This window comes from Escherichia sp. HH26CH (assembly GCF_009820205.1).
Classification (GTDB): Bacteria; Pseudomonadota; Gammaproteobacteria; order Enterobacterales; family Enterobacteriaceae; genus Escherichia; species Escherichia coli_F.
Genome location: NZ_VNXM01000054.1, coordinates 57,672 through 115,342, shown reverse-complemented (window position 1 = coordinate 115,342; position 57,671 = coordinate 57,672). Strand labels below are relative to the sequence as shown.

Sequence of the window (57,671 nt, the reverse complement as noted above, 5' to 3'; positions counted from 1 at the left end):
CAATGTAACAGCCAGTTTGTCGATAAATACCCAGTTCACGCAGATTTTTGCCGTCGGTCCAGGCTACCAGCTCCGGGCCGACGCGGTAGGCGCGGATCACCGGCAAATAAACCTTACGGTTGGCATCTGTGTCCAGGCCACGTTCGCGGGCGATTTGCTGGGCGCTGGTCTGTAAGTCCTGATGCTGCAATTTCGGCAAGTAACGCGCACCAACAATCAAACTCACCAGACCGATTAAATAGGTTAAGGCATACCCGAGGCTCAGATTATCCAGTGCCAGTGAGAGCTGCCTGCTTTCCATGCCGGAATGACGCAGTGTATCGCCAGCACCGACCAAAACCGGTGTTGACGTCATAGAGCCTGCTAACATACCGGCCGTCAGGCCAATATCCCAGCCAAACAGCTTACCTAACCCTAAGGCGATCACCAGCGCACTGCCAACCATCACCAGTGCTAACATTAAGTAATTTTTCCCATCGCGAAAAAAAATGGAAAAAAAGTTCGGTCCGGCTTCGACCCCGACGCAGAAAATAAACAGCATAAAGCCAAGATTAAGCGCGTCGGTGTTAATGCTGAAATGTTGTTGGCCTAATAACAGCGATACGACTAAAACGCCAATGGAATTACCCAGTTGGATCGAACCAAGTCGTAATTTCCCGAGACATAGCCCAAGCGCGAGGACCACAAATAATAACAGAATGTAATTCCCATTTAACAATTCGGCGACGTTTATATTCACGGAGGCTAACTTCTTGTTTACTAGTAAGCTGTTGAAAGAAATGGTAATTTACGATAATGTTTTTTACCAGAATTCAGGGCGCAGATTCATTCAGCGCACCTAAACGATAGTAAAGTAACAATATATTTTACTAGTGTAATCACATTAGGTATCAACGGCTATATGAATTGCGTTGGCCTATATTAGCATGGAATGCGAAGCGGCTTTATCTTACTGAACGCCACACTGGCGAAAAATGTGTTCGATAGACGCAGTGTCAGGAGGAACGAGTGAAACATAAACATCGTTGGGCGGGGGCAATCTGCTGTTTTGTCCTCTTCATTGTGGTGTGCCTTTTTCTGGCGACGCACATGAAAGGCGCTTTTCGGGCTGCCGGGCATCCTGAAATTGGTTTGCTGTTTTTCATTCTTCCTGGAGCGGTTGCCAGCTTCTTTTCACAGCGTAGAGAAGTCCTGAAACCTCTGTTTGGCGCAATGCTGGCGGCACCCTGTTCGATGCTCATAATGCGGCTGTTTTTTTCACCAACGCGCTCATTCTGGCAAGAGCTGGCATGGTTATTAAGTGCGGTGTTCTGGTGTGCGTTGGGGGCACTGTGTTTCTTATTTATCAGCAGTTTGTTTAAATCACAGCACAGAAAAAATTAATTAAGCCCTCAACACGAGGGCTTGTCAGACGCTCAGGCGTCCAGATTCTCTTTCACCCATGCAGCAAAATCGGTATAGCCGCCGATATGTTGCTGATCGACAAAAATCTGCGGCACGGTTTCTACGGGTTTACCTGCCTTTTGTTGTAGATCTTCTTTAGTGATCCCTTCCGCACGAATATCTACATACTGATACTGAAAATCATCGCGTTCATTGCTCAACTTCTCAGCCAGATCTTTTGCACGCACACAGTAAGGGCAACCCGGACGACCAAAAATAACGGTTTGCATTGTTTCTCTCCTCATCGGTTTATGCCGGTAATGATCACGCCAAAATGTATTCGCTGAAAGTAGGTTTAACCTGTTGCATTAATTGCTAAAAGCTATAACTGTTAAACACAATACAGTGAAAAGTTTTAGACTGAGGGCTTACTTTGCTGAGGGAAGCGTATGCGCGCGATCGGTAAATTGCCTAAAAGCGTGGTGATACTGGAATTTATCGGGATGATGTTGCTGACGGTGGCGCTACTGTCGGTAAGCGACGTCCTGTCGCTGCCTGAGCCATTTTCTTGGCCAGAGGGGCAGATTCTGATGATTTTTCTCGGTGTTTTGCTCATGCTTCCCGCTGCGGTGGTGGTTACTCTTCAGGTGGCAAAACGTATAGCACCACAGTTGATGAACCGTCCACCGCAATATTCACGTTCAGAAAGAGAAAAAGATAATGACGCCAACCATTGAACTTATTTGTGGCCATCGCTCCATTCGCCATTTCACTGATGAACCCATTTCCGAAGCGCAGCGTGAGGCGATTATTAACAGCGCCCGTGCGACGTCCAGTTCCAGTTTTTTGCAGTGCAGTAGCATTATTCGCATTACCGACAAAGCGTTACGTGATGAACTGGTGACGCTGACCGGCGGGCAAAAACACGTAGCGAAAGCGGCGGAGTTTTGGGTGTTCTGTGCCGACTTTAACCGCCATTTACAGATCTGTCCGGATGCACAACTTGGCCTGGCGGAACAACTGTTGCTCGGTGTCGTTGATACGGCAATGATGGCGCAGAATGCGTTAACCGCAGCGGAATCGCTGGGATTGGGCGGGGTATATATCGGCGGCCTGCGCAATAATATTGAAGCGGTGACGGAACTGCTGAAATTACCGCAGCATGTTCTGCCGCTGTTTGGGCTGTGCCTTGGCTGGCCTGCGGATAATCCAGATCTTAAGCCGCGTTTACCGGCTTCCATTTTGGTGCACGAAAACAGCTATCAACCGCTGGATAAAGACGCACTGGCGCAGTATGACGAACAACTGGCGGAATATTACCTCACCCGTGGCAGCAATAATCGCAGGGATACCTGGAGCGATCATATCCGCCGAACAATCATTAAAGAAAGCCGCCCATTTATTCTGGATTATTTGCACAAACAGGGTTGGGCGACGCGCTAAAACCGCCACATCGATGTATGATACGCGGGCTTTTGACCAGGTCTGACAGAGAGGTGCAGGGTGAAAATTGCCATATTGTCCCGGGATGGAACGCTCTATTCGTGTAAGCGGCTGCGTGAAGCCGCTATACAGCGTGGTCACCTGGTTGAAATTCTTGATCCGCTTTCTTGCTACATGAACATAAATCCTGCGGCGTCTTCTATTCACTACAAAGGCCGCAAGTTACCCCATTTTGACGCTGTGATCCCGCGTATTGGCACCGCCATTACCTTTTATGGGACGGCGGCACTGCGCCAGTTCGAGATGCTGGGGAGCTATCCGCTCAATGAGTCGGTCGCCATTGCCCGGGCGCGTGACAAATTGCGTTCGATGCAACTGCTGGCGCGTCAGGGCATCGACCTGCCTGTCACGGGCATTGCGCATTCGCCGGATGATACCAGCGATTTAATCGACATGGTCGGTGGTGCGCCGCTGGTGGTTAAGCTGGTTGAAGGTACGCAGGGAATTGGTGTCGTGCTGGCGGAGACGCGTCAGGCGGCGGAAAGCGTGATTGACGCCTTTCGCGGTCTGAACGCGCATATTCTGGTGCAGGAATATATCAAAGAGGCGCAAGGGTGCGATATCCGCTGCCTGGTTGTTGGCGATGAAGTGGTCGCTGCGATTGAACGGCGGGCGAAAGAGGGCGATTTTCGTTCCAATTTGCATCGAGGTGGCGCGGCAAGCGTTGCCAGTATCACACCACAGGAGCGTGAAATCGCGATAAAAGCCGCGCGAACGATGGCGCTGGACGTTGCTGGTGTGGATATTCTGCGTGCTAATCGCGGGCCATTGGTGATGGAGGTGAATGCGTCGCCGGGGCTGGAAGGAATAGAAAAAACCACCGGTATTGACATCGCGGGTAAAATGATCCGCTGGATCGAACGCCACGCTACGACCGAATATTGCCTGAAAACGGGTGGTTAGTCGCAATCACATTACTGATCATGGTTTTGCCTGCGCTTTTTGCGTAAGCTGTGCCGGTCTTTTTATCGAAAGAGGTTGTACAAAATTATGACATCGCTGGTCGTTCCTGGTCTGGATACGCTGCGTCAATGGCTCGATGACCTGGGGATGAGTTTTTTTGAATGTGATAACTGTCAGGCTCTGCATCTGCCCCATATGCAGAATTTCGACGGTGTCTTTGATGCCAAAATCGATCTGATCGATAACACGATCCTGTTTTCTGCCATGGCGGAAGTTCGACCTTCAGCCGTGTTACCGCTGGCGGCGGATTTATCAGCCATCAATGCCAGTTCGCTGACCGTGAAAGCATTTCTTGATATGCAGGATGATAATCTGCCAAAGCTGGTGGTTTGCCAGTCTTTATCCGTTATGCAGGGCGTAACCTATGAGCAGTTTGCATGGTTCGTGCGTCAGAGCGAAGAGCAGATTTCGATGGTCATTCTTGAAGCTAATGCCCATCAACTGCTGTTACCGACTGACGATGAAGGGCAAAACAACGTTACCGAAAACTATTTCCTCCACTGATAACTCCTTTCGAGTACGCAGTCGCTGCCGCAGTGACTGCGTGCTGCAAAATTATCTGCTGTTTTTAACCTTTTATTAAAGATTATTTCACTTCTCTTGTGCCGATTTGGCTTTATCACATAGAGCAAATACGCATAAAAATTTGTTAAATACCGTTTTTTAATCCGAGCTATAGTCTCAAACCCTGGCTAAAGTTATTCTTGCGATGCTTTTATATAGCGAGCAGTGCTGGCCGGGAGAGAGTTCTCTTTTCTTACACCGAGCCGATAAAAAATATGCACGAATATTGCATATCTTTCAGTGTGACAACTTTTGTTCGTTTGTTAACGAACTTTCAGAAGGAAAGAGATATGACCGCCTTAAATAAAAAATGGCTATCGGGTCTGGTTGCGGGTGCTCTGATGGCCGTCTCTGTCGGCACGCTCGCGGCTGAACAAAAAACACTCCACATTTATAACTGGTCTGATTATATCGCCCCGGACACGGTGGCCAATTTTGAAAAAGAAACCGGTATTAAAGTCGTCTACGATGTTTTCGACTCTAACGAAGTACTGGAAGGCAAATTAATGGCAGGGAGCACCGGCTTTGACCTGGTGGTTCCATCTGCCAGCTTTCTGGAGCGCCAGTTGACTGCGGGAGTTTTCCAGCCACTGGATAAAAACAAATTGCCGGAGTGGAAGAATCTCGACCCGGAACTGCTGAAGCTGGTCGCTAAACATGACCCGGATAATAAATTTGCTATGCCCTATATGTGGGCGACGACCGGGATTGGCTATAACGTCGATAAAGTCAAAGCGGTACTGGGTGAAAACGCGCCCGTCGATAGCTGGGACTTGATCCTCAAACCTGAAAACCTGGAAAAACTGAAAAGCTGCGGCGTCTCTTTCCTTGATGCACCGGAAGAAGTGTTTGCTACCGTGCTGAATTATCTCGGTAAAGATCCCAACAGCACTAAAGCAGATGATTACACCGGACCGGCAACCGATCTGCTGTTAAAGCTGCGCCCGAACATTCGTTATTTCCATTCATCTCAATACATTAACGACCTGGCAAACGGCGATATTTGCGTCGCTATCGGCTGGGCGGGCGATGTCTGGCAGGCGTCAAACCGCGCGAAGGAAGCAAAGAATGGCGTGAATGTCTCGTTCTCGATTCCGAAAGAAGGGGCGATGGCATTCTTTGATGTATTTGCCATGCCTGCGGATGCCAAAAATAAAGACGAAGCTTATCAGTTCCTGAATTACCTGCTGCGTCCGGATGTCGTAGCGCATATCTCTGACCATGTGTTCTATGCCAACGCGAACAAAGAAGCTACGCCGCTGGTAAGCGCGGAAGTGCGTGATAACCCCGGTATTTACCCGCCTGCGGATGTCCGTGCGAAGCTGTTCACTCTGAAAGTGCAGGATCCGAAAATCGACCGTGTGCGCACCCGCGCGTGGACCAAAGTGAAGAGCGGAAAATAATCCGCAGTCGTAGATGCCGGACGGGCGCACCACACCTGCCGGCAATTCGCACCATTATGGTGCGCTTGCACACATTCAATGCCGGAGAGCAGCCGTGAATGACGCTATCCCTCGCCCCCAGGCGAAAACCCGTAAGGCGCTGACGCCGCTATTAGAAATCCGTAATCTGACTAAATCTTACGATGGTCAGCATGCGGTCGATGATGTCAGCCTGACCATCTATAAAGGCGAAATCTTCGCGCTGCTGGGCGCATCCGGCTGTGGCAAGTCCACGCTACTGCGTATGCTGGCAGGTTTCGAACAACCTTCTGCCGGGCAGATTATGCTTGATGGCGTCGATTTGTCACAGGTGCCGCCTTATCTGCGTCCCATCAATATGATGTTTCAATCTTACGCGCTGTTTCCGCATATGACCGTGGAGCAGAACATCGCCTTTGGCCTGAAACAGGACAAACTGCCGAAAGCAGAAATTGCCAGCCGGGTCAACGAGATGCTCGGCCTGGTACATATGCAGGAGTTCGCCAAACGCAAACCGCACCAGCTTTCCGGCGGTCAGCGACAGCGTGTGGCGCTGGCCCGAAGCCTCGCCAAACGTCCGAAACTATTACTGCTCGACGAGCCGATGGGCGCGCTGGATAAAAAACTGCGTGACCGGATGCAGCTTGAAGTGGTGGATATTCTGGAGCGCGTCGGTGTGACCTGCGTGATGGTTACTCACGATCAGGAAGAGGCGATGACGATGGCGGGGCGTATCGCCATTATGAATCGTGGGAAATTTGTCCAGATTGGCGAGCCGGAAGAGATCTACGAGCATCCGACCACGCGCTACAGTGCTGAATTTATCGGTTCAGTTAACGTCTTTGAAGGTGTACTTAAAGAGCGTCAGGAAGATGGCCTGGTGCTTTATTCGCCGGGACTGGTGCATCCACTGAAAGTCGATGCGGACGCTTCGGTGGTCGATAACGTGCCGGTACACGTGGCGCTGCGTCCGGAAAAAATCATGCTTTGTGAAGAACCGCCCGCCAATGGTTGTAACTTCGCGGTGGGGGAGGTGATGCACATTGCCTATCTCGGTGATCTTTCGGTCTATCACGTTCGCCTGAAAAGCGGGCAGATGATCAGCGCCCAGCTACAAAACGCCCATCGCTATCGTAAAGGATTACCCACCTGGGGCGATGAAGTGCGCTTGTGCTGGGAAGTGGACAGTTGTGTGGTGCTGACGGTTTAAGGAGCAAAGATGAGTACACTTGAACCTGCTGCCCAGTCGAAACCGCCGGGCGGATTTAAGCTGTGGTTGTCGCAGCTGCAAATGAAGCATGGGAGAAAACTGGTCATTGCGTTGCCGTATATCTGGTTGATCTTACTGTTTCTTCTGCCATTTCTGATCGTCTTTAAAATAAGTCTGGCGGAGATGGCGCGCGCTATTCCACCTTATACCGAACTGATGGAGTGGGCTGACGGGCAACTTTCCATCACCCTCAATCTTGGTAATTTCCTGCAACTGACTGACGATCCGCTCTATTTCGATGCATATCTCCAGTCGTTACAGGTGGCGGCGATTTCGACAATTTGCTGTTTACTGATCGGCTATCCGCTGGCGTGGGCGGTGGCGCACAGTAAGCCTTCGACCCGCAATATCTTATTGCTGCTGGTGATCCTGCCGTCGTGGACCTCGTTTCTGATCCGCGTTTATGCCTGGATGGGAATATTAAAAAATAACGGCGTGCTGAATAACTTTCTGCTATGGCTGGGGGTTATCGACCAGCCGCTGACCATTCTGCATACCAACCTGGCCGTTTATATCGGCATTGTTTACGCCTACGTGCCGTTTATGGTGCTGCCGATTTATACCGCGTTGATTCGTATTGATTATTCGCTGGTGGAAGCGGCACTGGATCTCGGTGCACGACCGCTGAAAACGTTCTTTACTGTGATCGTGCCGCTGACCAAAGGCGGGATTATTGCCGGATCGATGCTGGTGTTTATCCCGGCTGTGGGCGAGTTTGTGATCCCTGAACTGCTCGGTGGCCCGGACAGCATCATGATCGGGCGCGTGCTGTGGCAGGAGTTTTTCAATAACCGCGACTGGCCGGTGGCCTCGGCGGTAGCGATCATCATGTTGCTGCTGCTAATTGTGCCGATAATGTGGTTCCACAAGCATCAGCAAAAAAGCGTGGGAGAACACGGATGAATAATTTACCGGTGGTTCGTTCGCCCTGGCGGATTGTGATTTTGCTGCTGGGCTTCACCTTTCTCTACGCGCCAATGCTGATGCTGGTGATCTATTCATTCAACAGCTCGAAGCTGGTGACGGTGTGGGCCGGCTGGTCAACGCGCTGGTATGGCGAATTATTGCGCGATGACGCGATGATGAGTGCGGTTGGTTTAAGCCTGACAATAGCTGCCTGTGCGGCAACGGCGGCGGCGATCCTCGGGACGATTGCGGCAGTGGTACTGGTACGCTTTGGTCGGTTTCGCGGATCAAATGGCTTTGCCTTTATGATCACTGCGCCATTGGTAATGCCGGATGTGATCACGGGCTTGTCGCTGTTGTTGTTATTCGTCGCACTTGCACATGCCATCGGCTGGCCTGCGGAGCGAGGCATGCTCACCATCTGGCTGGCGCATGTCACTTTCTGTACGGCTTATGTGGCAGTCGTTATTTCGTCGCGTCTGCGGGAGCTGGACCGTTCCATTGAAGAAGCAGCGATGGATCTCGGTGCGACGCCGCTGAAAGTGTTTTTCGTCATTACGCTACCGATGATCATGCCCGCGATCATTTCTGGCTGGTTACTGGCTTTTACTTTGTCGCTTGATGATCTGGTTATCGCCAGCTTTGTTTCCGGGCCGGGAGCCACCACGTTACCGATGCTGGTCTTTTCCAGCGTGCGGATGGGGGTGAATCCGGAAATCAACGCCCTGGCAACATTGATCCTCGGCGCAGTCGGAATTGTCGGATTTATCGCCTGGTATCTGATGGCGCGCGCAGAAAAACAGCGGATACGCGACATCCAGCGTGCAAGACGTGGCTGAAGACACTAAAATTTGCCAACCTGGCTACATAATGCCGCGCATGTCGCGGCATTGTTTTCATGGAAGACGAAACGTTGGGATTTTTTAAGAAAACATCTTCATCTCATGCTCGCCTGAATGTGCCTGCGCTGGTGCAGGTGGCGGCGCTCGCCATTATTATGATCCGTGGCCTCGACGTGCTGATGATTTTCAATACGCTGGGCGTGCGCGGTATTGGCGAGTTCATTCATCGCAGTGTACAAACCTGGAGTTTAACACTGGTCTTTTTAAGCAGCCTGGTGCTGGTTTTCATTGAGATCTGGTGTGCGTTTTCACTGGTGAAAGGGCGTCGCTGGGCGCGCTGGCTGTATCTGTTGACACAAATCACGGCCGCCAGTTATTTGTGGGCGGCTTCGCTGGGGTATGGTTATCCGGAGCTGTTCAGCATTCCCGGTGAATCAAAACGTGAAATCTTCCATAGCCTGATGCTGCAGAAGTTGCCGGATATGCTCATCCTGATGCTGCTGTTCGTTCCCTCGACCAGTCGGCGGTTCTTCCAGTTGCAATAATGTGTATAATCGTCGCCCCTGATGATGTGAAGGTCAATGTATGCAGTGCGCACTTTACGACGCGGGTCGCTGTCGTTCCTGTCAGTGGATAACGCAGCCGATTCCAGAGCAACTCTCCGCTAAAACCGCCGATCTTAAAAATCTGCTCGCCGACTTTTCGGTTGAGGAATGGTGCGAGCCGGTGTCAGGCCCGGAGCAAGGGTTTCGTAATAAAGCCAAAATGGTGGTGAGTGGTAGCGTTGAAAAACCACTGCTCGGTATGCTGCATCGCGACGGCACACCAGAAGACCTTTGCGATTGCCCGCTTTATCCTGCCTCATTTGCGCCCGTTTTTGCGGCGCTAAAACCGTTTATCGCCCGTGCGGGGCTAACCCCCTACAATGTGGCGCGTAAGCGTGGCGAACTGAAATACATTCTGCTGACTGAAAGCCAGAGCGATGGTGGCATGATGCTGCGCTTTGTACTGCGTTCCGAAACCAAGCTGGCACAACTGCGTAAGGCGCTACCGTGGTTACAGGCACAACTGCCGCAGCTGAAAGTTATTACCGTCAACATTCAGCCGGTACATATGGCGATTATGGAAGGGGAGACGGAGATTTATCTGAGCGAACAACAGGCGCTGGCTGAGCGTTTTAACGATGTGCCGCTGTGGATCCGTCCGCAAAGTTTCTTCCAGACTAATCCGGCGGTCGCCAGCCAGCTGTACGCTACTGCGCGCGACTGGGTACAACAGTTGCCGGTTAAACATATGTGGGATCTGTTCTGTGGCGTGGGGGGCTTTGGTTTACACTGCGCGACGCCTGACATGCAGTTAACCGGGATCGAAATTGCGCCAGAAGCCATTGCCTGTGCGAAGCAGTCAGCCGCTGAACTGGGCTTAACGCGTTTGCAATTTCAGGCGCTGGATTCCACTCAGTTTGCCACCGCTCAGGGGGAGGTGCCGGAGCTGGTGCTGGTTAACCCGCCGCGCCGCGGCATTGGTAAACCGCTGTGTGATTATCTTTCAACGATGGCACCGCGTTTTATCATCTACTCCAGCTGTAACGCCCAAACGATGGCCAAAGATATCCGCGAATTGTCAGGTTATCGTATTGAACGGGTACAGCTTTTTGATATGTTCCCGCACACCGCGCACTATGAAGTGCTGACGCTGCTGGTGAAGCAATAAAAAAGCCGCGGCTGCGGCTTTCTGAATCTTACTGCGGGAACCACTGGTCATTGATTTTCTGATACGTACCATCTGCTTTAATCGCAGCCAGTGCGTTATTCAGTTTTTCCAGCAGGGCTTTATTATCCGGACGTACAGCGATGCCCAGACCGGTGCCGAAGTACTGCGGGTCGGTTACTTTCTCTGTTGCAACGCCCAGTTGTGGATTGGTTTTCAGCCATTCATTAACCACCGCTGTGTCACCAAATACCCCATCAATACGACCATTTTTCAGGTCGATAAAGGCATTTTGATAACTGTCATAGGAGACAGTTTTTACTTCCGGGTGTTGATCCTGAATATATTTCTGGTGCGTTGTACCGTTTTCCATCCCAATGCGTTTGCCTTTCAGGTCGGCAAACGTTTTGTAGGTATCTTTTTTGGCAATCACAACAGCTGAGTTTTCGTAGTAGGGCGTGGTAAATGATACCTGCTTGCTACGCTCCGGCGTGATATCCATACCGGAGATAACGGCGTCATATTTTCTGAATTTCAGTGACGGGATGAGGCTGTCGAAAGCGTGATTGGTAAAAGTACATTCTGCCTGCATCTGTTTGCATAACGCTTTTGCCAGGTCGATATCAAAGCCGACAATCTCATTATTAGCACCTATAGATTCAAAGGGAGGATAGGTCGCTGATACGCCGAAATTGATTTTCTCTGCGGCAGAAGCGCCGAATGCACAGGATGAAAGTAAAGCGGCAAGAACTAACTTTTTCATGATGGAACTCCCGTCTGTCAATCTTATGATTTTTGGCCGTGTCTGCGGCATGAGATAACAATGCCATTAAGTGAATTTATATGCAATAAATATGATTAAATAATTCATAATGAATAAAAAAAGACGGACAACTTAGTGGGTTGCCCGTCTTTATTATATTAATCTATGCACTATGTAGGCCGGATAAGGCGTACACGCCGCATCCGGCATAGGCACCGTGCTGGTGTCTGATGCGACGCTGGCGCGTCTTATCAGACCTACAAATCATCCGGCATCAGCATGCAGCCATGTCAATTCCGTCGCTCGAACGCCAGCGCTTTGCGCTCGATCAAACGCATCATCAGTGTCAGCAGGCCGTTGACGACCAGGTAAATAATCCCCGCCGCACCGAACACCATGACATCGTAAGTGCGCCCGTACAACAACTGGCTGTATCCCATCACTTCCATCAGCGTAATGGTGTAAGCCAGAGAGGTACTTTTGAACACCAGCACCACTTCGTTGGAATAAGAAGAGAGTGAGCGTTTAAAGGCATACGGCAGCAGGATCGCCAGCGTATCTTTTTTGCTCATCCCCAGGGCACTACAGGATTGCCACTGGCCTTCCGGGATCGCACGAATTGCACCGTAAAACAGCTGCGTAGTATACGCGGCACTGTTCAGTGACAATGCAATCAGCGCGCATAACCACGGTTCTGATAACAGATGCCACAGTGCCGGATATTCCTGTAACGTCGGGAACTGGCCCGGCCCGTAGTAAATCAGAAAGATCTGCACCAGCAGCGGCGTACCGGTAAACAGCGTGATATAGCCCCGCACCAGCCACACCAGTACCGGCGTTTTCAGCGTCAGGATGATGGTAAAAATCAACGCCAGAATTAGCGCCACAATCAGCGAGGCAATCGTCAGCGTCAGGCTGGTATGTAGCCCTTTCATTAGTTCGGGTAAATACTCAAGCATCAGCCAGGCCTCCGCTCAAAACGTGTCGCGCGCAGGTCAATGCGTTTGAGAATGTACTGACTCAACAGGGTAATCACCAGATAGATCGCTGCTGCCACAATGTACCAGGTAAACGGCTCCTGAGTACGAGTGGCAATGCTTTTAGTTTGCAGCATTAAATCATTCACACTTATCAAACTGACCAGCGCGGTATCTTTCAGCAGTACCAGCCACTGGTTACCGAGACCAGGCAGCGCATGACGCCACATCTGCGGCATCACCAGGCGGAAAAAGATAGCCGATTTCGACAGCCCCAGCGCCTGACCGGATTCCCACTGGCCCACCGGCACCGCTTTCAGTGCGCCACGCAGGGTTTGCGAGGCATAGGCGGCATACAGTAGCGACAGGGCGATAACCCCACACAGGAACGGGCTAACGTCGAAGTTCTCAATGTCCATCTGCACCGGGATCTGTACGATCCCAAGATTGATGGTGAAGCCATCCGAAAGCGTCAGCAGTAACTGCGAGGAGCCAAAATAGATAAACAGCACCACCAGAATTTCTGGCAGACCGCGCAGAATCGTCACCAGTGCTGAACCTACCCACGCGACAGGACGCCATTTTGCTGACTCCCACACCGCAAAGAACATCGCCAGCGCCAGTCCGACAATCAATGCACAAACGGCAAGGCCGACGGTCATCCCGGCGGCGCTTGCTAAAGGAAAAAATTCATTCATCAGGTATTACTTCTGGAACCATTTGTTGTAGATGGTTTCGTAAGTGCCATCTTTCTTCACTTTTTCCAGCGCAGTGTTGAATTTCTGCTGCAGTTCAGTGTTGCCCTGACGTACCGCGATGCCGAGGCCAGTACCGAAGTAATCTTTATCGGTCACTTTGTCGCCGACAGCCGCCAGTTTCGGGTTATCTTTCAGCCATTCGGTTACCACTGCGGTGTCACCAAAAACGCCGTCGATACGACCGTTTTGCAGATCGAGTTTCGCGTTCTGGTAGCTATCATAAGGAACCGTGGTGATTTCCGGATGTTTATCCATAATGAATTTCTGGTGCGTCGTCCCGTTCTGAACGCCGACTTTTTTGCCTTTCAGCTGATCAACGCTGGTGTATTTACCTTGTTGACCCACAAACAGGGCAGAGTTGTCATAGTACGGCGTGGTAAACAGCACCTGCTTTTCACGCTCCGGGGTGATATCCATCCCAGCCATCACTGCGTCTACGCGACGGAATTTCAGGCTTGGGATCAGGCTGTCAAACGCCTGGTTAGAGAAAGTGCAGGTCGCATCAATCTCTTTACACAATGCCTGCGCCAGGTCGACGTCAAAACCAACGATCTGGTTGTTTGCATCCATTGATTCAAACGGAGGATAGGAGGCTTCGGTGGCAAAACGAATAGTTTCGGCAGCTGTGGCGGAAAGACTAAAACCTGCAATTAACGCGGCAATCAGAACTTTTTTCATTGTTGTTATCCCGAATCTTAGTGAGAGAGATAGTTTTTAAATGCTTCGGTTTGCGGCTCGGTAAAGCAGCGCGCGTCGCCTTGTTCTACGATGTGACCATTTTCCATATACACCACACGACTGGCGGTTTTACGCGCCACTTCTACTTCGTGGGTGACGATCACCTGGGTAATATTCGTTTCTGCCAGTTCACGAATGATGCTGACGATTTGTGCCGTAATTTCCGGGTCCAGCGCGGCGGTCGGTTCATCGAACAGCAGTACCTGCGGTTCCATCATCAACGCACGCGCAATAGCAACACGCTGCTGCTGACCACCAGAAAGATGCAGCGGATAGCGATCACTGAAAGGTTTCAGGCGCAGACGTTCCAGCAATTTTTCTGCACGGGCCAGCGCCTGATCTTTACTCAATCCCAGTACACGGCAGGGCGCTTCAATCAGGTTTTGCTGCACGGTGAGGTGCGGCCACAGGTTGTATTGTTGAAACACCATACCGACGTTACGACGCAGATCACGAATCGCTTTGTCTGAGGGCGTTTTAGTGAAATCGAAATGGTTGCCTGCAATGTTGAGCGTACCGGAGCGCGGCATCTCAAGCAGATTGAGTACACGCAGCAGCGAGCTTTTACCCGCGCCACTGGGGCCAAGTAACACCAGCGTTTCGCCCTGTGGGCAATCCAGCGTGATATCGAACAGCGCCTGATGCGCGCCGTAAAAGCAATTAATGCCGTTTAATTGAATACTCATTGACACTCGTATACTGGCAGTCTGATAGCTATTGAGGTCGAAGATAGTACCTTTGACAGAATAATTATGCAATATTTCTGCTTTAAAAGTTAAAAGCAAAGCGCATTATTCACTAAACATAGCACAAAATAACGGGGGCGGTGGGCGGCGAGCATAAATGTCGGCATTCCTCACGAAATGCCGGACAATTTACGGGGGTTATTGGTTGATCAAGGCGTTAGCGATTCTCGATTGACTGACGGAGTGTACCTGCTGTGGCATGAACGCTACCGCCTAAGTAACGCACATCGTCGATGACCCAACACTGGCCTTCCTGAATCATTAACACTTCATCCTGCCAGCCCTGGTCACCCTGTTTGAGATCCACGCGCAAAGGAATGTTACGGGCATCACGATTAGGGATAGTAGATGCACTGGCAACGTGGGCGCTGTCTGGCAAGGTGGTTCGACTGGAGAACGGATCGCTGCTTAACAATTCACGATGACTATTATCGCGGCTGGCATCGCTAAGTAGGGTTGCCAGTTTGTCACTCAAATAGGGGCGCAGAGCGGTAATGTCATTGCTGCGATGTTGAATGCGGTAGTCATAGAATTGTTGAGCCACGCTGTCAGGTCCACCCTGGACACAGGAACCGGTGCGGGGGCCGTTATCTTTATAAGCTGGCGTGACGGTGGTACAGGCACTCAGCAGCAGTGCACATGGAATAAGTAGAGATAGTGAACGGTAGCGCATAATCATTTCCTTATTGGCTTGCTTTCTGCGTCACACTATGACCAAAAACAATCAGATTATTTAATACATTGTTTTTTATACAATTCTGAAACAATCTGAAGACCCGATTAGGCTTAAGTCCATTGCTGGCTCCCCATTCAAGGTTGATCGTAGCTGACTTACTTAAATTACCCAAACAATAGACAGTGTAAACCATTTGTGAGGCTGAGCGTGTTATAAGACTGAAATGATCATTTAAGGTAAATATGATAGTTCTGAAACGCTGGTATAAATCCTGCTGTAGAAGTCAAGAGCATCTGCAGGAAGCCAGTTGCACATTTATAACGCATGATAGATGACCAAGATTCTTTTCTATGATTGACAAAATTTTAACATATGATGATAGGCCCTAAGATTAAGATGATTGCAAAAATCACAATGTATGTTTGAAATGAGCGAAATTTGATAGTCCCAACTTTAACTTTCGATAATATTATTTTTGTTACGGTTGTGAGTGAAGAATATAATCTTATTTAGCTAATGGATTTGAGTTAAGAATAATATAATTTTTTTAATGCGCCATTAATTAATATGAATATAGAATGTGTTGTGACTTTATGTTTATAAAGCACAGGGAGTACAGTGGGTTATCGTTTTTTTTGGGTGATTTTTATATGATAAATAATGTCTCTGAACAATCGTCATCATTTCTAAGCACACAACCGAATCAAAGTGATAATCTCATGGCCTCGCTGAGGGAATTTTTTACCATATTAAAATCCAGTCATAAGGATGAGTTATCTACATGGGACACCATCTACTTGAATCTAGTATTAGCAATAAATGCTGATAGTGAAACTATTAAAAATGATATGTCGCTCGGTAACATTATTTATTCAGCAAATAATTATTTTAATTCTTTTTTTAGTAGTGCTTTCGAAACTGGTACTAAAACATACCTTGGTACATCACAAAACAATGAAGTTGAAATAAAAATTGGCAATGAAAGAATCACCATTGGGGTGCGAAATAAAGTCAGCGGAAAAATGGAAAGACAAGAATTTCTTTTTCCTCTGCATTACGAAAATAAACTGCAATGTGAATTGGAGAAGAATTTTACTATTGATTCTTATCCATTGTTATATAGGTATACCCTTGGTTGTAAGATCGCGAATGCGATCTTTGAAAAAGTATACAATCGAATTGTATTTAATAAGGAACAATATATAACAATTATAAAAGACGCATTTATTCATTTCTATGATTATAGCAGGCGATATACAATGAGTGAGGATATCGACAAAGAGTCCGTTATAAATACCATTGCATTGATGAGCACCTTTTGTAACAGTGATAATACATCAGGTGAAATTTTCAGTGATGATATTGCTCTTGAAGACTCACCTGAACCTGACCTAAATGTAGAACATACAATAACACTTGGTTTTGCTAATGACGATCTTAAGTTTAATCCAATTACTTATTCGGAAGTATTAACACGATTTTACTCCTTTCAAAATATTGTATTGAATCTGTGTCCGGAAATGCATTCATCGCATTACAACGATATTTGTAGTGTAAGTGTGGATATGACAAAAGGCAAGCAATGCATGATTCACTTGATGGTCAATGAAGAGGTTTTCATGTCTCTTCCAACCCCTATCACAACTATGGCACGTGAACATGATAGTAATTTAGTCAATCTAAAAACGCTACTCAATGATGGTTGTTTTATTAAATATAGTCATTTTGATGCTGTGGGTTTAATGAAGAAAAACTTAAATCATCTGTATTTATCACATTCTCTTGTAAATGAAAGTATATTGAAGGGATGTTGTTTTGAGAACGGCAGTTTAGGTGATGTTAAAATAACAAATAGTAATTTAACGAAAAACGTATTCAGTAACTTTACGTTTAGAGCGACTAAAATTAATAATGTAAATGCTCATTCTTCAAAATTTGTCCATTGCCATTTTTACAGTGTTGATATGATAAGAGTTAATCTCTATAAATGTCTTTTTCATGAGTGTAGTATGCATGATGTCAAGATAAAACCATGGTTACCAGTAAAATGGACAAAAGAATTAATAAATGATTATTTGTATGGTTGTTTACTATCACTGTACTCTATCTGTGTAAGGGATATATTTAATATGACCGTTGGGAATAACGTAAAGGTTGCAGCGGATGCTTTCATTGAAATCCTTTACTCTCTAAAGAATAAATATTGTATTAAGCTATTAAGCGCTCAGGATCGGGCATTTATTTACGAATTTGCAAAAATGATCTTTGCTTATATTAATGATAGAAGTCTTGAGGTTACATTACTTTCATGTTTTGCGGAGACCGATCAAACAAGAATTCAGAGGTATATTCCTCAGCCTCAAGATGCGGAAAAATTTTGGAATAATTTACAATATAAGGTGACTCTTCCCATTCATTAATGTTGCAGGTACAACATAATATAGCAGGTCAGCGCTATCCCATAATGAAACCAATATCGGGTTAGGAGACGGGTAATCGTAAAGGCATATGCGCTTGTTTTTGACACAATGAGATGATTTCCTAAACTGATCAAAACCTTCTTCCCAACATGGCATATCAGCCCGATAATGCTTTGAGATCGAAGGATTAGCAAACAAGGAGATCGATCATGCAATTTTCTACAACCCCAACTCTGGAAGGCCAGACCATCGTTGAATATTGCGGTGTGGTGACAGGCGAAGCGATTTTAGGTGCCAATATTTTCCGTGATTTCTTTGCCGGTATCCGCGATATCGTTGGCGGACGCTCCGGGGCTTATGAAAAAGAATTGCGTAAAGCGCGGGAGATTGCCTTTGAGGAACTTGGTGAGCAGGCGCGGGCGTTGGGGGCCGATGCCGTAGTCGGTATTGATATCGACTACGAAACGGTCGGGCAAAATGGCAGTATGCTGATGGTTAGCGTCAGCGGAACGGCGGTGAAAACACGTCGATGAGAAGAGTCTTCTGGTTGGTCGCCGCTGCTTTGTTACTTGCAGGGTGTGCAGGCGAAAAAGGCATTGTTGAGAAAGAGGGATATCAGCTTGATACCCGACGCCAGGCGCAGGCGGCGTATCCGCGCATTAAAGTGCTGGTGATCCACTACACCGCAGATGATTTTGATAGCTCGCTGGCGACACTGACCGATAAACAGGTCAGCTCGCATTATCTGGTTCCTGCTGTGCCACCGCGATACAACGGTAAACCGCGCATCTGGCAACTGGTGCCGGAACAGGAACTGGCCTGGCATGCGGGGATTAGCGCCTGGCGCGGGGCAACACGCCTTAACGACACCTCTATTGGCATTGAGCTGGAAAACCGAGGCTGGCAAAAATCATCCGGAGTGAAATATTTTGCCCCGTTTGAACAGGCACAGATTCAGGCGCTTATTCCGCTGGCGAAAGATATTATTGCCCGTTATCACATCAAGCCGGAAAACGTAGTGGCGCATGCGGATATTGCGCCGCAGCGCAAAGACGATCCGGGGCCGTTATTCCCCTGGCAGCAACTGGCGCAGCAGGGGATTGGTGCCTGGCCAGATGCGCAGCGGGTGAACTTTTACCTTGCCGGGCGTGCGCCGCACACGCCAGTAGATACTGCGCCATTGCTGGAACTGTTGGCGCGCTATGGTTATGACGTAAAACCTGATATGACACCGCGCGAGCAGCGGCGCGTGATTATGGCGTTCCAGATGCATTTCCGCCCGACGTTATACAACGGCGAAGCGGATGCAGAAACTCAGGCGATTGCCGAAGCGTTGCTGGAGAAATACGGGCAGGATTAGCGCGGCAGTTTTCCGTGGTCGCGCAGCCAGGCAGCAGTTTTCTCAATGCCTTCATCCAGAGTGATGACTGGCTGATAGCCTAATTCTTCCTGTGCACGCGTCATATCCAGCGTAAAGTCAAAATTCAACTTAGAGACGCCGTAGTGGGTCAGCGGCGGCTCTTTTGCTGACTTGCGACCTAAACGCTCCATGCTGCGGGCGATCATGTCCAGCATCGGGTAAGGCACCGAGCGAATACGGCAATCAATATTCAACTCGTCGATCAGTTTTTGCACGATGCTGCGTAGAGTGCGATGCTCGCCGTTGGTAATGTTATATGCTCGCCCGGAAGGCAGCTTATCGCAGGCTTCCTGACTTGCCAGCCACATGGCGTGCACGGCATTTTCATAGTACGTCATATCGACCAGCGCACTGCCGCCGTGTGGTAACAGAATGCTGCCGTAGTGGTGCATCATATGCGCCAGACGGGGAATAAAGACTTTATCGTGCGGCCCGAACAGACTTTGTGGGCGTAAAATAGTAAAGCGTGTTTGTGGATTCGCCTGCGAAAGCATATTGATCACTTCTTCGCTGGCCGCCTTGCTGCGGGCAAACTCGTTAGCGAAGCGGTGAGGGCGAAAATCTTCTTTAATATCGCGATGGTGGTGATAATCGAAGTACAGGGAGGGGGAAGAGATATGAATAAAGTTACGTACTCCCCAGGCGACAGCCCATTCACCCAGACGGCGAGTGGCGCGAACGTTAGCCAGATCGAAAGCCTGTTGTGTCCCCCACGGAGAGGTAAAGCTGGAGCAGTGCCACAACGTATCAATGCCTGCGAGCATCACTTTAGCTTGTGATGAGACCAGCTCGGTCAGATCCGCCGGAACAAACTCTGCGCCCATTTTTTCCAGCAATTTACCCATTGCCTCGTTGCGACCGGTCGCACGCACGCTGATGCCTTTCTGGCATAAAAACTCTACCGCGTTTCGACCTAAGCCGCTGGTGGCGCCGGTAACCAGTACCTTCATATCAATCCACTGTTGTTGAGAAAATGACGTGCGCATTCTTCCGTGATTTCCCCCTTGATGCAATGGGAAACGTGAAAGAATAACGCAGGTTTTGTCGATTAATCTGTGCTTTGTTCTGCCAGTCTGGCGATTCGTTTTGCCATTCCGCGAAAAATAAACAGATGCGCGGGGATCATCAGTAACCAGTAAAACAGCCCCGGCATACCGTGCGGATGCCAGAATGCGCGAACATCGATAGTACGATAGTCACCTTTATCTTCCAGGGTAAAACACAGTCGTCCCAGCCCCGGCGCTTTCATGCCAAATAACAGCGTAAGTTGTTTTTCCGGTTCAACGACAATCACTTTCCAGCTATCCACCGCATCTCCGGTCTGCAAATATTCACGCTCCGGGCGGCCTTTCGCCAGCTTATGACCGATCGCGCGGTCCATCAACGCCCGGGTTTGCCACAAAATATTGCCAAAGAAATAACGCTCTTTACCGCCGATTTGATTCACCACCTGCCATAAAGCCGCAAGGCTGGCGGACGTTTTAACGGTAAGCCCCGCCTGTTTGGCGAAATAACCGTACTCCGGTCGCCAGCGGGCAAAGGCCTGAGCGTCGTATCCCCAGTCGCTGGAGTTGACCAGTTTTTCTTCTTCTTTCAGGGTGCGACGTACCGCGTCATCGAAAGCGATCAATTGTTGTGGAATGAGTGCACGTAGCGCGGTGTCATCCGCCAGCAGATCATGTTTCAGCCCCTGAATCAACGCTTTGGCGGTGGTTGACGGTACGGAGGTAATCACATTAAGAAACCACACCGAAATCCAGCGGGTGGGAAAGGGGATGGGGATTAACCAGCGGCGCTTACCGCTCACCGTCATAAAATGTTCAAACTGTTGTTGATAACTGAGCACCTCTGGTCCGGCGGCTTCGAAGATGCGGTGTTCGCTGGCCGGATGATCTAACAGCGCCACCAGATAGTGCAGCAAGTTTTCCAGCGCGATGGGCGTGGTGCGTGAACGAACCCAGCGTGGCGGTGTTAACACTGGCAGGTTGTAGACCATATCGCGCATGACTTCGAACGCTGCTGAACCTGCACCAACGATAATTCCGGCGCGCAATTCGGTCACTGGGACACCCGCTTCACGAAGAATATCCGCCGTAGCCTGACGGGCGCGCAGATGGTCCGACTGCTCGTGAGGCGGGGCCTGCAATGAACTGAGAAAGATTAATTGTTTAACCGGTGCTTCGCGCAGCGCATCGCGGACGTTAAGAGCCACCTGGCGCTCCTGAGCGATAAAATCGCCGCCTTCGCCCATGCTGTGCACCAGAAAATAGACGGTATCGATATTCTGCAACAGGGCCGGAAGGTTATCCGGCCAGCTGAGATCGACTTTATGGCAACTGACGTTTGCCAGTTGCAGCTTTTCAAGCCTGTCGACGTGACGTGCCGCCGCCAGGATCTGATGCCCTTGTTGGCTAAGCGCGTGCACCAGATGCTGACCAATGTAGCCACTGGCACCGAGAACTAAAATGCGTTGCGGCACGTTTCGCTCCTTAACGCGCCAGGAAAGTGCGCCAGTGGGCTGCGACTTCTGCCAGTTGTTCACGCGAGACATCGAGATGGGTTACCAGGCGGACAATCGGCGAGGCGTTAATCAGTATGTTTCTCGCTTTCATGTATTCGCCTAACGCGGCAGCATTTTCTTGTCCGACGCGAACAAACAGCATATTGGTGTCCTGACGCATCACATCCGCGCCTGCTTCACGCAACTGCTCCGCCATCCAGGCTGCGTTGTCGTGGTCTTCCTGCAAGCGTGCGACGTTATTTTTCAACGCATACATCCCTGCGGCAGCCAGAATGCCGGATTGACGCATCCCGCCGCCAGTCATTTTCCGCCAGCGGATGGCGCGTTTAATGTAATCACGATTGCCGACCAGTAATGAACCGACTGGCGTACCAAGACCTTTCGACAGACAAATGGTGAACGAATCACAATATTGCGTGATCTCTTTCAGTTCGCAGCCGTAAGCCACCACGGCATTAAAGATGCGCGCACCGTCAACATGCAGTGCCAGATTGCGCTCGCGAGTAAATTCCCATGCTTCTTTCAGGTATTCCCGCGGCAGCACTTTTCCATTGTGGGTGTTTTCCAGACTGAGTAATTTGGTGCGGGCGAAATGGATATCGTCGGGTTTGATTTTCATCGCCACTTTATCCAGCGGTAGCGTACCGTCGGCGTCAGCATCGATGGGTTGCGGCTGAATACTGCCCAGCACCGCTGCGCCACCGGCTTCAAACAGATAGTTATGCGCGGCCTGACCGACAATATACTCTTCGCCGCGTTCGCAGTGACTGAGCAGAGCGACCAGGTTGGCCTGAGTGCCGGTAGGCAGAAAAATGGCGGCTTCTTTCCCGGAAAGCTCTGCCGCATAGTCCTGCAGAGCATTAACGGTAGGGTCGTCTCCGTAAACGTCGTCCCCAACCGGGGCGGCCATCATTGCTTCGAGCATGGCGCGGCTCGGTCGGGTAACGGTATCACTGCGTAAATCAATCATGGCATGTCCTTATTTATGACAGGAAATGCCACCCTTTTTACCTTAGCCAGTTCGTTTTCGCCAGTTCGATCACTTCGTCACCGCGTCCGCTGATGATTGCGCGCAACATATACAGGCTAAATCCTTTGGCCTGTTCGAGTTTGATCTGCGGCGGAATGGCTAACTCTTCTTTCGCGACTACCACATCCACCAGCACCGGGCCGTCGATGGAAAAGGCGCGTTGCAAGGCTTCCTCGACTTCAGCGGCTTTTTCTACGCGGATGCCCGTAATACCGCACGCTTCAGCAATGCGGGCAAAGTTGGTGTCGTGCAGTTCGGTGCCGTCAGTCAGGTAGCCTCCGGCTTTCATCTCCATCGCTACAAAGCCCAGCACGCTGTTGTTAAAGACGATAATTTTCACCGGTAATTTCATCTGCACTACTGAGAGGAAATCGCCCATCAACATACTGAAACCACCATCACCGCACATGGCGACCACCTGACGCTCTGGCTCTGTCGCCTGAGCACCCAGCGCCTGCGGCATGGCGTTGGCCATCGAACCGTGGTTAAACGAACCTAACAGGCGGCGCTTGCCGTTCATTTTCAGATAACGCGCCGCCCATACCGTAGGTGTGCCAACGTCACAGGTAAAGATGGCGTCATCGGCAGCAAAATGGCTAATTTGCTGCGCCAGATATTGCGGGTGAATGGCTTTCTCACTCGGTTTAGCTAAATCGTCCAGCCCTTTGCGGGCATCGCGGTAATCTTCCAGCGCTTTATCCAGAAATTTGCGATCGGTTTTTTCTTCCACTAAAGGCAGCAATGCACGCAGAGTCGATTTGATATCACCGACCAGTGCCATATCCACCTTACTGTGTGCGCCGATGCTGGCCGGGTTGATATCAATCTGAATAATTTTGGCATCGGTCGGGTAGAACGCACGGTAGGGGAATTGCGTGCCGAGCAGCACTAACGTGTCGGCGTTCATCATGGTATGAAAACCTGACGAGAAGCCGATTAATCCCGTCATTCCGACATCATACGGATTATCGTATTCGACATGTTCTTTACCGCGCAGGGCATGAACAATTGGCGCTTTAATTTTTCCGGCAAACTCGACGAGCTCTTTATGCGCCCCCGCGCAGCCGCTACCGCACATCAGGGCGATATTGCTTGAGTAACGCAGCAGTTGCGCCAGTTTGCGTAACTCTTCTTCTTCAGGTGTGACAACGGGTAAGGGGGCGTGATACCAGTGGGTAGTTGCCCCTTCCGGTGCAGGTTTTAGCGCCACGTCGCCCGGTAAAACGACAACCGAAACGCCACGGTTTAGCACCGCTTTACGCATAGCAATCGCCAGCACTTGTGGGATCTGCTCGGGGCTGGAAACCAGCTCGCAATAATGGCTACATTCGCGGAATAACTCTTGCGGGTGGGTTTCCTGGAAATAGCCGCTGCCAATTTCGCTGGAAGGGATATGAGCGGCAATTGCCAGTACCGGAACGTGATTACGGTGACAATCGAACAAACCGTTGATTAAGTGCAGGTTGCCAGGTCCGCATGATCCGGCGCAGACCGCCAGTTCTCCGCTAAGTTGGGCTTCAGCGCCAGCGGCAAAGGCCGCCACTTCTTCATGACGGGTGGACATCCACTCGATGGTGCCCATGCGATTAAGACTGTCGCTAAGACCGTTCAGAGAGTCGCCCGTCACTCCCCAAATGCGTTTTACCCCTGCTGATTCGAGTGTTTTGGCGATATAAGCTGCAACCGTTTGTTTCATGGTTCTCCATCTCCTGAATGTGATAACGGTAACAAGTTTAGTTCATCTGACGGAGGGGGATGGGGTGGGAGAAAAATGAGGCACTAACGGTTAAACTGCCCGATGACAGGTATATCATCGGGCATAATACGATTACGCGAGAACCAAATCCCCCTGCGGATGGCAGGAGCAGGCCAGTACATAACCTTCAGCGATTTCGGCGTCGGTCAGCGTCATCGTGCTGCTCACCGTATATTCACCGGAAACCACCTTCGTTTTACAGCAGCCGCAAACACCCGCACGGCAGGCGGCGACAACCGGAACTTTATTGCTTTCCAGCGCCTCCAGCAGTGTCGTGCCAACAGGTGCGTAAAATTCTTGCGCCGGTTGCAGTTTGGTGAATTTCAGACCGCTGGTTGCTGCTTCCGCCACTGGCGTAAAGAACTTCTCTTTAAAGAAACGCGTCACGCCGAGCGCTTTCACTTCCTGCTCTACCCAATCCATATACGGAGCCGGGCCACAGGTCATCACAGTACGCGAGGCTAAATCAGGAACGCTTGTCAGCAGTTCACGTGTCAGACGTCCGGCAACGAAACCCTCGGTAACGTTATTTTCCGCCACCAGTGTCACCGGATAGTCACGCCATTCATCGGCGAAAATAACATCCTGCGGCGTACGCACGTTGTAGATCACCTGCACATCCGCCTGCGGGCGATTTTTCGCCAGCCAGCGACGCATCGACATAATCGGTGTGACGCCGCAGCCGGCTGCCAGCAACAGGAATTTATCTTCTGCTTTATCGTCGCAGGTAAATTCCCCCATCGCGTCCGAAAGCCAGAGGTAGTCACCGCGTTTTACATCGTGGGTCAGCCACTGGGAACCGACACCGTCATCAATCCGCCGCACGGTCAGAGTGATGTATTCACTCACGCCTGGCGTGGAGGAAATGGTGTAAGCACGCAGCGTTTCCGCTGAGTTACGCACGCTGACCAGCGCATATTGCCCGGCGCGATACGGGTAGTAATCGTGGCAAATCAGGGAAATCGTCCACACATCCGGCGTTTCTTGCGTAATGTGATGAACCTGCATCCGCCACGGGCATTGATTGGTTGGCATCGTCATCGACAAACTCCTTACGCGCTCAACAGTTGCTTCATGTCTTCTTCAACAGTGGTGATAGAACGCAGGCCGAATTTCTCGTTCAGTACCGCCAGCAGGTCTGGCGTCAGGAAGCCAGGTGCAGTCGGGCCGGTAACGATATTTTTCATGCCCAAAGAAAGCAGCGTCAGCAGAATAACAATCGCTTTTTGCTCGAACCAGGAGAGTACCAGCGACAACGGCAGATCGTTGACACCGCAGCCCAGTTTTTCTGCCAAAGTGACAGCCAGAATAATCGCTGAGTAAGCATCGTTACATTGACCAGCATCTACCAGACGCGGCAGACCTTCGATATCGCCGAACTCAAGTTTGTTAAAGCGATATTTACCGCAGGCGAGGGTCAGGATCAGGCAGTCATCCGGTACGCTGGTGGCGAAATCGGTGAAGTAGTGGCGCTCGCCGCGTGCGCCGTCACAGCCACCAAGCAGAAAGATATGACGCAGTTTTTCACGGCTCACCAGATCAATCAGCGTATCCGCCGCGCCAAGCAGCGTCTGACGACCAAAGCCCACGGTGATCAGGTGCGGAATTTCGCTGTACGGGAAGCCCGCCATTTGTTGTGCCTGGGCAATAACTGCTGAGAAATCATCACCATCCAGATGACGCACACCCGGCCAGCCAACGATGCTGCGGGTCCAGATACGATCGTCATAAGCCCCTACGGTTGGGTCGATGATGCAGTTCGAAGTCATCACGATAGGGCCAGGGAAGCGAGCGAACTCTACTTGCTGATTCTGCCAGCCGCTGCCGTAGTTACCGACCAGATGCTTGAATTTACGCAGCTCCGGGTAGCCGTGGGCAGGCAGCATTTCGCCGTGAGTGTAGACATTAACGCCCGTGCCTTCGGTCTGTTCCAGCAAGTTGTAGAGATCTTTGAGATCGTGACCGGAAATCAGAATGCATTTACCCGCCGTCGCTTTGACGTTGACCTGAGTTGGCGTCGGGTGACCGTATTTACCGGTTTCGCCTGCGTCCAGAATGCTCATCACTTTGAAGTTCATCTGGCCGATTTCCATGGAGCACTCGAGAAGTGCGTTCATATCGGCAGGCCAGGTACCCAGCCATGCCATGATTTTATGGTACTGGGCGTAAATATCGTTGTCATATTGACCGAGAACGTGCGCGTGTTCCATATAGGCGGCAGCACCTTTCAGGCCATACAGGCAGAGCAGACGCAGGCCGAGAATGTTTTCGCCAATCGCCGCTTTATCTTTATTGGGAGTAAATTCCGCCGCCTGACGTTGCAGCTCGCCGAGATCGTCACTCACCAGTTGCAGGTCAGCCATCGGGTTATCGACGTGGGCGTTGGCATCTACAGCTAGGCACTGTGCTTTCAGCGCCTCGCGCAGGGCAATTGCTTCACGGGCGTAGCCGACAATACGCGGAGAATCGAAATTAACGTTGGTCAGGGTTGAGAAAAATGCGCGCGGCGCGAAGCTGTCAACGTCATGGTTGATGATGCCGTATTCACGCGCTTTTACTGCCCAGGCCGAAAGCCCTTGCAGCGCCGCGATGAGTAAATCCTGAAGGTCAGAGGTTTCCGCCGTTTTACCACACATCCCCTGCGCGTATGAGCAGCCGTTTCCTGCCGGAGTACGGATAGTTTGTTCACATTGCACACAAAACATGATCACACCTTTTAAAGTTATATTTAATATGCATGTTTAAGGTTAAGACGCTTAACGCGGGGATAAAAGGGATTTTTCATGCAACTTTAAGGGAGATTGATTTAGCGCAATTTTGGCGGCAGGGATCTACCGCCAGAGAGGTATTATGCAGAGAAAAAGGCGATGAGGATCGGCACTAACAGGCTAAGAATAAAACCGTGAACAATCGCCGCCGGGACCATATCCAGCCCGCCAGTACGTTGAAGAACGGGCAGGGTGAAATCCATCGACGTCGCACCGCATAAGCCCAGTGCAGTCGAGCGGCTACGGCGAATCAGCCCAGGGATCAACATAATAGCAATCAGCTCACGGGCCAAATCATTAAAAAACGCCGCGCTCCCGATTACCGGACCAAAAGATTCGGTCAATAAAATACCGGAAAGAGAATACCAGCCGAAACCGGAAGCCATTGCCAGCGCGGTATTGATGGGAAGATCAAGAATAAAGGCGTTAATTAAACCACCAATTAATGAACTGGCAACCACCACCACGGCGACAATCATTCCCCGGCGATTAAGGACAATCTGCTTTAAGGTCATGCCATTATTGCGCAACTGAATACCGACGAGGAAAAGTAGCAGAATTAACGTGTATTCGCTGGCTTCCGTAGCGTGTTGTAAGAAACCTAATCCGCTAAGGCCAATAGCAAAGCCAATCACCACCACACCGCAGAGCTTGAGGGACTCCAGCGCCATCGCAATACGTGACGGGAGTTTTTCTTGCTGATGGTGGTTGCGCCACGGTAGGCCTCGCTCCAGCCACATCAGGGCGGCAATATTACACAGTAAAATAACGGTAATACTGACGGCGGAATAATGCAGAATCGCCAACAGGTTACTGGCGAGGTTATCGAGAAACGCCAGACTGATACCCATAAAAAAGAGAATAAGGTAAACCATCCAGCTTAATAGCTGATTAATAACCTTTAATGCAGCTTTTTGGCGAAGCGGAATGAGGTAACCCACAATCAGGGGAACCAGAATGATTAACAGCCCAGAAAACATGAAAACCCAGTCCTTGCAAAGAAGATTCGAAATGCGCGATGACACACTACTGAAAGCAGAAGGACGAGTAAAGTTGCAATTAAAAGGAAATGTTATGCATAAGGATCGGTAGGGTATTCATTTTCATTTAAAGATATTCTTGCGCTTTAATTACAAACCGCACCGGTGTTGGTGGCGTCAAAATCGCCGAGGCGTTCCCTGAAGGCCGGGGCAGCCCACATGGATGTGGGCTGAGGGCGCGTTTTACCGGGATGTTACCTCGCGCCCGACCCGGTAGCCGCAAGGGATAAGTCGAGGGCACCGCGCAGCGGCGATTTTGTTCGCCAGAGCCCGGGGGTGCAGGGGGCGGCGGCGATTGGCCGCCCCCTGCGCGCTCCCTGCGCCAGTGACTATATGTGGCTTAACACATCAAGGAGCGCAACAGGAAGATGAATCAATATATTTAAAAAAGGCCTGACAATTCGCCAGGCCTTCTGCGTTAATTAATTACGTTTTTCCAGCAGAGTCCGGTAAATCAGACCACCGATAATACCGCCGATAATTGGCACTACCCAGAAGAACCACAGTTGTTCTAACGCCCAGCCGCCCTGGAAGATGGCAACCGCAGTACTGCGCGCCGGGTTAACGGAAGTGTTAGTCACCGGAATACTGATTAAGTGAATCAGCGTTAATGCCAGACCAATGGCAATTGGTGCAAAACCCGCCGGAGCGAATTTGTCGGTTGCGCCGTGGATCACCAGCAAGAAACCTGCACTCAATACCAGTTCAACTACCAGCGCGGAAAGCATGGAATAACCGCCTGGTGAATGCTCGCCATAACCGTTAGAAGCAAAACCGCTGGCTGCCGCGTCAAATCCCGTTTTACCACTGGCAATTAAATACAGCAGCGCCGCTGCAACAATACCGCCGACAACCTGGGCAATTACGTAGCCAACGACTTCTTTTGCCGGAAAACGTCCGCCAGCCCATAAGCCAATAGTGACCGCCGGGTTAAAATGACCACCAGAAATATGACCAACAGCGAAGGCCATCGTCAGAACGGTTAAACCGAATGCCAGCGCTACGCCGGTAAAACCAATGCCTAATTCCGGGAAGCCTGCGGCCAGTACGGCACTACCACAGCCACCAAAAACAAGCCAGAAAGTACCAAAACATTCAGCTGCTAATTTTCTGAACATATCCACCTCAATTAAAAATTGACCCTGTGAAAAATATGGTCGTTTTATAGGGTCGTCGTAAAAAAGTGACGACGGAAATAATGCGCGGCTATTTTAAAAACGAAGGCGAGTCATTCACCAGATAAATAAATCCAGTAAATTTGATTTAGGGCAACAGCGGGTTGCCCCATATAGTCATTTGTCTGATTGACAGTGTAGTGCAAGCAAAAGATTTAATCCTTTAGGCGTAATAAAAAATAATTTATCATGCTAATTATTTGATTTTGTTGTTTTTGCAGACTTATCAGCAAGAGGGAGTATAACGCGATTATTCGCTCATTTTTCAGACATTTGCCATGCTTAAATGTGATGTCATCACGTATTAGCAAGGCCTTTCCCGTTATACTGCCAGCGTAAAGGATAAGTCACATATTTCTGGAGGGGATATGATTCTTGAGCGCGTTGAAATTGTGGGTTTTCGCGGTATCAACCGTTTGTCGTTGATGCTGGAACAAAACAACGTCCTGATTGGGGAGAACGCGTGGGGTAAATCCAGCTTGCTGGACGCCTTAACTCTGCTGCTATCGCCAGAATCAGATCTCTACCATTTTGAGCGCGACGATTTCTGGTTCCCGCCGGGAGATATCAACGGGCGAGAACATCATCTGCATATTATTTTGACCTTCCGCGAATCGCTGCCAGGCCGTCATCGGGTACGCCGCTATCGGCCGCTGGAAGCGTGCTGGACGCCATGCACCGATGGCTATCACCGTATTTTTTATCGTCTGGAAGGGGAGAGTGCGGAAGACGGCAGCGTGATGACACTCCGCAGTTTTCTCGATAAAGACGGACATCCGATTGATGTCGAGGATATTAACGATCAGGCACGCCATCTGGTGCGTTTAATGCCGGTGCTGCGCTTGCGTGATGCCCGTTTTATGCGCCGTATTCGTAACGGCACGGTGCCAAATGTCCCTAATGTGGAAGTCACCGCGCGCCAGCTCGATTTCCTCGCCCGTGAGTTATCCTCACATCCGCAAAATCTCTCTGATGGGCAGATTCGTCAGGGACTTTCCGCAATGGTGCAACTGCTTGAGCATTATTTCTCTGAGCAGGGGGCCGGACAGGCGCGATATCGTTTAATGCGGCGGCGGGCCAGTAATGAGCAACGAAGCTGGCGCTATCTGGATATCATCAACCGGATGATTGACCGGCCTGGAGGGCGCTCGTATCGGGTTATTTTGCTCGGCCTGTTTGCTACTTTATTGCAGGCAAAAGGCACATTGCGACTGGATAAAGACGCCCGTCCATTGTTGCTGATCGAAGATCCAGAAACCCGTTTACACCCCATTATGCTTTCAGTTGCCTGGCATCTGTTGAATCTTCTGCCATTGCAGCGCATTGCCACCACCAACTCTGGCGAGCTGCTTTCTTTAACGCCGGTAGAGCATGTTTGCCGACTGGTACGTGAGTCCTCTCGCGTTGCCGCCTGGCGTCTGGGGCCGAGTGGCTTGAGTACCGAAGATAGCCGACGCATCTCTTTCCACATTCGTTTTAATCGTCCGTCATCGCTGTTTGCACGCTGCTGGCTGCTGGTGGAAGGCGAAACGGAAACCTGGGTTATCAATGAACTGGCGCGTCAGTGCGGACATCATTTTGATGCCGAAGGGATCAAGGTCATTGAGTTTGCCCAGTCCGGGCTAAAGCCACTGGTTAAATTTGCCCGCCGAATGGGGATTGAATGGCATGTACTGGTCGATGGCGATGAAGCAGGGAAGAAATATGCCGCTACGGTACGCAGCCTGTTGAATAACGATCGGGAAGCCGAACGAGAACATTTAACGGCGTTACCGGCGCTGGATATGGAACATTTTATGTATCGCCAGGGATTTTCCGATGTGTTCCACCGCGTGGCGCAAATCCCGGAAAATGTACCGATGAATCTGCGCAAAATTATCTCGAAAGCGATCCATCGCTCTTCCAAACCCGATCTTGCCATTGAAGTGGCAATGGAGGCAGGACGTCGTGGTGTGGATTCCGTACCGACGCTGCTGAAAAAAATGTTCTCACGCGTGCTGTGGCTGGCGCGCGGTCGCGCGGATTAACCGCGAAACATCGTGGCCATTTGTGGCTGAATAGCGTCGAGCATCTCATAGCGCCGACGATATTCAGCCCGTTTTTTACTGGCGATTTCGGCAATCTCTTTTCGTGCTATCTGTGCCGGAAGGCGGTAATGGCGTTCAGCATCACATACGCCGCCAACCGACTCCCAGAACGCGTTGTAATCAGCATGGATTTTGCCTTCTTTATCGCGATAACGCAGGCTGCGGTAAATATGTGTTTCATTGCTGACGGCAATGATCTGCTCTACCTGCAAACGTTGGGCAAACAGACAGGCCGCTTCCATCACAAGGCGTTTGGGAAATAGCCCGTGGCAGGCTTTCGTCGCATTCTGGATTTCCTGATGTGGAATTTCCCATTTCGCACCTTGCAGCCCGCCAATAAACATTGTTCTTTTCCCCTGGTATTCACACAGAGTAAAGGTGATCTCTGCCAGAGGAATACCTTCGCTGTTGCGGAACAGGATTGTGCTGTCACCTTCTTTATCCATTGAGATCATCATGGTCAGCTCAAGCGTGAACTGCTCGCCGTTTTTGCCTTCCAGCTTCGCCAGTTGCAGCCCGGGGGTATTCAAATATAAGCTGAATTCTTCCGCCGACATACATCCGCGGAGTAACGCATAATGGTAACGTAACGCCCCCAGCAATTGCTTACGGCTAAGATTCGCCGCAAGGTAAGGGCGATGCAGACGCACAGGCAGTCGCGGCTGGCGCGTTAACAACACATGGAGATTAGGCCAGTGGGAAAGTTCGTTCATCCACTCAACGCTTAAACGCGGCATAATCAACGAGCGCAGCAAAAATTTCTGGCGAAAACTACGGCGATGCCAAAATTTACCCGGCCGACACTGTCCACGTGCCAGACCAAGAAAAAGTGACAGGCTGCTGAGAGAGTCAGATGGCGTAAAGGTCCGTTCAGTTAGCTGCGACATATTCATGAAATCAATGGTTATACATAACGTCGATTTCACCATGGCGTATCTTAACCAAACATCAATAGTGTGATTACTAACGTAAATTTTAGGGTTTTGTTGATATTTCGTTGAAGTTAATGACCCGGATTGGCATATGGAGTATTCAGAATATTTATGAAAAAGCGGAAAACCGTGAAGAAGCGTTACGTTATTGCGCTGGTGATAGTCATTGCCGGGCTGATTACGTTATGGAGAATTCTTAACGCACCCGTGCCGACTTATCAGACGCTGATTGTGCGCCCCGGTGATTTACAGCAAAGCGTGCTGGCGACCGGAAAGCTGGACGCGCTGCGTAAGGTTGATGTGGGCGCGCAGGTCAGCGGGCAGTTGAAAACGCTGTCGGTGGCGATTGGCGATAAAGTAAAAAAAGACCAGCTTTTAGGGGTTATTGATCCTGAACAAGCTGAAAACCAGATCAAGGAGGTGGAAGCAACGCTGATGGAGCTACGCGCGCAGCGGCAGCAGGCGGAAGCGGAGCTGAAACTGGCGCGGGTGACGTATTCCCGTCAGCAACATCTTGCACAAACGCAGGCGGTTTCACAGCAGGATCTCGATACCGCCGCGACGGAGATGGCTGTGAAACAGGCGCAAATTGGCACCATTGACGCACAAATCAAGCGCAATCAGGCCTCACTCGATACGGCTAAAACCAATCTCGATTACACCCGCATCGTTGCCCCGATGGCCGGGGAAGTCACGCAAATCACCACTCTGCAAGGCCAGACGGTGATTGCCGCACAACAAGCACCGAACATTCTGACGCTGGCAGATATGAGCACCATGCTGGTAAAAGCGCAGGTTTCTGAAGCGGATGTAATCCACCTGAAGCCGGGGCAAAAAGCCTGGTTTACGGTGCTTGGCGATCCGCTGACGCGCTATGAGGGGCAAATCAAGGATGTGCTACCGACGCCGGAAAAGGTTAACGACGCTATTTTCTATTACGCCCGTTTTGAAGTTCCCAACCCCAATGGTTTGCTGCGGCTGGATATGACCGCGCAAGTGCATATTCAGCTCACCGATGTGAAAAATGTGCTGACGATCCCTCTGTCGGCGTTAGGCGATCCGGTTGGCGATAATCGTTATAAAGTCAAATTGTTGCGTAATGGTGAAACACGCGAGCGTGAAGTGACGATTGGCGCACGTAACGATACCGATGTTGAGATTGTCAAAGGGCTGGAAGCGGGCGATGAAGTGGTGATTGGTGAGGCCAAACCAGGAGCTGCACAATGACGCCCTTGCTCGAATTAAAGGATATTCGTCGCAGCTATCCTGCCGGTGATGAGCAGGTTGAGGTGCTGAAGGGCATCACCCTCGATATTTATGCTGGTGAGATGGTGGCGATTGTCGGCGCTTCGGGTTCCGGTAAATCGACCCTGATGAATATTCTCGGCTGCCTGGATAAGGCCACCAGCGGCACCTATCGCGTCGCCGGTCAGGATGTTGCCATGCTGGACGCCGATGCGCTGGCGCAACTGCGTCGCGAACACTTCGGCTTTATTTTCCAGCGTTACCATTTGCTTTCACATTTAACCGCCGAGCAGAACGTTGAAGTACCCGCCGTCTATGCCGGTCTTGAGCGGAAACAGCGGTTGCTTCGCGCCCAGGAGTTACTGCAACGACTGGGGCTGGAAGACCGTACAGAGTATTACCCGGCACAGCTTTCGGGTGGTCAGCAACAGCGCGTCAGCATCGCGCGGGCATTGATGAACGGCGGTCAGGTAATTCTTGCCGATGAACCAACCGGCGCACTGGACAGTCATTCTGGCGAAGAGGTGATGGCGATCCTGCATCAGCTGCGCGATCGCGGGCATACGGTGATTATCGTTACCCACGATCCGCAGGTCGCTGCTCAGGCCGAGCGGGTGATCGAAATTCGCGACGGCGAAATTGTGCGCAATCCTCCCGCCATTGAAAAAGTGAATGTTGCTGGCGGGACGGAGCCTGTTATCAACACGGCGTCTGGCTGGCGGCAGTTTGTCAGCGGTTTTAACGAGGCGCTGACGATGGCGTGGCGGGCGCTGGCAGCGAATAAAATGCGTACTTTACTGACCATGCTGGGGATTATTATCGGTATTGCGTCGGTGGTTTCAATTGTCGTGGTGGGCGATGCCGCTAAACAAATGGTGCTGGCGGATATCCGTTCTATTGGTACGAATACTATCGATGTCTATCCCGGAAAAGATTTTGGCGATGACGATCCGCAATATCAGCAGGCGCTAAAGTACGACGACTTAATTGCCATTCAGAAACAACCGTGGGTCGCCTCAGCCACTCCTGCCGTCTCGCAAAACCTGCGCCTGCGTTATAACAATGTTGATGTGGCTGCCAGTGCCAATGGCGTGAGCGGCGATTATTTCAATGTCTATGGCATGACCTTCAGCGAAGGGAATACCTTTAATCAGGAACAGCTGAATGGCCGTGCGCAAGTCGTGGTTCTCGACAGTAATACTCGCCGTCAGCTTTTCCCCCATAAAGCAAATGTGGTTGGCGAGGTTATCTTGGTTGGTAATATGCCAGCGAGAGTCATCGGCGTGGCAGAGGAAAAACAGTCGATGTTTGGCAGTAGTAAAGTGCTGCGCGTGTGGTTACCTTACAGCACGATGTCCGGGCGAGTTATGGGCCAGTCGTGGCTGAACTCTATTACTGTCAGGGTGAAAGAAGGATTTGACAGCGCTGAGGCGGAACAGCAACTCACGCGTTTACTTTCACTGCGCCACGGTAAGAAGGATTTCTTTACCTGGAACATGGACGGCGTCTTGAAAACCGTTGAAAAGACCACACGTACTTTACAACTGTTTCTGACGCTGGTGGCGGTGATTTCGCTGGTGGTGGGCGGTATTGGTGTAATGAATATTATGCTGGTGTCAGTGACCGAGCGGACGCGGGAAATTGGCATTCGCATGGCTGTAGGTGCGCGAGCAAGCGATGTTTTGCAACAGTTTCTGATCGAAGCCGTACTGGTTTGCCTGGTCGGTGGCGCGTTGGGAATAACACTGTCACTGTTAATTGCTTTCACCTTGCAGCTTTTCTTACCCGGCTGGGAGATTGGTTTTTCACCGTTGGCGCTGCTGCTGGCGTTTCTCTGCTCGACGGTCACCGGGATTTTATTTGGCTGGTTACCCGCACGAAATGCGGCACGACTGGATCCAGTAGATGCTCTGGCACGAGAGTAATTTTTGAGATAAAAATGCCAGCCGATCGGGCTGGCATTTTGCCTTTAGGATGTACACAATGAGACAGAAGAGCTATGCGACTGCCGCTTCTACTTCGACGGGCACAATAACACTGGCGTGATTGCCTTTTGGCCCCTGGTGGACATCAAACTGAACGGATTGTCCAGCTTTTAGCGTTCTGTAACCATCCATCTGAATGGTGGAATAATGAGCGAAAATATCTTCGCCGCCGCCTTCAGGGCAGATGAAACCAAACCCTTTGGCATTGTTGAACCACTTAACAGTACCCTTTTCCATGCTTCGACATCCTTCGCAAATCTTATACAAGTAAGATGGAATAAACCGGGGTCAGAGAGGGGGCTGTTCAAAACCTCGCCAACTCTAGAAATACAATTTAGAGAATTAGGGCGAGCCGTCAAGCATTTGACAGGGGCCAGGGGGCAGGTATGAATCAAAAATTTGAAGCAGTTAACGCTATTGACAGGAATGTGACAGATGTCGCTGATGCCAACGATAGATGATAGTTATCTATCATGTGGAGTAGATTGGTCAGGCAAATAAGCTCTTGTCAGCGGCAGGGCGTTCTGCCGATAACCGTAACCGAAGATGATAACTGACAATGGGTAAAACGAACGACTGGCTGGACTTTGATCAACTGGCGGAAGAAAAAGTTCGCGACGCGCTAAAACCGCCATCTATGTATAAAGTGATATTAGTCAATGATGATTACACTCCGATGGAGTTTGTTATTGACGTGTTACAAAAATTCTTTTCTTATGATGTAGAACGTGCAACGCAATTGATGCTCGCTGTTCACTACCAGGGGAAGGCCATTTGCGGAGTCTTTACCGCCGAGGTTGCAGAAACCAAAGTGGCGATGGTGAACAAGTACGCGAGGGAGAATGAGCATCCATTGCTGTGTACGCTAGAAAAAGCCTGAATGCAGGCATAAAAATTGGGGGAGGTGCCTATGCTCAATCAAGAACTGGAACTCAGTTTAAATATGGCTTTCGCCAGAGCGCGCGAGCACCGTCATGAGTTTATGACCGTCGAGCACTTGTTACTGGCGCTGCTCAGTAACCCATCTGCCCGGGAGGCGCTGGAAGCGTGTTCCGTGGATTTGGTTGCGCTCCGTCAGGAACTGGAAGCCTTTATTGAACAAACCACACCCGTTCTGCCTGCCAGTGAAGAGGAGCGCGACACACAGCCAACGCTGAGTTTTCAGCGTGTACTGCAACGTGCGGTCTTCCATGTCCAGTCCTCCGGTCGCAATGAGGTTACCGGTGCAAACGTTCTGGTCGCTATCTTTAGCGAACAGGAGTCGCAGGCGGCATATCTGTTGCGCAAACATGAAGTCAGCCGTCTCGATGTGGTGAACTTTATCTCTCATGGCACGCGTAAAGACGAGCCGACACAGTCTTCTGATCCTGGCAGCCAGCCAAACAGCGAAGAACAAGCTGGTGGGGAGGAACGTATGGAGAATTTCACGACGAACCTGAATCAGCTTGCGCGTGTGGGCGGAATCGACCCACTGATTGGTCGTGAGAAGGAGCTGGAGCGTGCTATTCAGGTTCTCTGCCGTCGCCGTAAAAACAACCCGCTGCTGGTGGGGGAATCCGGTGTCGGCAAAACCGCGATTGCGGAAGGTCTTGCCTGGCGAATTGTTCAGGGCGATGTGCCGGAAGTAATGGCTGACTGTACGATTTACTCTCTCGATATCGGTTCTCTGTTAGCGGGCACAAAATATCGCGGCGACTTTGAAAAACGTTTTAAAGCGTTGCTCAAGCAGCTGGAGCAGGACACTAACAGCATCCTGTTTATTGATGAGATCCACACCATTATCGGTGCGGGTGCAGCCTCTGGTGGTCAGGTTGATGCGGCTAACCTGATCAAACCGTTGCTCTCAAGCGGTAAAATTCGCGTAATTGGTTCGACAACCTATCAGGAGTTCAGCAACATTTTCGAGAAAGACCGTGCTCTGGCGCGTCGCTTCCAGAAAATTGATATTACTGAACCGTCGATCGAAGAAACCGTACAGATCATCAACGGCCTGAAACCGAAGTACGAAGCGCACCATGACGTGCGTTATACCGCAAAAGCGGTGCGTGCAGCGGTAGAGCTGGCGGTGAAATACATTAACGATCGTCATCTGCCGGATAAAGCCATTGACGTTATCGACGAAGCGGGCGCTCGCGCACGCCTGATGCCGGTAAGCAAACGCAAGAAAACCGTTAATGTGGCGGATATTGAGTCCGTGGTGGCCCGTATTGCGCGCATTCCAGAGAAGAGTGTTTCTCAGAGTGACCGCGATACCCTGAAAAACCTCAGCGATCGCCTGAAAATGCTGGTCTTCGGTCAGGATAAAGCCATTGAGGCGCTGACTGAAGCCATTAAGATGGCGCGTGCAGGTTTAGGTCACGAACATAAACCAGTCGGTTCGTTCCTGTTTGCCGGCCCTACCGGGGTCGGGAAAACAGAGGTGACGGTACAGCTTTCGAAAGCTTTGGGCATTGAGCTTCTGCGCTTTGATATGTCCGAGTATATGGAACGCCATACCGTCAGCCGTCTGATTGGTGCGCCTCCGGGATACGTTGGTTTTGATCAGGGCGGTTTGCTGACTGATGCGGTCATCAAGCATCCTCATGCGGTGTTGCTGCTGGACGAAATCGAGAAAGCGCACCCGGACGTGTTCAATATTCTGTTGCAGGTGATGGACAACGGTACGCTGACCGATAACAACGGACGCAAAGCGGACTTCCGTAACGTGGTGCTGGTGATGACCACTAATGCCGGGGTACGGGAAACTGAGCGTAAATCCATTGGTCTTATCCACCAGGATAACAGCACCGATGCGATGGAAGAGATCAAGAAGATCTTTACACCGGAATTCCGTAACCGTCTCGACAACATTATCTGGTTCGATCATCTCTCCACCGACGTGATCCATCAGGTAGTGGATAAATTCATCGTCGAGTTGCAGGTTCAGTTGGATCAGAAAGGTGTTTCTCTGGAAGTGAGCCAGGAAGCGCGTAACTGGCTGGCCGAGAAAGGTTACGACCGGGCAATGGGCGCACGTCCGATGGCACGTGTCATCCAGGACAACCTGAAAAAACCGCTCGCCAACGAACTGTTGTTTGGTTCGCTGGTGGACGGCGGTCAGGTCACCGTCGCGCTGGATAAAGAGAAAAATGAGCTGACTTACGGATTCCAGAGTGCACAAAAGCACAAGGCGGAAGCAGCGCATTAATCTAATTGTTAGGTAGGTTGGTGAAGTCCGTAATCTCGAAAGAGGTTACGGACTTTTTATTTATGGGGTGGAGGAGGTTCAGACCCTTTTTTTGATGATGATGGTAAGTTGTTGATAAGTAGTGCAGCTGAAAGGTAAGGATAAAAAAGGGGGGGCAGCAGGAAAATGAGATGGTTTTGCTTTATTAACAACGGGCTAGACGTGTAGTATTTGAGTTCACTGCCGTACAGGCAGCTTAGAAAGCCAACCGAAAGAAAAACTCGATTTTTATACCGTTCACTGCCGTACAGGCAGATAAAATGCGAAAAAAAAGCCCGTACTTTCGTACGAGCTCTTCTTCAAATATGGCGGTGAGGGGGACCGCCTGAAATAAATCTGACTTAATCCGGGAGCGTTATATAACCTCATTATAAACAATGCATTACAATTTTTGCTGTCCGATGTTATCCAATGTATTCTTAGTGAAGTGAGAGACTAATGGCATACTGGATGGCATACCAGAGTAACAGGAATTAGCGTATGGCAGTATTGACGGATACTAAAGCAAGGCATATCAAACCTGATGACAAACCATTGCCCCATGGGGGAATTACAGGACTGACTCTTCATCCTTCTTCAGTAAAGGGGCGGGGGAAATGGGTTTTTCGTTATGTAAGTCCGGTGACACAAAAAAGACGTAATGCTGGATTGGGAACTTACCCAGAGGTCAGTATTGCTGAAGCTGCACGTACTGCCCGGATAATGCGAGAGCAACTTGCTGCAGGTGATGATCCTCTGGAGATTAAAAAGGCTGAAGCTGAAAAAGTTGTTATCCCAACATTTGCCGATGCAGCCCGGCGTGTACATGCAGAATTGTCACCGGGATGGGAAAACCCAAAGCATGTCAGGCAGTGGTTGTCGACGCTTGAAAATTACGTGTTTCCTCAACTGGGAGCAAAAACGCTGGATACGATTACGGCTGCGGAAGTGGCAGAGACTCTGCGTCCAGTCTGGTTGACCTTATCAGAAACGGCAAGCCGGGTTAAACAGCGCATTCATGTTGTTATGCAGTGGGGCTGGGCGCATGGTTTTTGTGTGGCGAATCCTGTTGATGTGGTTGATCATTTGCTTCCACAGCAATCAAGAGGACGTGATGAACACCAGCCGGCAATGCCCTGGAGGCAGTTACCGCTTTTTGTGGCGACCAGTGTGTATACAGATGAACCTTATAATGTTACCCGGGCACTGTTATTAATGGTGATACTGACAGCAACCCGCTCGGGCGAAGCAAGGGGAATGCGCTGGACTGAAATTGATTTTCATAAGCGGATATGGACGATACCCGCAGAAAGAATGAAAGCCAGGATACAGCATCGTGTTCCTTTATCCCGACAGGCCATTCACGTTCTGGAAAATATACGTGGTCTGCATGACGAACTGGTGTTTCCTTCTCCCAGAAAGCAACAGATCCTTTCAGATATGGTGTTGACGAGTTTTCTACGTAAAAAGAAGGCCATCAGTGATATACCCGGACGAGTGGCTACAGCACATGGTTTTCGTTCAACATTCAGGGACTGGTGTAGCGAACAGGGATATTCGCGGGATTTGGCGGAAAGGGCGCTTGCCCACACGCTGAAAAATAAGGTTGAGGCGGCATATCACCGGACTGATCTGCTGGATCAGCGTATACCGATGATGCAGGCATGGGCGGATTATGTGATGTCTCAGATTATGGAAAACCAGCGATGAAATCACATCTCACAGATTTGCAGATGTCGTCTGTAATCACGAAAAATATATTTATTGAGTTATAATGCTTGTTTGTCTGATATTTGCAATGACATAAATGTAAAAATAATACGTAATATTGTAGTTTATAAATTGAATGATAAAAACAATGCCAGTCTGTAAGTGATGTCTGGCATTGTTTCAGATATTCAGGTTGGTAACTGAATGATAAAAGACGGGAACTTTAATTTTTTGTAGTTATGTTCCATATTTTAGTCTGTTCTTCATTTCTGTACTTATTCAGCTTATGGTCCCAACAGACCATAAACATTCCACGCTCCATTATCGGGATGTTTGCCTCATTTGCTAATTCACAAGGTGTAATCGCGTCCCCGATATAAATGATTTTTTGGCCGATTGAATAATCAATTACGATTTTTTTCTGTTCTGCAAGTATATCAAGTGCTTCATCAAGAACACATTTATTCCTGAGAGCATATGGACCATATTGTAGTATATGGCTTTTTTGATATTCGTATCCTTTTACCCGGATGATATTTTCTCTGAGCCATTTATCCAGTTTTTCTGCAGGAGATATTTCCCGAAGCGATTCCAGTTTGGATATAAGATGCTGAAAATAAAAATCAACGAGATAAATAGCACTATTGATACTTTCTCGTGTTATTACTGTACCATGTGGATTGTTCTCCAGCTCCAGAAGTGCGGCTATTCGAACAGCCTGTTCTCTTTTCCTGACGATAATGTCTTCGAAAGTGGTCATACGTGGGTTCTGCCTGACAGCACTCATATTTTCTTCGTGAAAGATTTCCAGATCGTGGGATGCTGCGTTTGATAATGTCATGCGGATGCGTTGCTCACCTTTTGCACGCCTTTCCCGGGACGCTCTCAGAGAGTCTCTGATCTGACAGCCAAAACTTTTCTCATGAAAACAGGTTGCACATTGCTGCGTTACTACAGGAGTGGCAGTATGCGGTTTTGTCGTCATTATTTTATTTGCTCCGGGTTCGCAAAATAGCACCCGGGCCAGAAAGCCATTGCCCCGGATCTGGTCGCCAGTGAGAGTAAAAAACTTATCAAATATTACCGGTTGAGTCAGTATAAGCATAGTGAGACGGGAATCCTTTACCCGGAATCCGGGTCTGGATGCCCGTTCTACGGTGACTGGTTGCCCACTCCATAATGTGTTGTACAGCGCCGATTTGCGTTCGAAACGCTTATCCAGAATAGTTCCTCCTTCATCAGATAGCAACAGAAGAGAAGGTGACTGGCTGAGTTTCAAAGCTATCCCTTCTGGTGTCGCGTCATTCACGATGAGAACCTGTTGTACGGGAGGTACGGGTTTATTTGCTATACACTTTTCAAGCGCTGCTCGTGCAGCAGCAGCATTTTCCGGGGATCTTTCCATTTCCTTTTTATATCTCCGCTCCAGGATTTTTTTATCTGTTGTCCACATTTCCATCATGCGATCATAGTTTTTTTTATCGTCGATATATGCCTGATGTAGTTCTTCTTCTGTTTCATGAACAGGGGCGATTAATTTTGCGCAGGCAGAGGTTTTTCCACTGCCTGATGCTGATGAAAGACACATATATATCTGAAGACTGGTACGCTGCCCTCCAGAAAGTTCAACTTCATGCGTATCCTGGACCGAGGCAGCCTTGACCGTCAGCATAACAGACAGCAGTATTTCACGGCTTATTCCCGTTTCTTCATGCATTTCATCAAGTAATGCCTGGCACCTGTCAGGCAGTTTAGTTATGTCAAGTTCAGGGGGGGATAATTTTGTCATGGCGTACAGTTTTCCTTATTTATCCTTAGTTACGGATCTGGTTGGTGTTGTATGTAAAGTTAACCACTCATCAATGGCAGATGCCCGCCAGCCTACAGCCGAACTCCCAAGCCGGACAGGCCGGGGAAAGGTGGCATCGTAGTATTTTGATGCCGGATTCATTTTTTCGTAGATGGTCGATCTTGATATACCAAGGAGCCGGGTAAGTTCAGCCATACGCAGGATGCGTGAGGGGGTATAAAAATGTCCGGTCTGGGTTGACATATTGTTCTCCATGTGAGTTGAAGGCTATGTCATTAATTTGCTACGTTAAGGCCAGAATGTCCCCTGTGATAAAACGGAAACCAACCGGAGATCAGAGCAGATGCGCATGTTTACAAATCTTTTGTATGATATTTGTACAGTTTTCGAGTTGTTTAAGGAAGGAGAGAGTCCGAGGGATAAGCGGAAGAGTACTGATTTTGGAGCGCATCAAAGATTCTGGAATCAACGTTATAATGAGCTCAGTCACATTATTGATGCTGAAGGGGTGTATAGTCTGGAACAACGGCGAATTATATTTTCCCGGTATGAATATTTTTATTACATGATGAATTCTTACCCTGTGTATTCAACATTAAAGTCCGAATATATCCGTAACTATTTTCTGGAAAGCTTTGGAGTTGTTTTTATTGTGCTGGATATATATAACACATATCGTCCGGAGAATGAAACAGGGTTTTATTATCATATCTATAATTTTTTGCAAAAATCATATTGTCCCTGCCTGGATTACTCTGGTACAGAAAGCGATGAGGCTGCCGTTAAACGTTATCTCCGGGAGTATCTTGCTGAACTGGGATTTAACAGAGAAGATTTTCGGGAAAACGGAAAAATGTATGAGCTGGGAAAATACCAGGGAACTATTCGAAAAGGGTACGGTAAAAGGAAGAGCCTTATGAAACAATATATAAAGGCCTGTAAGAATGAATACAAGAAGGATTACAGAGAGAAGAAGCTTGATAAGAGTGAGCTGGACAGAATACTCAACAACATTGACAAGTTCTATTATGCATTTTATTCATTAAGTATTTTGCTTGATATGCAACGGAAGGTAAAGATACTTGACAGTATTGCATATTATCTCAGAGTGCTGATAAGAGAAGGGCTTTGGGTACATGGGGTGTATGGCTGCGCTGCACGCTATATTTATGATTTTAATATTTTTGACACAACGCCTTATGCAAGAGCATTACTTGAACGGTTTCATGAGTTTGAGAGTGGCCCCAAAGGAGCATTAACTCGTTATATTGTGTCACTTGATGATAAATCACAAGAATATATCGAATCTTTAAAAGATATGGTGTTTAATCTTTCTGATAAGAAAAGTTATGATGATGTATATCTGGAAAACATTATTAATTATTTTGAACAGTTGCAGAATGCCCGTGGTTATGTGACCAGGTGCTACATGTTACTGGCCGTTTTTATTTATCTGATTCGGCGGAACAAACTTCACAAAGCTCTTCGGTTTTATGATGAATCCCAAAAATACGAGTTACCTTCTGGGTATCTTCCCGGCGCTTTTTCAGTTCTCAGGATAGCGCTGGAGATCAAATTAAACAGGGAGAAAATAAAGCATGGTTCACTGTTCGAATTACTTGATTATGTAAAAGCTTATCAGGATGCATTTATGGACTTAAGGGTCGTGACGGATCCTGCGTATAATGAAGATGAAATACAATATGATGCGAATAATTTTACTCTGATGCGTGTCATTAAAATGTATAATTCGATGCTTGCAAATATTAGTACAAAGTCAGATATTCAGCCTCCGTATATTACAGGTCTTCTCGATAATGTAGAGAGGGCGTTAGATAAGATAAATATTCTGATAGATAAAGAACGTGTTTACGATGGTGAAACGTTGGCTGAATTAATTACAGAGAACAAAATATTATCCAGTCGTGAAAGTAAAGAAAACCTGATAGGATTATTTACGGGCAGACACAAATATACTTTACTGCAATGTATTGAGAAGCTTGGCGTATTGGTTGATTATGTAATATCACCGGTTGATGATATTAAAAACGTCATGATGTTGTATGGAAATAATGCTGAAAACAAGAACAGACGCAGACTGATCTACAACGCATTAACCATCATTTGTGGTGATGATACTAAAAACAACGAGTCAGGCCCTCGATGATATTATCGGAACGTGTTTTTGGCATCCGATGTTTGTATATCCCTGCTATTGTTGCTAGCCGGCTAGCAACAATAGCAGAGGGGGCATGCATGTCTGAAAAAATAAAAAATCGCAACGCATTGATTTTTATGTTGTTTGCATTTCGCAAATACTATCTCTCGTTTTTGTGATTAGTGTCATGTTTTATCGTCTCGCGGATAACCGAGAGGAGTGAACAGTAACCCTGATTATATGATGAATTGTTTCTGTATTGTATGTGTGAAATATGCTTCTGGTGATATGAAAACATATCCATAACGTGGTGTTTCACTCTGTATTTTAAATTTTTTTGGGGGGGATATTTTATTTTGCTGGTTTTATTTTTTTGTCTGTGCAGAAGTACACATTGAACATCCAATACAAAAGTGTATGACCTGAAGAGGTCTGGAGCTATGTTGATTTCCTGTTCAAAAAAGAATTAAGGTTAATTAGTATTATTAGTGGGAGTTTTGTTGTGTTCTTATTATGCTATCTTATGTCTTTATGTTGTAATGTCAGCTCGCCACTGTATGCTAACTGTACACTTTACTCTGTAAGTATGAGTACTGCATTATCTCCATACTACTGGTGTGAGAGTTTACCTGTGTGGTGAATTATACTCTTTGAGAGCACCATAAATGTTGAGAATGTTAATCCTGAGTATGTGTCTGGTGCATAGTTAGTGTTAAGTGTGTACCAAAACGCTATTAGTGTGTTATTACTCTATTGAGGTTCGGTGGTATTAATAAATATTATCTTTTTGTATGGGGTAATCATCTCTGGTGTGGGCGTATCTCTCATATCGTTATTCTTTATGCTACTGGTCAAATATTGGTGAGGCTTCCTCACAGAGTCTCTGTTTTTAATTAATGGCAGGACAATATTAATAGCGATGTTACCTGCGGCTACCTGGTACTGACTTTTGTGAATGTCAGGTTGAGTGAATGGTGTTTTCTTAAACTCAATTCTATGAGGTGGTGTTTTTACCATTGTAATTTGTACTGGTCCTCAGTTTAAGAGAGTCTCACTGTATTCTGAAATATTACCTCATTACAACAACGAGGTAATACAAAACAGTTTTAACAGGTTGTCTGTACTGCTGGTTTACTTCGTTTATTAATGCCGTGGTACGGCGTTTATGTTCTCTCAGTATTTACGTAATTCCCTCTTCCTGTGAGTTTTATAAAGTAAGGACTATAAAATGTATAATGCCAATCCCAATTACGAAATGAATTTCGCGATTCTGAAAGATGTGAATGAACACATGGAGGGGTTGTTTCAACGTTTTTCTAAACTGTTACCTTTCAGAATTGATTTTGCCTACAGGAAAGACACGCCCAGTTTCGGTCATTCCTGTAAGCACAGTATGTGTATGGAAATATACCGTTTACTTAGCGAAACCCAGACGATGCTGGCGGGATATTACTGGGTAATGGAATATACCCCAGACAAAGGACTTCATATTCATTTTATCGGCTACCTGGATGGACAACGTCACAAGAAATCTTATCGGATATCCAGGCAACTGGGAGATATCTGGAGGCGGATCACGGAAGGGGATGGTTATTTTCACCTTTGCCGGGCTAAAGACAAATACCCGGTGCGTATCGATCACGTGATTCACTATAGTGATAAATCTGCGGTAGATGACTTACGTTGCGCCCTTAGCTACCTGGCTAAACAGGATCAGAAAGAACACGGTATTATTCTGGGGCGTAGCAAGCTTTCCGAAAAAAGTAACCGCGGCCGACCACGACATAACTGAATTATGGGGGCTTATGCCCGAACTATCGTAATTTATTGCGTGGATTTGTCGTTAATGCGCAGCTTTGTCCTCAGCGCAGGGGACTATGACACTTCATCTTCTGTGGTGCTACCCCATGGGGCAGGTACAGGTAACGCATATAGTTCATAAATCTGACAGTGATGAATTAGCTGCACTGAGGGCAAACATAACTTGAAGCTTATGGGATTGAATAGTGACGTAAACCGCAGAGTCCTGTGCAGTGCGTTTCCGTATTATTCACGGATGAGAAAGTTGCGTTATTTTGTCGACTGTTTCGCGGGCGTGATGATGTATGGGCCCTTCGGTGGGAAAGTAAACCAGCGGAAAGGGTATTCGTCTGCCTGGCTAACGAATGGCTGTTGGGAATATGCAGTAAGCCCTGGATAAAATGTGGGGACTGCGCTCACCGTCAGTTGATCCCTGTATCTGATCTCATCATCTACCTGAGGTAGTGTACAATATGCCGATATCGAACTGATACTTAATTAAAATATCTAGAGTGTGATATATCTCTGAGAACTATCAATACGAATATTAAAAAAACTTCCAGAATAACAGCAATACGGGGGGATCTCCATTACCCTCCAGTGATTGACAACGGGGATACCATTACCTGTTTCCCTAACCTGATCCCCGGAGAGATATCTCGTTTCCGTAACTCGCTGAATGCGAAAATTAATGCAGATCAACACCGTAAAAAACAACAAGGCAAACGCACCTACGCAACGTCGGTTTGTATTATCTGGGCGAAAGAATATACACAGTCCTTTAAATGTCATTATCACGTCTGCCTTTTTTTAACAAAGACGCCTATTACCATCTGGGAAACTATGATCGCTCTGACACCCTGAGAGGGTTAATTACCGGAGCCTGGTACAGTGCCTTAGGGTTGGAACTGGAAGATCACCAGGGATTAGTTCATTTCCCTGCTAATGGACGTTACATCCTGGATATTAACGATCCTGATTTCCCAGAGCAGTACCAGCACTTATTGGTACGTCTGGATTATTTGACGAAGCTCGACACTAAAGCATCAGGCCAGCGTAACTTTGGCTACAGCGGTTTTTGACCTATTGTAACTATAAGGTGATTTATTATGTATACAGAATCTTACCAGAAAAAATACTTTTCCTTGTGATTTGGTACTGAGTTAATATTCAGTACAGTATTAGGGCCTTCATTGTCAGGCCCTGCTTTGCAATTTTTCAAAGCTCCAGGTAAGCTTTTTTCCGATAAACATGCTGATATAACACACTGCTTCTTTACCAGCACTATCAAAAATAATTCTGATATTTGGTTTTTATATCCTTGTCTATAGATTCGTCACCAATCCTGTAACTTGTATCATTACTTCAGCAATTAAGATGTTAAAGCTCTAATACTAAAAGCATGCAATATTGGCAAAGTATTTTTCGAACACCATGACAGATTTTCTTTACTCAATATTTCATCAATAACAGACTTAGCAAATGGAATGGTGAGTAAGAATGAAGCATTTTTATCTTTATTTGGGACTATGCGGTTACCACCATTTACCCAATGTGCTTCAAGTCTGACTTTTAGATCTTGCCATTTTATACCTTTTCGAACACATTCTTTTTTTAATGAATAGAAAAAAGTTGATTTACCATTTGGTATCGGGTGGTTATCCATTAACATTAGCATAAGAGGAATTCCCCAGTCAGGCATATAGCTATAATGCCAGATCCCAAAACTATCCGCGATCCTGACCATCCGAATGAGCGATTTTTGATCAAGCTTCCCTTCACCTTCCCTTAATGCTCTACAAACAGTCCAGGCCCGATAGAGGTTATCAAATTGCATGAATTGATTTCGGCGAGATACTGCAATTTCTGCTGAAGCAGAGCGTTCATTACCTGAAAAACCAGAAAAAAGTTGAGATCTTGCGCTTAGGGGACAGAACTCTTTATTTTCTGGTGAAGCGGAATGAGAGAATCTGGGGCTATAATCAGGATTGGGAGTGACTAATCCGCTATCATGGACAGGTTTCTCGCATGAGATACAACGTAATGGTGGGTATTCATCTCGTGATATACCCTTAACTTTTTGTGCATATGCATCAATACTGATTTCAATCCAATAACCGTTTTCCAGAACTTCAGCTTTATTCATAATGTGTTGCCTCTGATATTGTTCATGTGATTATTGATAATAATAGATTACAGATAAAAAAAGAAGGAATATGTATTTAAATCTTGTATTACAATGTATATATACAATTCAATCAAAAATTAGTGTTTTTAATCTCATGCATAATCAGAAAACAGCAGAACGGGGTATTTGTTTTAATGGCGCCTCGATAAAAATTGAGATAACAGTTGCAGTTTAAAATACCTCTATTTCGTGGTTCTGAATATAGAGGCTTTACGATTTATTAAAACATTACTAAAATATGTTCATATTCCGATGTACGGGCCTTTCACTTCTGCTTTTTCTCATTTTTGTCAGTTGCAGACTCATTTTTTTACGTTTTAACTTTAATATCATCTTCCCATTGCTAAATTCAATTTCTTCGTAATCGCGGAAAACAGCAATAATCAGAGCAATACCAATGGATGCTGCAGCAATAATAACAGCGATATCAAGTCCGGATAATGCAGCTAAAGAACTAACAACTAAAACAGAACCTCCACCAGTGAGTGGAATAGTAGCACAAGTTGCGATCATGGCAGCAATAACAACACCACTTACTTTTGTGACAGCCTTTGTTTTTTTAATTTTATTTGCCAACTCTCCTTCAATAATTATAATTTCAGCTTTGCTGTTTTGAGCTTTTTCGAGTTCATCCTTAGATCTTACAGTAACTTCAGCCATAATTATCCTGGTCTTGTAACATTTATGCCATCTTAAGTACTTTTATTTAGAGCGTTAACACGCTCCGCAGTCTATTAAATGCAACCGCAATAAAAATTAATGTATTTTTCCAATCGTAGTCAACCAAAAGTTTCTTAATACCCTGAACGCTACATCCCATGCTTCTACTACGATTTGAGCAACATTTTGGTATTGACACTGTAGTTTTCCCAATGAAATATGGGGCTTATTCATCTTTAATTGTTTCCTGAATCTATATTATGCGTACACGAATTGACTACCTGGCGGATAAATACTGTTTTACAGAACGGAACGAATCCCCCCGTCTTCGCCGGCAGTGGCAGGATGTTCTGGTGGAGTGCCGGCAGACAGAGGCCGGGCCAAAAGAACGACTGCGTATTGCACTGCTGAATGTGGATTACGTCACCAGTTTTGAACTGCTTTTTCGCTTGTTGCTTACTCGTACACCACAACTGATAGCCGCGCTGCGTGAAGAATGGGACATCAGCCAGAAAAATGTGATGTTCAAAGATAAAGCTTTGGCTGCGTGTACAGCCTGAAGGCCAGTCTTTCTGGTGTGCCGGATACATACCGGTATCATCTGTCTCACCGTATTCGTCGCGTGGTTGGGAATGAAAGCACATCATCGCCATATCAGCAGGTTGCCAGGGAAGTGAAAGCGCCCCGTGAACGGCTGAAGTATGCACTGGAGGCGGGTTTATTGGTGACTGCACTGGACGGCCTGTTCTGGTTTGGCAGTCAGCGTATTGCGGCTGATGCCCTGAGGCTGAGAAATGCCGGAATGCCGATGGTGACTACGACCGTGGAGGTGCACGATAACCTGACGGAAACAACCCGCAAAGTACCGGCATACCATCTCTGATACGACCATCAGGGGGAATATTGCTCTGGCAGCAGCAGTACGATAGTATTTATACTTTATCCCCGTGCCTGAAAACATGTACTAAGGAAACGGGAATGGCAAGGTCCGATTACGATTTTATCAATCTGTCTCTGGAATATGAACTGAATGAGTGGCTGGCAGAGAGAGGTTATGCCGGACTGGCGGATAACCGGAACCGCCTGGCAGAAGTTGTTACCCGAAAATTGCAGGACAGCTTTTATATAAACGTTTCCTGAGATGCGCTGAACACGGAATACAGTGAACACCCGGAGTGGTTTTCCGGGCTTGTCTCCGGGGATGAGAATTAAAAGGCTGATTATGCTGCCATCAGGCAGTGTGATTGCCTGCAGGGATTTCGTTTTATTCTGTTTCTTCCCAAGGTTCGGGTTTGAATTTTCCCGGAAAGTTGTACATCGCTCGCATGCAGGGATGCGGATAGCCGTCCCGCATAAACACCACCCGGGTTTCCTCAACACTGGTCACGTTGACAAGCGCACCATGATCGTCTCTGTATCGCTGATTGACTTTCGGTAATGGAACATCTTCTGACATAAATTTTAGTACGGTAACAGTTAACTAAATTTTCATGTGGTATCACTGAATCAGGAGTCTCAGCCTCCTGATGTGTTTTGTTCATCTTCTTTTTTTACTAAAAAAACCCTCACTCCTTCTTTCATTGCATTTTGTTGTGCTCTTCCTTCATATCCTTCCCGTTTTTCAGAAATCACTTAAATGATGCCGAATCGCTACTCATCGTGATTTTCCATAACCGGAATCAAAAACATAACTTTTCTGACATAACTGGCTGTATTAAAAGCGTTCACTGGAATAATTTCCTGCGGTTTTTCATTAATCATGGTTATAAGTTTTGTAATGCGCTGGTTTTGCGATATCAAACAGAATAAAGATCTGCATATTTGCGTTATATCGATCGATGTATCTTCCATATTGAGGTTTTACAGATCTTCGTTCTATAATGATCAAAATTAAATCAGTGCACAAGGGGAAGCATCTGCGGTGATGGAACCCCAGAGATGCAGGTTTCACAGGAGAGAGTCATGAGCAGTTCGTTTCAGAATGAAATCCCGAAAGCAAGGGTAAATCTGAAATTAGACCTACATACAGGTGGTGGGCAGAAGAAAGTGGAGCTTCCGCTCAAACTGCTGGTTGCCGGTGATTTCAGTAACGGACAGGAAGAGCGTTCACTGTCAGAGCGTGTAAAAACGGATATTAATAAAAACAATTTTAATGATGTTCTGGCTGATATCTCCCCGTCTGTGCGTCTGAATGTGGAGAACACGCTTGCCGGTGATGGCTCTGAAGAGAGCATCAGCCTGACGTTCCGCAATATGAACGATTTCACGCCAGAGCAGGTCGCCCGACAGATTCCCCGTCTTAAAGCCATGCTGGCCATGCGCAGCCTTCTGCGGGACCTGAAAGCCAATCTGCTGGATAACGTGACTTTCCGTAAAGAGCTGGAAAAAATTCTGCGTGATCCGGCACTGAGTCAGACGCTGCGTGATGAACTGCGTGCACTGGTGCCGGAAAAGGTGTGATTTAACGGATTACGAGAGAAAATGCTGATGTCTGTACAGAAAGAAAAGAATGTTGCAGAGAGCGTAGTATCTGAAGCGCATGCTGGTGACAGCGTATATGCTTCCCTGTTTGAAAAAATTAACCTGAGTCCGGTATCTGCCCTGAGTGCACTGGATATCTGGCAGGATCCACAGGCCATGTCAGAAGCGTCTGCAGATGAACGCCTGACGGCAGGGATGCAGGTGTTTATGGAGTGTCTGGCAAAAGCCGGCACGCAGGTGGAAAAACTCGATAAGGCGCTGATTGACCATCATATTGCTAAGCTTGATTATCAGATCAGCCGTCAGCTGGATGCTGTGCTTCATCATCCGGAATTTCAGAAAGTGGAATCCCTGTGGCGGGGCGTGAAGTCTCTGGTGGATAAAACAGATTTCCGCCGTAATGTGAAAATTGAGCTGCTGGATCTGTCCAAAGACGATCTGCGCCAGGATTTTGAGGATGCGCCGGAAATTATTCAGAGCGGCCTTTATCTGCAGACCTATGTGGCTGAGTATGACACGCCGGGTGGTGAACCCATTGCTGCCCTGGTTTCGGCCTGGGAATTTGATGCATCAGCACAGGACGTGGCGTTGCTGAAAAATATTTCCCGGGTGGCAGCATCCGCACATATGCCGTTTATTGGTTCTGTTGGCCCGGCTTTCTTCCAGAAAGAAACCATGGAAGAGGTGGCTGCTATTAAGGATATTGGCAACCACTTTGAGCGTGCCGAGTACATCAAGTGGAACGCGTTCCGTGAGACGGACGATGCCCGTTATATTGGCCTGGTGATGCCCCGTGTACTGGGACGTCTGCCGTATGGTCCTGATACTGTACCTGTCCGTAGCTTTAACTATGTTGAAGAGGTGAAAGGGCCGGATCATCACAAGTATCTCTGGACGAACGCGTCTTTTGCCTTTGCAGCTAATATGGTGCGCAGTTTTGTCACCAACGGCTGGTGTGTTCAGATCCGCGGCCCTCAGGCCGGTGGTGCGGTTCAGGATTTGCCGATCCATCTGTATGATCTGGGAACCGGTAATCAGGTCAAAATTCCGTCAGAAGTGATGATCCCGGAAACGCGGGAGTTTGAATTCGCTAATCTGGGCTTTATTCCGCTCTCTTACTACAAGAACCGGGATTATGCCTGCTTCTTCTCCGCTAACTCTGCCCAGAAACCGGCACTGTACGATGCGCCGGATGCGACAGCGAACAGCCGTATTAATGCCCGTCTTCCCTATATCTTCCTGCTGTCCCGCATTGCGCATTACCTGAAGATCATTCAGCGGGAAAATATCGGTACCACCAAAGATCGCCGTCTGCTTGAACTAGAACTGAATAACTGGATCCGGGGACTGGTGACGGAGATGACCGATCCGGGTGATGAACTGCAGGCCTCACATCCGCTGCGTGACGGAAAAGTGGTGGTGGAAGACATCGAAGACAATCCGGGATTTTTCCGCGTGAAACTCTACGCCGTACCGCATTTCCAAGTGGAAGGTATGGATGTCAGCCTGTCTCTGGTTTCGCAGATGCCGAAGGCAAAAGCGTAAGGCAGGTGTTGGGAAATGAAGATTTATCGTCCACTGTGGAGCGAAGGTGTTTTGCTCTCCCCTCAGCAGTTTCAGCAGCAGGCTGAATGGGAGTCTTTTCGCAGTGCCGGTATCTCTGCGCTGGCATCCCCGTTTCCCTGGGGAGTGGAAACGGTTGAGTTTAATGACAGTCTTCTGTCGTCCGGGCTGATCCAGATTACGCAGTTACGCCTCTGGCTGGAAGATGGAACACTTCTTGATGCTCAAAGGAGCGATCTGCCTCCGGCGCCGCGAGAGTTAGATGCCGGCCAGCTGGCTGCTCGCGATGCGGTAACTGTCGTTATTGCACTTCCCCACATGCAGCCCGGAGTGATTAACGTTGAGCAGGAAGATGTCAGTGCAGACAGACCTGTTCGCTATCGGGAAGAGTGGGTAACGTTGCAGGATGCTTTTGGCTCTGAAGAAGAGCCCATGGCCGTTGCCCGGTTTAATTTTACCATTCGGTTTGCCCATGAAAACAATGATTCATGGAAAGTCTGCCCGGTAGCAAGATTGATCAGAGATGGTCAAAATGCGTGGCGACAGGATCCGTCTTTTATTCCTCCGATGGCGTCATTTGGGGCAAGCCCGGTCCTGTGCGAACGTCTGGTGTTGCTCAATCGTCAGTTACGCTCCCGACGCCAGCGTCTGATGGCGATGCGTCGTGAAAGTAACGAAAGGCTCGCCGATTTTGCTGTTGCTGATGTTTCCCTTTTCTGGTTGCTAAATGCGCTGAATTCCCACACCAGTGTACTGACGGAATACGAACGTTTTCCTTCTCGTCCACCTGAACAGGTGTGGGCGGAGCTTGCTCGTCTGGCAGGCAGTATGCTGACTTTTTCCCTGGAGCATGATCCTGACGCCATACCGGGTTATGACCACAAGGAGCCGGCCAGTGCATTTCTTCCGTTGTTCGACCTGATAACGGATCTGCTGGAGGCCAGCCTGCCATCCCGGGTCATTGCTCTGGAAATGTCCCGGCCGGATGGACAGACTTGGAAGGCCAGCCTTCACGATATCCGCCTGCGCGAAGAGGCTGATCTCTGGCTGTCTGTGCGCTCGGATATCCCGGCTTGGCAGGTTGCTGAGAAATTTCCGGCACTCTGTCTGGCGGGGTCGCCAGATAATGTCAGTGAGATCTATGGTGCGGCACTCAGGGGGATCCCTTTGACCCCGGTGAGCAGGGTTCCGGCTGCGTTGCCTGTACGCATGGAAAACCAGTACTTCGCACTTGATATGGAAAGCCCCGCTGCACATGAAATGCTGGAGCAGGGAGTGTGTATGTTCTATGTGCCTGAGTTACTTGGTGCCCTGGAACTTGAACTGTTTGCGGTATTGCGCTCATGAGACAGGATATTGATATCGACCAGCTGATGATGGAAACATGGCTAACCGTCGCCATGCTTAAAAACGGTGCTGTCACGCCTGATGGCACTGCGCTTTACAACAAATGCGTTAAGCAGGTTGAAAGTGTGCGGGAAGCGCTGGAGCGTGCCGGTTATGACGATGCCAGTGTGGAACATATTACCTATGCACAATGTGCCCTCCTGGACGAAACGGTGATGAGCCGTAAGCCTGAAAAAAACGGGGAAAGTGGGGCGCCGGACGTTGATGAAGGCCAGGTGGCCTGGCGTAAAGTGCCGCTTCAGGCCCGCTTTTTTGGCTCACTTCGGGCTGGTGAGGCACTGTGGGATCGCATTGCAGAGGTTCTGCGTCAGCCTTCACCGGACCCGGCCGTTTTAACCTGCTATCACCGGGTGACAGCGCTGGGTTTTCAGGGTGTATACTGCCTGAAAGCAGTCAGCCAGTCGCAGCGTGATGAGGTCATGAAAGCCCTTTCTGAACGTGTTTCTCTGCCTGATGCCGGTCTGTCACTGGTTGTTGACCGGATGGAGAAACATCGCTGGCGTCTGATGCGCTCAGTCTGGTTCTGGATAGTGCTCGCCGTTATTCTTACCGGCGTTATCTGGTGGGGTGGTCACCTCTGGCTTCAGTCTCTTTTGTCATCACAAATACCGGAGTTGCATGGCTGATGCGTAGGTTGGTCATCATTCCGGTAGTCCTGCACGCCCTGGTGGCCGTTGCCACGTTGCTGTGGTTGCTGTGGTGTTTCATCCCGGCAGGCAATGTTTTTAACGGTCTGGTCACTCTGCTGATACTTCTTCTGGCAGGCTGGGCTGTTTTTAAAAACAGTCGGAGTGAAGACATTACCCTGACGGACGCTGAACTGGCATTATCCGACACCCGGGATCCTGTTGTACTGGTATGTGGTGACATGCAGGAAGCGTTGTTTCAGGAAGGTCCGCTGCGTAAAACAGCCCGGGGATGGTGGCTGCGGGTCGGTGACGTCAACCGTTTAACTGACGTTGTCCGCAGCATACAGACGCAGTTCCCGCGCCAGGTCGGTCAGCTCTCTGTGATGTACCGCTGTCTGCCAGACTGTCATCATGATGAAGCGGTTCTTCGTTTCACACTGAAAACTCTCCGCCAGCAGTGTAATCAGATTAAATCCCTGACGGGGTTCGCACTGCCGGTTGTGTTGAGTGCCGAATTTTCCGGGCCTGAAACACCGTGGATAATAGTCCGGGGGGACAGACCGGTTGTATGCCCGGTTAATCATTCACCTCAGGCATTCACTGACTGGCTGCAGGTGGAAGACAATATTCTGGCGCTGCCAGCCGTCAGCGAGGCATTTTCCTTTATTCGTAATACGCTGGCTGATGAGCTGGAAAAAGCTGACCGGCTGACGCCACCTGTACGAGCATTTTCTGTTGTAATGCGCCTTGGTGCTGTTCTTCCGGGGACACCGTCAGTCTGGTCCGACTGGCTCTGTTCCCGTACCTGTTTGCAGTTTTCCCGAAAACCGGGGCAGACAGTGCCGGTAGGGATGTTCCCGGATGCGGTTCTGTCGCTGCTGGCACCTTTTGCGTCGACGGTACAGGGAGGCCAGCGTACCCGTCGTCTGATTTTGCTGATATGGCTGTGTGTTCTGACGGCGCTGGGGATTTCTGCGCTTAACAATCGTGATCTGATCCGTCAGGTAAGCACCGATTTACAGCGCTGGAATGCTGTCCCGATGGATCACTACTGCCCTAAGGCGGAATCGCTGGCTGCACTGAAACAGGACGCGCTTCTGCTTGAGCAGTGGCAGCGTCAGGGAGTGCCTTTACGTTATAGCCTGGGTTATTACCCGGGGCAACGCCTGTGGCTGGCCCTGCAGCAGGCTATCGATACCTGGGTTCCGCCTTTACCAGCGCCGGAGCCGGAAGCGCCTCCGCAAATCATCCGTCTCGACAGCCTAGCGCTGTTTGATGCCGGTAAATGGACGCTGAAGCCGGGCTCCACAAAATGGCTGGTGAATGCCCTGGCGGATATTAAGGCAAAAGCAGGCTGGCTGATTGTAGTCAGTGGTCACACGGACAATACCGGTGACTCGCAACGCAACCAGATCCTGTCCCTGAAGCGTGCAGAGGCGGTTCGCGACTGGATGCGGGATACAGGTGATATTCCCCAAAGCTGTTTTGCCGTGCAGGGATACGGTGAAAGCCGCCCTGTTGCCCCGAATGACACGGCGGAAGGCCGTGCGCGTAACCGCCGTGTTGAACTCAGTCTGGTACCACAGGCCGATGCCTGTCGTCTGCCGGACGCTTCCCCTGCGCCGGAAGAGGGCGCATCAGAAAACATAACGGAGTAATTTTTATGGCAATTCCAGTTTATCTGTGGCTGAAAGATGATGGCGGTGCAGATATCAAAGGGTCTGTGGATGTTCAGGACCGTGAGGGCAGCATTGAGGTGGTGGCTCAGGAGCACTGCCTCTACCTCCCGACGGATAACAACACCGGTAAGCTGACCGGTACCCGTATTCACACGCCGTTCCTGTTTACCAAGGAAATTGATTCTTCCAGCCCGTACCTTTACAAGGCCGTGACCACCGGGCAGACCCTGAAATCTGCTGAGTTTAAGTGGTACAAAATCAATGATGCCGGTCAGGAAGTGGAGTACTTCAATACGAAGCTTGAGAATGTAAAGGTTGTGGGAATGCATCCTGTAATGCACAACATTAAAAATCCGGCATACGAAAAAAATAGCCACCTTGAACAGGTGGAACTGCGTTACGAGAAAATTACCTGGACTTACAAGGACGGCAACATCATTCATTCTGATGCGTGGAATGAACGTACAACTGCGTAATTCCCCGGACGGACAGGGCATCCTGTCCGTCATTTTTATTTTTTCTTCAGCATCTGTTGGCGGGTGCTAAAGAAAGAATTCTCAATCCTGAACACAGACCTGATGCGCCTGGGTTACGGCGAAGGGCGGTAGCGTGCCTGACGGTCTCCTGACAGTGAGTGAATAACATGGAAAATTCGGCAGCCCTGTTACGTCGTCTTAATCATTACTGTGCCCGTGCACTGGAAGGCGCAGCCTCTCTTTGCCAGACCCGGGCCCATGCAGAAATCACCCCGGAGCACTGGTTACTGAAACTGCTGGAGCAGG

The 57,671-nt window shown here is 48.8% G+C and carries 52 protein-coding genes and 5 pseudogenes (2 of these 57 cut by a window edge); 34 read left to right on the top strand and 23 right to left on the bottom strand.

Annotated elements, in window-relative coordinates; all coding sequences use genetic code 11:
• A protein-coding gene (locus tag FQ015_RS18005; RefSeq protein WP_001024876.1) for an aspartate:alanine antiporter crosses the window boundary here: on the bottom strand, positions 1-739 show its beginning. The gene continues 947 nt to the left of window position 1, outside the view; 739 of the gene's 1,686 nt are visible here — the first part of the coding sequence; the start codon lies at positions 737-739; the stop codon falls past the left edge of the window.
• A gap of 269 nt (positions 740-1,008) precedes the next feature.
• Here FQ015_RS18005 and FQ015_RS18000 point away from each other — a divergent pair, with 269 nt between their 5' ends.
• Positions 1,009-1,383 carry an inner membrane protein YbjM gene (locus FQ015_RS18000; protein WP_160524338.1) on the top strand — a complete coding sequence of 125 codons (375 nt, stop codon included), beginning with the start codon at positions 1,009-1,011 and terminating at the stop codon, positions 1,381-1,383.
• Positions 1,384-1,415: 32 nt separating this feature from the next.
• On the opposite strand, the gene grxA is transcribed toward FQ015_RS18000, so the two are convergent.
• Complete coding sequence (gene grxA, locus FQ015_RS17995) at positions 1,416-1,673, bottom strand: glutaredoxin 1 (RefSeq protein WP_001195231.1); 258 nt, start codon at positions 1,671-1,673, stop codon at positions 1,416-1,418.
• Between the two features lie 159 nt (positions 1,674-1,832).
• Here grxA and FQ015_RS17990 point away from each other — a divergent pair, with 159 nt between their 5' ends.
• From FQ015_RS17990 to rlmC, 10 genes are all read left to right on the top strand, one after another.
• A complete protein-coding gene (locus FQ015_RS17990) occupies positions 1,833-2,120 on the top strand; it encodes a YbjC family protein (protein ID WP_032302774.1) in 288 nt (95 codons plus the stop codon).
• Positions 2,104-2,826 carry a nitroreductase NfsA gene (gene nfsA / locus FQ015_RS17985; protein WP_000189133.1) on the top strand — a complete coding sequence of 241 codons (723 nt, stop codon included), beginning with the start codon at positions 2,104-2,106 and terminating at the stop codon, positions 2,824-2,826. The genes FQ015_RS17990 and nfsA overlap by 17 nt, the downstream gene beginning before the upstream one ends.
• 60 nt (positions 2,827-2,886) lie before the next feature.
• A complete protein-coding gene (gene rimK, locus FQ015_RS17980; RefSeq protein ID WP_000684321.1) occupies positions 2,887-3,789 on the top strand; it encodes a 30S ribosomal protein S6--L-glutamate ligase in 903 nt (300 codons plus the stop codon).
• 87 nt (positions 3,790-3,876) lie between these two features.
• Entirely contained in the window at positions 3,877-4,353 is a 477-nt protein-coding gene (locus tag FQ015_RS17975) for a YbjN domain-containing protein (RefSeq protein ID WP_000203025.1), read from the top strand.
• A gap of 350 nt (positions 4,354-4,703) precedes the next feature.
• Positions 4,704-5,816, top strand: a complete 1,113-nt coding sequence (potF, locus tag FQ015_RS17970) for a spermidine/putrescine ABC transporter substrate-binding protein PotF (RefSeq protein ID WP_000126061.1) — start codon at positions 4,704-4,706, stop codon at positions 5,814-5,816.
• A 94-nt stretch (positions 5,817-5,910) separates the two neighbouring features.
• Positions 5,911-7,044 (top strand): putrescine ABC transporter ATP-binding subunit PotG, encoded by a 1,134-nt coding sequence (gene potG, locus FQ015_RS17965; RefSeq protein ID WP_104919486.1) that lies wholly within the window; start codon positions 5,911-5,913, stop codon positions 7,042-7,044.
• Positions 7,045-7,053: 9 nt separating this feature from the next.
• Positions 7,054-8,007, top strand: coding sequence for a putrescine ABC transporter permease PotH (gene potH / locus FQ015_RS17960; RefSeq protein ID WP_000105436.1), 954 nt, complete (start codon positions 7,054-7,056; stop codon positions 8,005-8,007).
• Entirely contained in the window at positions 8,004-8,849 is an 846-nt protein-coding gene (gene potI, locus FQ015_RS17955; protein ID WP_001061668.1) for a putrescine ABC transporter permease PotI, read from the top strand. The genes potH and potI overlap by 4 nt, the downstream gene beginning before the upstream one ends.
• Positions 8,850-8,908: 59 nt before the next feature.
• Positions 8,909-9,397: a YbjO family protein gene (locus tag FQ015_RS17950; RefSeq protein ID WP_000389260.1), complete on the top strand. Its 489-nt coding sequence runs from the start codon at positions 8,909-8,911 to the stop codon at positions 9,395-9,397.
• A gap of 40 nt (positions 9,398-9,437) precedes the next feature.
• On the top strand, positions 9,438-10,565 hold the full coding sequence (gene rlmC, locus FQ015_RS17945; protein WP_039020448.1) for a 23S rRNA (uracil(747)-C(5))-methyltransferase RlmC: 1,128 nt from the start codon (positions 9,438-9,440) through the stop codon (positions 10,563-10,565).
• 28 nt (positions 10,566-10,593) lie between these two features.
• On the opposite strand, the gene artJ is transcribed toward rlmC, so the two are convergent.
• The 6 genes from artJ to FQ015_RS17915 all read right to left on the bottom strand — a co-directional run bounded on the left by artJ (position 10,594) and on the right by FQ015_RS17915 (position 15,217).
• Positions 10,594-11,325: an arginine ABC transporter substrate-binding protein ArtJ gene (gene artJ / locus FQ015_RS17940; protein WP_001354873.1), complete on the bottom strand. Its 732-nt coding sequence runs from the start codon at positions 11,323-11,325 to the stop codon at positions 10,594-10,596.
• Positions 11,326-11,615: 290 nt separating this feature from the next.
• Positions 11,616-12,284 carry an arginine ABC transporter permease ArtM gene (artM, locus tag FQ015_RS17935; protein ID WP_000895400.1) on the bottom strand — a complete coding sequence of 223 codons (669 nt, stop codon included), beginning with the start codon at positions 12,282-12,284 and terminating at the stop codon, positions 11,616-11,618.
• A complete protein-coding gene (gene artQ, locus FQ015_RS17930) occupies positions 12,284-13,000 on the bottom strand; it encodes an arginine ABC transporter permease ArtQ (protein ID WP_039020450.1) in 717 nt (238 codons plus the stop codon). Before artQ ends, artM begins: the two co-directional genes overlap by 1 nt.
• 6 nt (positions 13,001-13,006) lie before the next feature.
• Positions 13,007-13,738, bottom strand: a complete 732-nt coding sequence (gene artI / locus FQ015_RS17925) for an arginine ABC transporter substrate-binding protein ArtI (protein WP_000756580.1) — start codon at positions 13,736-13,738, stop codon at positions 13,007-13,009.
• A gap of 17 nt (positions 13,739-13,755) precedes the next feature.
• Positions 13,756-14,484 carry an arginine ABC transporter ATP-binding protein ArtP gene (gene artP / locus FQ015_RS17920; protein WP_000027198.1) on the bottom strand — a complete coding sequence of 243 codons (729 nt, stop codon included), beginning with the start codon at positions 14,482-14,484 and terminating at the stop codon, positions 13,756-13,758.
• A gap of 217 nt (positions 14,485-14,701) precedes the next feature.
• On the bottom strand, positions 14,702-15,217 hold the full coding sequence (locus FQ015_RS17915; RefSeq protein WP_001270657.1) for a lipoprotein: 516 nt from the start codon (positions 15,215-15,217) through the stop codon (positions 14,702-14,704).
• A 621-nt stretch (positions 15,218-15,838) separates the two neighbouring features.
• Between FQ015_RS17915 and FQ015_RS23990 the strand changes: the two are divergent.
• The 3 genes and pseudogenes from FQ015_RS23990 to amiD all read left to right on the top strand — a co-directional run bounded on the left by FQ015_RS23990 (position 15,839) and on the right by amiD (position 19,000).
• Positions 15,839-17,640 (top strand): annotated as a pseudogene (locus tag FQ015_RS23990) (pentapeptide repeat-containing protein).
• Positions 17,641-17,849: 209 nt separating this feature from the next.
• Complete coding sequence (locus tag FQ015_RS17905) at positions 17,850-18,173, top strand: heavy metal-binding domain-containing protein (RefSeq protein ID WP_001160732.1); 324 nt, start codon at positions 17,850-17,852, stop codon at positions 18,171-18,173.
• On the top strand, positions 18,170-19,000 hold the full coding sequence (gene amiD / locus FQ015_RS17900; protein ID WP_039020451.1) for an N-acetylmuramoyl-L-alanine amidase AmiD: 831 nt from the start codon (positions 18,170-18,172) through the stop codon (positions 18,998-19,000). Before FQ015_RS17905 ends, amiD begins: the two co-directional genes overlap by 4 nt.
• On the opposite strand, the gene FQ015_RS17895 is transcribed toward amiD, so the two are convergent.
• From FQ015_RS17895 to aqpZ, 8 genes are all read right to left on the bottom strand, one after another.
• Positions 18,997-20,010, bottom strand: a complete 1,014-nt coding sequence (locus FQ015_RS17895) for an NAD-dependent epimerase/dehydratase family protein (RefSeq protein ID WP_024256718.1) — start codon at positions 20,008-20,010, stop codon at positions 18,997-18,999. The two genes, amiD and FQ015_RS17895, sit on opposite strands and share 4 nt — an antisense overlap.
• Positions 20,011-20,108: 98 nt before the next feature.
• Entirely contained in the window at positions 20,109-21,539 is a 1,431-nt protein-coding gene (locus tag FQ015_RS17890; protein ID WP_160524337.1) for a DUF2867 domain-containing protein, read from the bottom strand.
• Positions 21,540-21,549: 10 nt separating this feature from the next.
• A complete protein-coding gene (gene ltaE, locus FQ015_RS17885) occupies positions 21,550-22,551 on the bottom strand; it encodes a low-specificity L-threonine aldolase (RefSeq protein WP_039020453.1) in 1,002 nt (333 codons plus the stop codon).
• Positions 22,552-22,588: 37 nt separating this feature from the next.
• A complete protein-coding gene (gene poxB, locus FQ015_RS17880; protein WP_160524336.1) occupies positions 22,589-24,307 on the bottom strand; it encodes a ubiquinone-dependent pyruvate dehydrogenase in 1,719 nt (572 codons plus the stop codon).
• A 132-nt stretch (positions 24,308-24,439) separates the two neighbouring features.
• Entirely contained in the window at positions 24,440-25,408 is a 969-nt protein-coding gene (hcr, locus tag FQ015_RS17875; RefSeq protein WP_039020455.1) for an NADH oxidoreductase, read from the bottom strand.
• Positions 25,409-25,419: 11 nt separating this feature from the next.
• Complete coding sequence (gene hcp, locus FQ015_RS17870) at positions 25,420-27,072, bottom strand: hydroxylamine reductase (protein ID WP_160524335.1); 1,653 nt, start codon at positions 27,070-27,072, stop codon at positions 25,420-25,422.
• A 143-nt stretch (positions 27,073-27,215) separates the two neighbouring features.
• Entirely contained in the window at positions 27,216-28,115 is a 900-nt protein-coding gene (gene lysO / locus FQ015_RS17865) for an L-lysine exporter LysO (RefSeq protein ID WP_000491128.1), read from the bottom strand.
• A 482-nt stretch (positions 28,116-28,597) separates the two neighbouring features.
• Positions 28,598-29,293, bottom strand: coding sequence for an aquaporin Z (gene aqpZ, locus FQ015_RS17860; RefSeq protein ID WP_001354877.1), 696 nt, complete (start codon positions 29,291-29,293; stop codon positions 28,598-28,600).
• A gap of 425 nt (positions 29,294-29,718) precedes the next feature.
• Between aqpZ and FQ015_RS17855 the strand changes: the two genes are divergently transcribed.
• A complete protein-coding gene (locus FQ015_RS17855) occupies positions 29,719-31,377 on the top strand; it encodes an ATP-dependent endonuclease (protein WP_000599806.1) in 1,659 nt (552 codons plus the stop codon).
• On the opposite strand, the gene FQ015_RS17850 is transcribed toward FQ015_RS17855, so the two are convergent.
• Positions 31,374-32,330, bottom strand: coding sequence for a VirK/YbjX family protein (locus FQ015_RS17850; protein ID WP_160524334.1), 957 nt, complete (start codon positions 32,328-32,330; stop codon positions 31,374-31,376). The genes FQ015_RS17855 and FQ015_RS17850 overlap by 4 nt on opposite strands.
• A gap of 150 nt (positions 32,331-32,480) precedes the next feature.
• On the opposite strand from FQ015_RS17850, the gene macA reads away from it, so the two are divergent.
• Both macA and macB read left to right on the top strand, forming a co-directional pair.
• Complete coding sequence (macA, locus tag FQ015_RS17845) at positions 32,481-33,596, top strand: macrolide transporter subunit MacA (protein ID WP_160524333.1); 1,116 nt, start codon at positions 32,481-32,483, stop codon at positions 33,594-33,596.
• Positions 33,593-35,539: a macrolide ABC transporter ATP-binding protein/permease MacB gene (gene macB / locus FQ015_RS17840; protein WP_000188165.1), complete on the top strand. Its 1,947-nt coding sequence runs from the start codon at positions 33,593-33,595 to the stop codon at positions 35,537-35,539. Before macA ends, macB begins: the two co-directional genes overlap by 4 nt.
• A gap of 72 nt (positions 35,540-35,611) precedes the next feature.
• Here the strand turns inward: macB and cspD are convergent, their stop codons facing one another.
• On the bottom strand, positions 35,612-35,836 hold the full coding sequence (gene cspD / locus FQ015_RS17835; RefSeq protein WP_000410785.1) for a cold shock-like protein CspD: 225 nt from the start codon (positions 35,834-35,836) through the stop codon (positions 35,612-35,614).
• 149 nt (positions 35,837-35,985) lie between these two features.
• On the opposite strand from cspD, the gene yljB reads away from it, so the two are divergent.
• The 4 genes from yljB (at position 35,986) to FQ015_RS17820 (ending at position 40,514) form a co-directional block, all read left to right on the top strand.
• Positions 35,986-36,060 (top strand): protein YljB, encoded by a 75-nt coding sequence (gene yljB / locus FQ015_RS24315; protein ID WP_001406719.1) that lies wholly within the window; start codon positions 35,986-35,988, stop codon positions 36,058-36,060.
• A gap of 98 nt (positions 36,061-36,158) precedes the next feature.
• On the top strand, positions 36,159-36,479 hold the full coding sequence (gene clpS, locus FQ015_RS17830) for an ATP-dependent Clp protease adapter ClpS (RefSeq protein WP_000520781.1): 321 nt from the start codon (positions 36,159-36,161) through the stop codon (positions 36,477-36,479).
• A 30-nt stretch (positions 36,480-36,509) separates the two neighbouring features.
• Positions 36,510-38,786, top strand: coding sequence for an ATP-dependent Clp protease ATP-binding subunit ClpA (clpA, locus tag FQ015_RS17825; RefSeq protein ID WP_000934050.1), 2,277 nt, complete (start codon positions 36,510-36,512; stop codon positions 38,784-38,786).
• Positions 38,787-39,305: 519 nt separating this feature from the next.
• A complete protein-coding gene (locus FQ015_RS17820) occupies positions 39,306-40,514 on the top strand; it encodes a tyrosine-type recombinase/integrase (protein ID WP_160524332.1) in 1,209 nt (402 codons plus the stop codon).
• Positions 40,515-40,737: 223 nt separating this feature from the next.
• Here the strand turns inward: FQ015_RS17820 and FQ015_RS17815 are convergent, their stop codons facing one another.
• Together FQ015_RS17815 and FQ015_RS17810 are read right to left on the bottom strand one after the other, a co-directional pair.
• Positions 40,738-42,303, bottom strand: coding sequence for a DUF3987 domain-containing protein (locus FQ015_RS17815; RefSeq protein WP_086623705.1), 1,566 nt, complete (start codon positions 42,301-42,303; stop codon positions 40,738-40,740).
• A 15-nt stretch (positions 42,304-42,318) separates the two neighbouring features.
• On the bottom strand, positions 42,319-42,567 hold the full coding sequence (locus tag FQ015_RS17810) for a helix-turn-helix transcriptional regulator (protein WP_001349431.1): 249 nt from the start codon (positions 42,565-42,567) through the stop codon (positions 42,319-42,321).
• A gap of 100 nt (positions 42,568-42,667) precedes the next feature.
• Between FQ015_RS17810 and FQ015_RS17805 the strand changes: the two genes are divergently transcribed.
• The 4 genes and pseudogenes from FQ015_RS17805 to FQ015_RS17790 all read left to right on the top strand — a co-directional run bounded on the left by FQ015_RS17805 (position 42,668) and on the right by FQ015_RS17790 (position 47,364).
• Positions 42,668-44,491, top strand: a complete 1,824-nt coding sequence (locus FQ015_RS17805) for a hypothetical protein (RefSeq protein ID WP_160524331.1) — start codon at positions 42,668-42,670, stop codon at positions 44,489-44,491.
• 1,219 nt (positions 44,492-45,710) lie between these two features.
• Positions 45,711-46,274 (top strand): inovirus-type Gp2 protein, encoded by a 564-nt coding sequence (locus tag FQ015_RS17800; protein ID WP_160524330.1) that lies wholly within the window; start codon positions 45,711-45,713, stop codon positions 46,272-46,274.
• Positions 46,275-46,413: 139 nt separating this feature from the next.
• Positions 46,414-46,738 (top strand): annotated as a pseudogene (locus FQ015_RS17795) (TOTE conflict system archaeo-eukaryotic primase domain-containing protein); the annotation flags it as partial.
• A 63-nt stretch (positions 46,739-46,801) separates the two neighbouring features.
• Positions 46,802-47,364 (top strand): annotated as a pseudogene (locus FQ015_RS17790) (inovirus Gp2 family protein).
• A 290-nt stretch (positions 47,365-47,654) separates the two neighbouring features.
• Here the strand turns inward: FQ015_RS17790 and FQ015_RS17785 are convergent.
• Positions 47,655-48,428 carry a hypothetical protein gene (locus tag FQ015_RS17785; RefSeq protein WP_001469817.1) on the bottom strand — a complete coding sequence of 258 codons (774 nt, stop codon included), beginning with the start codon at positions 48,426-48,428 and terminating at the stop codon, positions 47,655-47,657.
• Between the two features lie 273 nt (positions 48,429-48,701).
• Positions 48,702-49,130 carry a hypothetical protein gene (locus tag FQ015_RS17780; protein WP_225288283.1) on the bottom strand — a complete coding sequence of 143 codons (429 nt, stop codon included), beginning with the start codon at positions 49,128-49,130 and terminating at the stop codon, positions 48,702-48,704.
• 260 nt (positions 49,131-49,390) lie between these two features.
• On the opposite strand from FQ015_RS17780, the pseudogene FQ015_RS17775 reads away from it, so the two are divergent.
• Together FQ015_RS17775 and FQ015_RS17770 are read left to right on the top strand one after the other, a co-directional pair.
• Positions 49,391-50,013 (top strand): annotated as a pseudogene (locus tag FQ015_RS17775) (DNA-binding protein).
• Between the two features lie 95 nt (positions 50,014-50,108).
• Positions 50,109-50,342 (top strand): annotated as a pseudogene (locus tag FQ015_RS17770) (hypothetical protein).
• Positions 50,343-50,394: 52 nt separating this feature from the next.
• On the opposite strand, the gene FQ015_RS17765 reads toward FQ015_RS17770, so the two are convergent.
• Positions 50,395-50,586, bottom strand: a complete 192-nt coding sequence (locus tag FQ015_RS17765) for a DUF4222 domain-containing protein (RefSeq protein WP_032288129.1) — start codon at positions 50,584-50,586, stop codon at positions 50,395-50,397.
• 506 nt (positions 50,587-51,092) lie between these two features.
• Here FQ015_RS17765 and tssB point away from each other — a divergent pair.
• The 7 genes from tssB to tssH all read left to right on the top strand — a co-directional run.
• Positions 51,093-51,590 (top strand): type VI secretion system contractile sheath small subunit, encoded by a 498-nt coding sequence (gene tssB, locus FQ015_RS17760; RefSeq protein ID WP_001469824.1) that lies wholly within the window; start codon positions 51,093-51,095, stop codon positions 51,588-51,590.
• Positions 51,591-51,611: 21 nt separating this feature from the next.
• The gene (gene tssC, locus FQ015_RS17755; RefSeq protein ID WP_000930195.1) at positions 51,612-53,156 is read left to right on the top strand and encodes a type VI secretion system contractile sheath large subunit; all 1,545 of its coding nucleotides are present in this window, start codon (positions 51,612-51,614) and stop codon (positions 53,154-53,156) included.
• Between the two features lie 15 nt (positions 53,157-53,171).
• Positions 53,172-54,521: a type VI secretion system baseplate subunit TssK gene (tssK, locus tag FQ015_RS17750; RefSeq protein ID WP_000708643.1), complete on the top strand. Its 1,350-nt coding sequence runs from the start codon at positions 53,172-53,174 to the stop codon at positions 54,519-54,521.
• Positions 54,518-55,207 (top strand): type VI secretion system protein TssL, short form, encoded by a 690-nt coding sequence (gene tssL / locus FQ015_RS17745; RefSeq protein ID WP_001248377.1) that lies wholly within the window; start codon positions 54,518-54,520, stop codon positions 55,205-55,207. Before tssK ends, tssL begins: the two co-directional genes overlap by 4 nt.
• On the top strand, positions 55,207-56,868 hold the full coding sequence (locus tag FQ015_RS17740; RefSeq protein ID WP_080030215.1) for an OmpA family protein: 1,662 nt from the start codon (positions 55,207-55,209) through the stop codon (positions 56,866-56,868). Before tssL ends, FQ015_RS17740 begins: the two co-directional genes overlap by 1 nt.
• A 5-nt stretch (positions 56,869-56,873) precedes the next feature.
• Positions 56,874-57,365 (top strand): Hcp family type VI secretion system effector, encoded by a 492-nt coding sequence (locus FQ015_RS17735; RefSeq protein ID WP_001007317.1) that lies wholly within the window; start codon positions 56,874-56,876, stop codon positions 57,363-57,365.
• A 167-nt stretch (positions 57,366-57,532) separates the two neighbouring features.
• Positions 57,533-57,671, top strand: partial view of a type VI secretion system ATPase TssH gene (tssH, locus tag FQ015_RS17730; protein WP_000431644.1) — the 5' portion only. The gene runs 2,540 nt beyond the window's last position; the window shows 139 of its 2,679 coding nt (coding positions 1-139); it begins with the start codon at positions 57,533-57,535; the stop codon falls past the right edge of the window.

Excerpts from the sequence above, each read along its gene's own strand:
- artQ (WP_039020450.1), bottom strand. The coding sequence starts at position 13,000 with ATGAATGAATTTTTTCCTTTAGCAAGCGCCGCCGGGATGACCGTCGGC.
- FQ015_RS17820 (WP_160524332.1), top strand. The coding sequence starts at position 39,306 with ATGGCAGTATTGACGGATACTAAAGCAAGGCATATCAAACCTGATGAC.
- FQ015_RS17805 (WP_160524331.1), top strand. The coding sequence starts at position 42,668 with ATGCGCATGTTTACAAATCTTTTGTATGATATTTGTACAGTTTTCGAG.
- FQ015_RS17855 (WP_000599806.1), top strand. The coding sequence starts at position 29,719 with ATGATTCTTGAGCGCGTTGAAATTGTGGGTTTTCGCGGTATCAACCGT.
- cspD (WP_000410785.1), bottom strand. The coding sequence starts at position 35,836 with ATGGAAAAGGGTACTGTTAAGTGGTTCAACAATGCCAAAGGGTTTGGT.
- hcr (WP_039020455.1), bottom strand. The coding sequence starts at position 25,408 with ATGACGATGCCAACCAATCAATGCCCGTGGCGGATGCAGGTTCATCAC.
- clpS (WP_000520781.1), top strand. The coding sequence starts at position 36,159 with ATGGGTAAAACGAACGACTGGCTGGACTTTGATCAACTGGCGGAAGAA.
- FQ015_RS17785 (WP_001469817.1), bottom strand. The coding sequence starts at position 48,428 with ATGAATAAAGCTGAAGTTCTGGAAAACGGTTATTGGATTGAAATCAGT.
- FQ015_RS17950 (WP_000389260.1), top strand. The coding sequence starts at position 8,909 with ATGGAAGACGAAACGTTGGGATTTTTTAAGAAAACATCTTCATCTCAT.
- potH (WP_000105436.1), top strand. The coding sequence starts at position 7,054 with ATGAGTACACTTGAACCTGCTGCCCAGTCGAAACCGCCGGGCGGATTT.
- artP (WP_000027198.1), bottom strand. The coding sequence starts at position 14,484 with ATGAGTATTCAATTAAACGGCATTAATTGCTTTTACGGCGCGCATCAG.
- tssK (WP_000708643.1), top strand. The coding sequence starts at position 53,172 with ATGAAGATTTATCGTCCACTGTGGAGCGAAGGTGTTTTGCTCTCCCCT.
- FQ015_RS17895 (WP_024256718.1), bottom strand. The coding sequence starts at position 20,010 with ATGAAGGTACTGGTTACCGGCGCCACCAGCGGCTTAGGTCGAAACGCG.
- grxA (WP_001195231.1), bottom strand. The coding sequence starts at position 1,673 with ATGCAAACCGTTATTTTTGGTCGTCCGGGTTGCCCTTACTGTGTGCGT.
- FQ015_RS17915 (WP_001270657.1), bottom strand. The coding sequence starts at position 15,217 with ATGCGCTACCGTTCACTATCTCTACTTATTCCATGTGCACTGCTGCTG.
- FQ015_RS17990 (WP_032302774.1), top strand. The coding sequence starts at position 1,833 with ATGCGCGCGATCGGTAAATTGCCTAAAAGCGTGGTGATACTGGAATTT.
- tssL (WP_001248377.1), top strand. The coding sequence starts at position 54,518 with ATGAGACAGGATATTGATATCGACCAGCTGATGATGGAAACATGGCTA.
- rlmC (WP_039020448.1), top strand. The coding sequence starts at position 9,438 with ATGCAGTGCGCACTTTACGACGCGGGTCGCTGTCGTTCCTGTCAGTGG.
- macA (WP_160524333.1), top strand. The coding sequence starts at position 32,481 with ATGAAAAAGCGGAAAACCGTGAAGAAGCGTTACGTTATTGCGCTGGTG.
- hcp (WP_160524335.1), bottom strand. The coding sequence starts at position 27,072 with ATGTTTTGTGTGCAATGTGAACAAACTATCCGTACTCCGGCAGGAAAC.
- tssC (WP_000930195.1), top strand. The coding sequence starts at position 51,612 with ATGCTGATGTCTGTACAGAAAGAAAAGAATGTTGCAGAGAGCGTAGTA.
- artM (WP_000895400.1), bottom strand. The coding sequence starts at position 12,284 with ATGCTTGAGTATTTACCCGAACTAATGAAAGGGCTACATACCAGCCTG.
- FQ015_RS17810 (WP_001349431.1), bottom strand. The coding sequence starts at position 42,567 with ATGTCAACCCAGACCGGACATTTTTATACCCCCTCACGCATCCTGCGT.
- FQ015_RS17765 (WP_032288129.1), bottom strand. The coding sequence starts at position 50,586 with ATGTCAGAAGATGTTCCATTACCGAAAGTCAATCAGCGATACAGAGAC.
- FQ015_RS17975 (WP_000203025.1), top strand. The coding sequence starts at position 3,877 with ATGACATCGCTGGTCGTTCCTGGTCTGGATACGCTGCGTCAATGGCTC.
- tssB (WP_001469824.1), top strand. The coding sequence starts at position 51,093 with ATGAGCAGTTCGTTTCAGAATGAAATCCCGAAAGCAAGGGTAAATCTG.
- poxB (WP_160524336.1), bottom strand. The coding sequence starts at position 24,307 with ATGAAACAAACGGTTGCAGCTTATATCGCCAAAACACTCGAATCAGCA.
- FQ015_RS17815 (WP_086623705.1), bottom strand. The coding sequence starts at position 42,303 with ATGACAAAATTATCCCCCCCTGAACTTGACATAACTAAACTGCCTGAC.
- lysO (WP_000491128.1), bottom strand. The coding sequence starts at position 28,115 with ATGTTTTCTGGGCTGTTAATCATTCTGGTTCCCCTGATTGTGGGTTAC.
- FQ015_RS17740 (WP_080030215.1), top strand. The coding sequence starts at position 55,207 with ATGCGTAGGTTGGTCATCATTCCGGTAGTCCTGCACGCCCTGGTGGCC.
- artJ (WP_001354873.1), bottom strand. The coding sequence starts at position 11,325 with ATGAAAAAGTTAGTTCTTGCCGCTTTACTTTCATCCTGTGCATTCGGC.
- macB (WP_000188165.1), top strand. The coding sequence starts at position 33,593 with ATGACGCCCTTGCTCGAATTAAAGGATATTCGTCGCAGCTATCCTGCC.
- amiD (WP_039020451.1), top strand. The coding sequence starts at position 18,170 with ATGAGAAGAGTCTTCTGGTTGGTCGCCGCTGCTTTGTTACTTGCAGGG.
- ltaE (WP_039020453.1), bottom strand. The coding sequence starts at position 22,551 with ATGATTGATTTACGCAGTGATACCGTTACCCGACCGAGCCGCGCCATG.
- FQ015_RS17735 (WP_001007317.1), top strand. The coding sequence starts at position 56,874 with ATGGCAATTCCAGTTTATCTGTGGCTGAAAGATGATGGCGGTGCAGAT.
- nfsA (WP_000189133.1), top strand. The coding sequence starts at position 2,104 with ATGACGCCAACCATTGAACTTATTTGTGGCCATCGCTCCATTCGCCAT.
- FQ015_RS17850 (WP_160524334.1), bottom strand. The coding sequence starts at position 32,330 with ATGAATATGTCGCAGCTAACTGAACGGACCTTTACGCCATCTGACTCT.
- FQ015_RS17905 (WP_001160732.1), top strand. The coding sequence starts at position 17,850 with ATGCAATTTTCTACAACCCCAACTCTGGAAGGCCAGACCATCGTTGAA.
- aqpZ (WP_001354877.1), bottom strand. The coding sequence starts at position 29,293 with ATGTTCAGAAAATTAGCAGCTGAATGTTTTGGTACTTTCTGGCTTGTT.
- clpA (WP_000934050.1), top strand. The coding sequence starts at position 36,510 with ATGCTCAATCAAGAACTGGAACTCAGTTTAAATATGGCTTTCGCCAGA.
- artI (WP_000756580.1), bottom strand. The coding sequence starts at position 13,738 with ATGAAAAAAGTTCTGATTGCCGCGTTAATTGCAGGTTTTAGTCTTTCC.
- potI (WP_001061668.1), top strand. The coding sequence starts at position 8,004 with ATGAATAATTTACCGGTGGTTCGTTCGCCCTGGCGGATTGTGATTTTG.
- FQ015_RS17780 (WP_225288283.1), bottom strand. The coding sequence starts at position 49,130 with ATGGCTGAAGTTACTGTAAGATCTAAGGATGAACTCGAAAAAGCTCAA.
- potF (WP_000126061.1), top strand. The coding sequence starts at position 4,704 with ATGACCGCCTTAAATAAAAAATGGCTATCGGGTCTGGTTGCGGGTGCT.
- FQ015_RS17800 (WP_160524330.1), top strand. The coding sequence starts at position 45,711 with ATGTATAATGCCAATCCCAATTACGAAATGAATTTCGCGATTCTGAAA.